Origin of the sequence: Sandarakinorhabdus sp. AAP62 (assembly GCF_000331225.1) — a bacterium.
Lineage (GTDB): Bacteria > Pseudomonadota > Alphaproteobacteria > Sphingomonadales > Sphingomonadaceae > Sandarakinorhabdus.
This window is the reverse complement of sequence record NZ_ANFY01000006.1, coordinates 57672-115342: the sequence shown is the minus strand read 5'-3', so window position 1 is coordinate 115342 and position 57671 is coordinate 57672. Positions and strand designations below refer to the sequence as shown.

Genomic DNA, 57671 nt, shown 5'->3' with positions numbered 1-57671 from the left:
TAGAGCAGACCGTCGGGCCCGGTGGTGACGGCGCGCACCCGGCCATAGGATTTGAACAACACTTCCTCGTGGGTGATGCGTTCTCCATCCAGCACCAGCCGGCGTAGCTGCTGGCCGGCCAGACCGGTCACGAACAGGTTGCCGCTCCACGACGGATAGCGATTGCCGCGATAGAGCGCGATGCCGGAAGGTGCGATGGTGGGGGTATAATAGGTAATCGGGCCAATCATGCCCGGCGCCGTGCGCGCCGCGATGCCGGGCTGGATGCCCATCGAAACGACGCCCCAGCCATAATTGCCGCCGGGCTGGATCAGGTTGATCTCGTCGCCGCCGCTGGGGCCATGTTCGGCCTCCCACAGGCGGCCAGCGGCATCAAAGGCCAGGCCCTGCGGGTTGCGATGGCCCCATGACCAGATGGATGGCACCACGTCCGGGCGGTTCACGAACGGGTTGTCCGACGGGATGCTGCCATCGCGATTGATGCGGTGCAGCTTGCCCAGCGGTGTCGACAGATCCTGCGCGTTCTTCATGTCGCCGCGCTCACCGACGGTGAACAGCAGCCTTCCCTGCGGATCAAAGGCCAGGCGCGAGCCATAATGCACGCCGCTGGGCGTGTAGCGATCGAGTGGCGCGCGGAACAGCGTCTGCGCATCCACCCACGCGCCCTGCCGGTTGAGGCGGCCGCGCACGATCACCGTCATCGATGGGTGATTGGGCGGCCGTTCGCCGGGCTTCAGGGCCGGGGCTGGCGGCAGCTGATAGCCGGGCTGCAGTTCGACGAGGCTGAGGTAGATCCAGCCGGTTTTGCGGTAATCGGGGTCCACCGCCACGTCCAACAGGCCTGCATCCTGCCGTTCCCACACCGGCGGCGTGTTGGTCACGGCCTGCGGCAGCAGCCTGCCCTTGCGATCGATGATGCGCAGTCGGCCAGCGCGTTCGGTCACCAGCAACCGGCCATCAGGCAGGAAGGCCAGGCCCCACGGCGTTTCCAGCCCCTGCGCCACCACGTCGATGCGGAATTTCTGCTGTTCCGATGCGATCACCGCGCCGGCCGGATCGGCAATGAACCGGGGCCGGGGCTGGGTGTTTTCGGCTTCCAGCCGCAGCCAGGCGATCAACTGCCAAATCTGTTCCGATGGCAGCACCTCGCCAAAGGCCGGCATCTCGGCACCCTCCACCCCATTGGTGATGATGCGGAACAGATCATCGTCGCTGCGCTGGGACAGCAATCTCTGGTCGAACAAATTGGGTGCGCGGCCAGCAGTGCCGGGGGCGCCATGGCAGCCGCTGCAGTTTTCGGTGAAGCGCTCCCCCGTCAGCCGCTGCAGTTCGCGACCGCCGCCAAAGCCGGCGGTCGCGGCTGGCGGCGGGGCCTGCGCCGACAGCAGGGCCGCCCCCAGTGCCAGGCTCGCAGCAAGGCCGATCCGGCGGATCACCGTGCTGTCCAGCCCCCGTCGATCAGGATATCGGTGCCAGTGACGAAGCCGGCGAGATCGGAGCAGAGATAGGTGACCAGCGCGCCGATCTCCTCCACCTTGCCCCAGCGGCCGACGGGCAGGCTGGCCAGGAAGGCGGCATTGGCCTCGGGATTGTCCATCACCGGGCGGTTCATCTCGGTGCCGAACGGGCCGGGGCTGATGGCGTTGACCGTGATGCCTTCGGCGGCCAGTTCCAGCGCCAGCGCCTTGGTCAGGCCCAGCAGGCTGGCCTTGGCCGAGGAATAGGCGGTGCGGCCTGGCAGCGAGATATGCGCCATGATCGAGGCCAGGTTGATGATGCGGCCATAGCCGGTGCCCATCATGCCCGGCACGAAGGCATGGCAGGCCAGGAAGGTGGAAATCAGGCTGGAATCAATCACGCTGCGGAATTCGGACAGGCTGAATTCGACCAGATTCTTGCGGATGTTGGTGCCAGCCGAATTGATCAAGATCTGTGGATTGGGCGACCATCCGTTCACGGCAGCCGCCAGCGCGGCCACGCTGGCTTCATCGGTCACATCGGCGGTGAACACGGCCACCTCGACGCCATTGGCTGCCAGTCGGCTGGCAAGGGCGTCCAGCTTTTCCCGCCGGCGTCCGACCAGTGCCAGCCGGGCGCCGGCGGCGCCCATAGCTTCGGCCATGGCTTCGCCCAGCCCGCCGCTGGCGCCAATGATCACGGCCGTGCGGCCGGCGAGTGAAATCTGCATGTGCTTATCCCTTTACGGCGGCAGGCGCGGTGCCCACGGCTCCCATCACGATCCAGCTTATGGCGCCGATACCGGCGACACCCGACATCAGCCACAGCATCGGCGTCCAATCATTGCCGCTGGCTTCCAGCAGCATGCCGCCAACCACGGGTGCCAGGAAACCGGAGAAATTGGCGAACATGTTCATTGCCGCGCCCATGGTGGCGGTATAGCCCTGGCCCAGTTCCACGCACTGGTTCCAGCTGATCGGCACCAGCATGTCGCCCAGAAAGGCAACGCTGGCGAGCAGCGCGATTGCCACCCAAACGTTGCCGGCCTGCGGCACCAGCGCCATCAGGATGGCGACACTGGTGAAGCAGCCGATGGCAACGGCGCGGCGCGATACCCAGAGCGGCAGCATCCCGGCGGTGAGCGAGCCAAGCCCGCCCATGAGCAGCGGCAGAACCGACAGGCCGGCCATGCCGGCCGCGCTCTGGCCGTGTGCCTCGCCCAGGAAGGTCGGCATCCAGGTGACGAAGAAATACCAGACATAGGACCAGCAGAAATATTGCAGGCACAACAGCAGCGCCTGCGGGCGCAGCAGCAGTTTCACCCAGCTTTCGGGCGCATGGGCGACCAGCGCCTGCGATTCCGCCAGCAGCGCTTGTTCGGCATCGTTCACGCCCGGATGATCGGCCGGCCGTTCATGGAAGCGTCGCGAGAACCACGCGACCCAGGCCGCACCCAGCAGGCCGAACAGCACGAAGGCCCAGCGCCAGCCGACGAAATTGATTGCCAGCAGCACCAGCGGCGGCGTGACAGCGCCGCCCCAGCGCGTGCAGGCCCACATCAACGCCTGCGCCTTTACCCGCTCGCCGCGCGGCAGCCACTGGCTGAGCATGCGGGTGAGATTGGGGAAGCACCCTGCCTCGCCCGCACCAAACAGAAACCGGATCACCCACATCGAGGTGAAACTCCACGCCGCCCCTGTCAGCGCCGTGAAGAACGACCAGGCCAGCACCAGGCGAGACAGGATCTTCTTCACCCCGAGCTTGTCGCCAACCAGGCCCATCGGGATTTCGAACAGGGCGTAGGACAGACCGAATGCCCCGAACACCATGCCCATTTCCGATTTGTCGAGACCAAGATCGGCCGAGATCGGTCCGGCGGCCTGGCTGATCGCCACGCGCTGGACATAGGCCAGGATGGCCAGCGCCAGCGCCATCACCACAACGCCGTGGCGCACGCGGGTGGGGGTCATGCCTGCGATTCCGTCACGTGCCATTCCCCCCAATTCGCCTGGATAGTGTGCGCTTAGACTATCGGCAGGCGCAAGTGTATACTGAATACGATTTTTGCTTGTCAATTCACCCTGTCCGGGCCAATGTCGATATTGAGCTTGCCGCTGCCCCCATTTGAGGGGCAGCCTGGAAATGGACCAGCTTGGGGCGGGCATGGTGGCAAGTGGGGGGCTCGGTTGTGGCGCCAGGCCAGGGAGAATTGGTCATGAACGAATGGGCGCGGGTCAGCACGGCCAGCCTGTCAGGACAAGTGGCCCTGGTCACTGGTTCAGGCCGCGGTCTGGGGCGGGCCATCGCATCGCGGTTGGCGGAACTGGGTGCCGATGTCGCCGTCCATGATATCTCGGAAAACGCACCGGCGCAGTTTGGCGAGGAAAAGAGCCTGACCGGCTTGGCTGAACGTCTGGCGGCGCAATTGGGTGTGCGCACTGCCGCCGTTCTGGGCGATATAGCCGATGAGGCGCAGGTGGCTGCCATGGTAGCCGCCACCGAACAGGCGCTGGGACCAATTTCGATCCTGATCAATTGCGCGGGCGGTGATATTGGCGCGGCTGGCGGCAAGCCCGACCCCAATGGCGCGCTGGACATCAGCCTTGCCGACACGCAGGCCATCATCAATCGCAATTTCATCGGCACCATGCTGGTTTGCCGTGCCGTGATGCCCGGCATGGCGGCGCGTAACGAAGGCAGCGTGATCAACTTCGGCTCGCTCAACGGTCATCGCGCCGTGACCAGTGAGGTGGTCTATGGCTGCATGAAGGCCGCCATCGTGCACTACACCCGCTGTCTCGCAATGGAGATGCGCCCGCATGGCGTGCGCGTGAACGTGGTGTCGCCCGGCCCGACGATGAGTGCGCGCTTCCTCGCCACCCGCACCACTGATCCCGCCATGATGGCCGCCGGCCCCAACCTCGACCGCTATGCCACGCCCGAGGAAGTGGCCGGCGTGGTCGCGTTTCTTGCCGGGCCAGACAGCCGCTTCGTTTCGGGCCAGGTGGTGCGCATTGACGGCGCCGCCGGTCTGTATCCAGCCTGATTGGAACACCGCACATGAGCAGCAGACTGGCAGGCCGCACCGCCCTTGTGACCGGCGCCGCGCAGGGGATCGGCCTTGCTATCGGTCGGGCCTTTCTGGCTGAAGGCGCGACCCTGATCGCCACCGACATCGCAGCCGATCGCCTGGCCGCCGCCTATGCCGGTACCGGCGCGCGCCTGGTGGTGCTGGACGTCACTGATGAGGTGGCAGTGAATGAAGCGGCAGTGACCCACAGCAATGTCGATGTGCTGGTGAACTGCGCCGGCTGGGTGGCCAATGGCACCATCCTTGAAAGCACGGCGCAGGATTTCAACCGCAGCTGGAACCTGAACGTGCTGGCGATGGCCACCACCATCCGGGCGTTCCTGCCGGCGATGCAGGCGCGGCGGCGGGGCTCGATCATCAACATCGCTTCGGTTGTGTCGTCGGTGAAGGCGGCGCCCAACCGCTGCGCCTATGCCACCACCAAGGCGGCGGTGATCGGCCTGACCATGTCGGTGGCGCGCGATTTCATCGCCGATGGAATCCGCTGCAATGCCATCAGCCCTGGCACGGTAGACAGCCCCAGCTTGGCGGATCGTCTTGCCGCCACCGGTGATGCCGATGCGGCCCGTGCCGCCTTCGTGGCGCGGCAGCCGATGGGCCGCATCGGCACGCCCGAGGAAATCGCCGCCGTCGCCGTGTTGCTGGCCAGCGACGAGGCGACCTTCATGAGCGGCAGCAACATCGTCATTGATGGCGGCATGAGCCTTTAGAGCAGCTTTCGACCAACTTGGATCAGCGTCATCGCCCTTAAGGGCGACCCCTTCGGGGCGGGGCGATTTCGGCTCAGGGCAGCGTCGCTCATCGGTTACGATGCTTAAGGCATCGCGCCCTCCTCGCTTCTTGCCCCAAACCAAAATCGCTCCCGCGCCGCAGACCCAAGTTGATCGAAAACCGCTCCAGGGCCCATTCCGGAGCAGGTTCAGCCCGGCCAGCGCCTGACCTGCTGGCGCTGCCGGCCCAGCCCGCTGATACCCAGTTCCATTACATCGCCATCGTTCAGAAACACCGGCGGCTTCATGCCCATGCCCACGCCGGGCGGTGTGCCGGTGGAGATGATGTCGCCGGGCTGCAGGCTCATGAACTGGCTGACGTAAGACACCACGGTAGGCACATCAAAGATCAGCTTGTCAGTGTTGCCGGTCTGCACGCGCTTGCCGTTCAGATCAAGCCACAGGTCCAGATTATTGATGTCGTCCACCTCTTCCAGCGTCACTAGCCACGGGCCGAACGGGCCGAACGTGTCGCAGCCCTTGCCCTTGTCCCACTGGCCGCCGCGTTCCAGCTGATATTCGCGTTCCGAAAGATCGTTGACCAGCACCAGCCCGGCGACATGGTCCATCGCCGCGTCCTTGCTGACATAGCGGGCCTCGCGGCCGATCACGACGCCCAGTTCCACTTCCCAATCGCTCTTTACCGATGTCGGCGGCAGCAGCACATCGTCGTTCGGCCCGATGATGCTGGAGGTGGCCTTCATGAAGATGATCGGCTCTGTCGGCACGGCCATGCCGGCTTCGTTGGCATGATCGATATAGTTGAGGCCGATGCAGATGAACTTGCCAACGCGGCCCACCGGTTCGGCGATACGCACATCATCGCTTACCACCGGCAGCGCTGTCACGTCGATGCCGGCCAGTGCCGCGGGCAGCCGGTCCAGAAGCGCACCATCGATATCGGGGATGATGCCGGCGAGGCTGCGAATCTGCCCCGCGCTGTCGAGCACGCCCGGCCGTTCATGGCCGCGGGCTCCGTAACGCAGCAATTTCATGGATTTGCCCTTTCATCTGGCAGGAATGTCCCTGCCAGCGGGCAGGGGTTCAATCGTCGGTCAGCGCCATGCTGGAGAAACGCTCCGGTTCGGAATAGGCCATGCGCAAGTGGGTGAGCAGCGCCATGCGCGGATCGGCGTTGCCACCAGTCACCACGTCGAGCAGTTCGCGATGATGATTCAGCCGCCATTGCCGCATCTCGCGCGACACATGTTCCAGTGTCTTGTGGGCGAACAGCGCGATCGTCAGTTGATCCAGCATGCGTTCCAGCCAGGGATTGCCGGCGGTGCGCCAGATCAACTGGTGGAAGCGGCGATCCAGATCGGCGGCTTCGGCCAGCGGGCCCTCCCAATGCTCCATCTGGTCCACAAGTTCTTCCAGCTGGGCGCGAATTTCGGGGGTCAGGTGGGCCCGCGCCAGCTTCATCGCTTCGGCTTCCAGCACGATTCGCAGTGAATTGATCTGCTGCACCTCGGTTTCGGAAAGCTGCATGACGAACATGCCGCGGCGTTCCAGGTTCATCACCAGGCCCTGTTCCTGCAGGTGGGACAACGCCTCGCGCACCGGAATGCGGCTCGTGGTAAATTCGCGCGCGATCTGGCTTTCGTTCAGCCGGTCGCCCGGCTTGTACCGGCCCGCCAATATCTGCTGCCGCAAGGCGCGCGCGATATGGTTGCGCAGGGTGGACGGCGTCTCGGTCAGGGCGAGGGGTTCTGCAGTCGCCACGGTGCCAGTTTCCTCTTTGCTGAGGCCGCTGCACTGTTGCCGCGCGTGACCCAGCATTTTGTACAGCATATAGGCCGCAATCGCCGGCACGCAAGCCGGCAGGCAGCGACTTGGGCAAATGTCCCGCCATTGGTGCCGATCAGTGGTTGTGCCGGGGCAGGCGCGCCCCGACCTTCTGGAAATCCACGGCGAATTCCAGCACGGCGCCGCCTTCCAGGCTGCCGACATGGGCGCGGTACAGCGCTTCCCACGGGGTGTGGCTGGCTGGCGGAGCGGCCGGCCATTCGGCCATGCGGCGGGCGATTTCGGCTTCGTCCACCAGGGCGTCGCAGCGGCCGGCATTGAGATCGATGCGGATGATGTCACCTGTCCGCAGCCAGGCGAGTCCCCCGCCAGCTGCCGCTTCGGGCGAGCAATGCACGATCGACGGGCAATCTGACGTGCCGGATTGGCGGCCATCGCCAATGGTGGGCAGGCTGGTGATGCCGGCGCGGATCAGCGCATCGGGCGGCTGCATGTTGACCACTTCGGCGCTGCCCGGCCAGCCGATTGGGCCGGCGCCCCGCATGACCAGGATGCAATCGGCATCGATCCCCAGCGCCGGATCGTTGATGCGGTGATGATAATCATCGCCGCCATCGAACACGATGGCGCGGCCTTCATAGACGCCGTGCGCTCCCGTTCGCTCCAGGTAGCGGCGGCGGAACTCGTCGCTGATCACGCTGGCCTTCAGGATGGCGAAATCGAACAGATTGCCGCTGATCGGCATCAGGCCGGCAGCGGGGCGGAGCGGATCGGCCACGGTGCGGATCACGTCACCATCGGCATCTGGGGCGTTGGCAATGTTGGCTGCCAGCGTCTGCCCGGTTACGGTCAGCCGTTCAGGGTGGATGAGGCCGGCGCGGGCCAGTTCCTTCAGTACCACCGGAACGCCGCCGGCGCGGGCAAAGCCTTCGCCGAGGTGGGTACCTGCCGGTGCCATGTTGAGGATCAGCGGCACGCCCATCCGGTCCCGCCAGTCGTCCACCGTGATGTTCTGGCCGGCGTGGCGGGCCATCGCGGTGATGTGCGGCTGGGCATTGGTGGAACCGCCGATCGCCGCGGTGAGCGTGATGGCATCAAGGAAGGCTTCCCGCGTCAGGATGCGGCTGGGGCGCAGATCGTCACGCACCATCTCGACGATACGGTGCCCAGTGGCGTAGGCATATTGCGCCCGTTCCCGCCAGGCCGCCGGTATCGCCGCGCAGCCGGGCAGGGACAGGCCCAGCGCTTCGGCGATGGCGTTCATGGTGGAGGCGGTGCCCATGGTGTTGCAATGACCGACCGACGTGGCGGACGCGGCAGCAGCGGCGATGAAGCCCTCCTCGTCGATCTCGCCGGCGGCGAGGCGCTTGCGGCTGGCCCAGATCACCGCGCCGGAGCCGACCCGCTTGCCTTCGTGCCAGCCATCCAGCATCGGCCCGCCGGACAGCACGATGGCCGGCAGATCCATTGTGGCGGCGGCCATGATGCCGCTGGGCGTGGTCTTGTCGCAGCCGGTGGTGAGCACCACGCCATCGAGAGGATAGCCGTTCAATATCTCGACCAGCCCCAGATAGGCCAGGTTGCGATCGAGCGCGGCGGTAGGGCGGCGGCAATTCTCGAAGATCGGATGCAGCGGGAATTCCATGGCGATGCCGCCGGCGTCGCGAATGCCTTCCTTGACCCGCTGCGCCAGTTGCAGGTGCACACGGTTGCAAGGGTTGAGATCGCTGCCCGACTGGGCGATGCCGATGATCGGACGGCCAGAACGCAATTCGGCCGGTGTGAGGCCATAATTCATGAAGCGCTCGAGATAGACCGCCACCATGTCGGGCCGGTCGGGATTGGCGAACCAGTCCTGCGAGCGCAGGCGCCGCCGGCTGCCATCCGGGGCCCTGCCGGGGTTCCCGCTGTCTGGGGTGCCGCCGTCTGCCACTTGTTCTCCCCCGCACGGGCGCGGTCTATCGTCTTGCGCCGCCGTAAAACTGTATATAGACGACAGTTTTACCCTGTCAAACCAGACCCGTCGCAGCCCAGGATGATCGCATGAAGATGCCAGAACCCGACGCTGCTGTCATGGCCCGACAGGTTGAAATCGCCGCTGCGCTTGGCACCATCGTGCCGGATGGGGTGATCGCCGATGTGGATGGCGTCTCGCCCTATGGCAGCGATGGGCTGGTGATGTACCGGCAAAGCCCGCTGGCCGTGGTGTTGCCGCGCACGACGGAACAGGTGAGCCGGGTGCTGGCCTGGTGCCATGCCAATGGCGTGAAGGTGGTCGCACGCGGATCGGGCACCTCGCTGTCGGGCGGGGCGCTGCCGCTGGCCGATGGCATCGTGCTCGGCATGGCGCGCTTCAACCGCATATTGCGCGTGGATTATGACAATCGCTGCGCCGTGGTGCAGCCGGGTGTGACCAATCTCGCCGTATCGCAAGCCATTGCGCACAAGGGCTTTTATTATGCGCCCGATCCGTCGAGCCAGATTGCCTGTTCGATTGGCGGCAATGTCGCGGAAAATGCCGGCGGCGTGCATTGCCTGAAATATGGCACCACCAGCCCCAATCTGCTGGGGGTGGAACTGGTGCTGATCGATGGCACGGTGCTGCGCCTGGGTGGCCCGGGGCAGGAGCAGGCCGGCTATGATCTGCTCGGTCTGGTCTGTGGCTCGGAGGGGCTGTTGGGCGTCGTCACCGAAGCGACGGTGCGCATCCTGCCCAAACCCGCGACGCAGCGCGCGCTGCTGCTCGGCTTTCCCTCCGTCGCCGATGCCAGCGACTGTGTGGCGGCGATCATCGCGGCTGGCATCATCCCGGCCGGGCTGGAGATGATGGACGCACCGGCCATCCGCGCGGCCGAGGATTTCGTGCAGGCGGGTTACCCGACCGATGTGGCAGCGCTGATGATCGCGGAAGCCGATGGCAGCGCGGCCGAGGTTGACGACCAGCTTGCCCGCATCACCCAAATCGCCAAGGCTCACAACTGCACCCACCTGCGCGCCTCCACCGACGAAGCGCAGCGGCTGCTGTTCTGGGCCGGGCGCAAGGCGGCGTTTCCCGCCGTGGGTCGCATCGCGTCGGATTATTATTGCGTCGATGGCACCATCCCGCGCCGGCAGCTTGGCGCGGTGCTGGGCGAGATCAGCGCCATTGTCGCCCGCCACGGCCTGGGGGTGGCCAACGTGTTCCATGCAGGCGATGGCAATCTCCACCCGCTGGTGATGTATGATGCATCGGTGCCGGGCCAGACCGCGGCGGCAGAAGCGGCCGGTGCCGCGATATTGAAAGCCTGCGTTGATGCCGGCGGCGTGCTGACCGGCGAACATGGCGTGGGTGTGGAAAAGCGCGATCTGATGGAACATCAGTTCAGCGCCATCGATCTGGCGGTGCAGAGCCGGCTGAAATGCGCTTTTGACGCGCATGGCCTGCTCAATCCCGGCAAATTATTCCCCACCCTGTCGCGCTGTGCCGAAATGAACGCCATGCATGTCCATGGTGGGCGGCTGCCATTTCCTGAATTGCCCCGATTCTGATGGCCTGTCGCCCTGCCACGACTGAGCAACTGGCCGAAGTGATCCGCGATGCAGCGGCGCATGGGCGGTCGCTGGCCGTTTCCGGCAGCGGCAGCCGGCCCGGCATCGGCCCTGGCCCAGCCGAGGCGGACCTGGATCTGACCGGTCTTGGTGGCAGCATTGATCATGATCCGGCCGAGCTGCTGCTCACCCTGCCAGCGTCGGCGCCGCTCGATCATGTCGAACGACTGCTGGCGCAATCCGGCCAGTGCCTCGCGTTCGAGCCGCCTTCGCCTGATGCCATCTGGGGGCTGGGCCATGGCACGATCGGCGGTGCCATTGCGAGCGGGCTTTCCGGCCCGCGCCGACCGTTCGCCGGGGCTTGCCGTGATCATGTGCTGGGCCTTTCGGGTGTGACCGGGCGCGGCGAGATTTTAACCGCTGGCGGCAAGGTGCTGAAGAATGTGACGGGCTTTGATCTGCCGCGCCTGCTCACCGGCTCACGCGGCACGCTGGCGGTGTTGACTCAGATCACCCTGAAAGTGCTGCCGCTGGCGCCGGCGCAGGCGACCCTGCTGCTCCCCGCCGACACGCCGGCCAAGGCAGTGCGCATCATGGCCGATGCGCTGATGATCGACGGCGGCATCACCGGCGCGGCGTGGAGTGAGGGCGCGGTGCAGTTGCGCATCGAGGCCAGCGCGGCCGTGCTGCCAGCCTTGGTGGACGCCGCCCGCGCCCGGCTGCCCGCTGGCCAGCTGATCGAGGGCGACGCCAGCCGCGCGCTGTGGGCGGCGATCGCCAGCCTTCATGGCCATGCCCGCGCCGACGAAATCATCTGGCGCTGTCCGCTGCCCGCCAGCCGTGCGCCGGCATTGGCGGCCTTGCTGCCGCCAGCAGCGCGGTTGCGGCTGGATTGGGCCGGCGCGCTGGCCTGGGTGCTGCTGCCGGCCAGTGCGGCCGACCTCGATGTGCATGCGCTGGTGGCGCAGGCGGCCGGCCGCGAGGGCCATGCCGAACGGCTGCGCGGCGACGGCCCGATCCCGGCGCGTGCGCCGCTGGAACCGGGCGTGGCCGCCCTGTCGGCGCGAGTGAAGGCGCTGTTCGATCCCGCCGGCATCCTGTCGCCCGCCGCGGCACCGGGAGGCGCGGCATGAGCAGCATCGATGTCGCCGCCGCGCAGGATCGCATCCGCAAATGCGTGCACTGCGGCTTCTGCACTGCCACTTGCCCGACGTACCTGGTCACCGGCGACGAGCTGGACAGCCCGCGCGGCCGCATCTGGCTGATGAAGGATATGCTGGCCAACCCGGCCGCTGCCCCGTCCCCGCGTGCCGTGCACCATATCGATCGCTGCCTGTCGTGCCTGTCGTGCACCACCACCTGCCCGTCGGGGGTGGATTACATGCATCTGGTTGATGCCGCCCGCGCCCATATCGAAACCACCCATCGCCGGCCGCTGCCCGATCGCCTGCTGCGCGCCCTGCTGCCGGCGCTGCTCACCCGGCGCGGCCTTTTCCGCCTGGCTCTGCGCGCGGGCCGGCTGGTGCGGGGGCTGGCGCCGTTGCTGCCCGCCCGCCTGGCGGCCATGCTGGCGATGGTGCCGGATGATGTGCCGGCAGCAGGTCTGGCCGAGCGCCTGGCGCCACCGCTGCCGGCCGCTGCCCGCGTTGGCCGGGTTATCCTGCACCTGGGCTGCGTGCAGCCGGTGCTGCGTCCGGCCATCGACGATGCGGCGCTGCGCCTGCTCGCCCGTCATGGCGTGGAGGTGGTGATCACCCGGCAATCGGCCTGCTGTGGTGCGCTCGATCATCACCTCGGCCGCGAAGCCGCCGCCGCCGCCCATGCCCGCGCCAACATCGAAGCCTGGGAAGCGGTGGGGCCGGTGGATGCCATCATCATCACCGCATCAGGCTGCGGCACGGTGATCAAGGATTATGCAGCGCTGTTTGGCGATGATCCCGCCATGGCCGCCCGCGCCGCTGCCATTGCCGCCCAGGCGCGCGACATTTCCGAATATCTGGCCCTGTTGCCGCCGCTGCCGCCGCAGCTGCCTCCCGGCATCGCTGTCGCCTGGCACAGCGCCTGTTCCCTGCAGCACGGCCAGCAGGTGAAGGCGGCGCCGCGCCAGTTGCTGGTGGCGGCCGGCTTTGACGTGCGCGATCCGGCCGAAGCCCATGTCTGCTGCGGTTCGGCCGGCAGCTATGCCATCCTGCAGCCCGAACTTTCGGCCGAACTCAAGCGCCGCAAGCAGGCGGCGCTGGCGGCCACCGGCGCGCAGATCGTGGCCAGCAGCAACATCGGCTGCATCGGCCAGATTGGGCAGAGCGGTGGGCCTGAACTGCATATCGTCCACATGGTGGAACTGCTGGATTGGGCCAGTGGCGGGCCAACGCCGCCGGGTCTCTCGCCGCAAAACTGTTGATTTTCTGCATCACCGGGCGATTGATTGCCTTCTGATCGATGCACCCCGCACCCTATTACAGTTTGGCGTTGACGCCATCTGTATACAGTCTACAAGTGTTGCAAGCCATTGCCCGGAAGAGGCGTGGCGGCCAGCCGGTGTCGTGACAGGCCCTGCCATGCAGCAGGGGCGCGCGCATGGTGGTGTGTGGGGAGGGTGGAGTGGGCAGATGGTCTGCCCACATTGCCGGCAAATCCGGCAGCAGATCTGACGCCGTCCCCCCCATTGCCATGAATTGCCTGCCTGGCAGCAACTGCGTTGGGGGAGAAAGCATGACGCGCATCCTATTCCTGAAGCGGGGCCAACTGCACCGCGCCACTTGCATGGCGGGTGCTGCCGCACTTGCGTTCACGCTCGCCGGGGCTGCTGCCGCCCAGACAGCCGCAGCCGCAGCCGATGACAAGTCCGGCGCTGCCGAGGAAGCCGCCGAAATCGTGGTGACCGGCACCAGCATCCGCGGCGTCGCGCCGATCGGGTCGCCGCTGATCGGCGTCGATCAGGAATTCGTGAAGGTCAACGCGCCGGCCAACCTGTCGGAACTGCTCAGCCTGGTGCCGCAACTTGGCAACTTCGGCGTCAATCACGAAGTGGCCACCACCGGCCGTTTCCGCACCGGCGGTTTCCTGCCCAACATCCACAATATCGGCATCTTCGCGACGCTGGCGCTGTTCAACGGCCACCGCATGGCCGCCGTCGGCGGTGAAGCCGTGCTGCCCGATCCGGGCATGATCCCGGTGCTGGGCATCGGCCGCGTTGAGATCGTCGCCGATGGTTCGTCGGCCGTTTACGGTTCCGATGCCGTCGCCGGTGTTGCCAACTTCGTCTACCGCCGCGACATGGATGGCTTCGAAGCGCAGGGCACCTACGGCTTCTCGCCCGAACATTCCTATGAAAAGCGCAACCTGGCGCTGGGCTGGGGCAAGAAATGGTCCACCGGCAACGTGATGATCGTTGGCGAGTACAGCGCCAACAAGTCGCCCACCAACGAGGAAATCCCCTTCATCCGGGCCGATCAGCGGTTCCGCGGCGGCATTGACCGGCGCACCACCACCTGCTCGCTGCCCAACGTCACCATTGGCAGTACCGTCTATGCCTATCCGTCGTTTGCCACCGGCAACGCCAACCGCAACCGCTGCGAAAACCAGCTGGCGCAGGAAGTGGTGCCGGAATCGACGCGCTATTCGGTGCTGGCGACGGCCCGGCAGGAACTGAACGACACTGTCACGCTGTGGGCCGAAGCCAATTATTCCAACCTTGAAACCTCGCGCGTGGCCAACCCACGCAACCTCAACATCACCGTGCCGCAGAACAATCCCTATCTGCTGCTGCCGCCGGGCGTGTCGTTGACGCCGGGCCAGACCGTGAGCGTGGTGCGCAACGGCGAAGGCCTGTTCCCCAACCCGGTGAACACGCAGAAATCCGAAGTGCTGGCCATCACGCTGGGTGCCGACGTGAAGCTGGGCGGTGGCTGGCTGCTCAACGTGATGACCCATTATTCCAAGACCAACGATTTCAACTCGCAGCCGGAAATCGATCTGATCGCGGCGCAGAATCTGGCCAATGGGTCGACGCTGACCACCGCCTTCAACCCGTTTGGCCAGGCTGGCCAGAACAATCCGGGCGTGCTGGCCCAGATCGACAATGGCTTCACGCAGATCAATGACAGCTCGCAGTTTCTGCGCCAGCTGATGGTGAAGGCCGATGGCCCGTTGTTCGCCCTTGGTGGCGGCGACGCCCGCATGGCTGTCGGCACCGAGTTCCGCGACGAACAGGCCGATCAGCTGCAGATCGGCGGCGTGCCCGGCCCGACCCAGTTGCTGGTGCGCGACGACCGGATTTCGCGCTTCGTGGCGGCGGCCTTTGCCGAAATCAACCTGCCGTTCTTCACCTCGCAGAACGGCATGCCCGGCATCGAGCGGCTGGAACTGTCGGTTTCCGGCCGGTACGACCACTACCAGCAGCTGGGCGGTACCTTCAATCCGAAGGTTGGCCTGGTCTATGCACCGGTGAAGGACCTGTCGTTGCGGGGTTCGTGGAGCACCAGCTTTGTCGCGCCGAACATGGGCCTGATCACCTCGATCTTCGGCGTGCCGCAGATCGGCCTGAACATCGCCGGCTTCGGCAACAACGTGAACATCTACAACCAGGGCGGCGGCAATCCGGCGCTGACCCCGGAAGAGGCCGAAACCTACTCGCTGGGCGCCGATTTCACGCCCAGCTTTGTCCCCGGCCTCAAGCTGAGCGTCACCTACTACAATGTGACCTACAAGAATCTGGTCTACAAGCCGACGCAGGCGGACGCGTTCAACAACCCGTTCTTCAGCTTCGCGGTGATCCGCAATCCGACCCCGGCGCAGGTGGCGGCGGCCATTGCGGCAGCGCCACCGCAGAGCCCGGTGCCGGCGCGGATCGATGCCATCTTCCAGTCGTTTGCGATCAATGTCGGCCAGCGCATCATCGATGGTCTCGATCTTGATCTGAGCTACAAGGTGCCCACCAGCATCGGCAATTTCACGCTGAACGTGAACGCCAACCGCCAGCTGGGCTTCCGTCAGGAACTTGCGCCGGGCACCGGTTTCCAGGATATCATCGGCCAGCAGAGCGCCATCAAGTGGCGCGGCCGCGGCCAGCTGAGCTGGAACCTGGATGATCTGACCGTGTCGGCCTTCATGACCTACATCGGCCCGTTCACCAACATCACCTCCGGCACCGCCTTCCCCAATGTGAAGAGCTGGGAGACGTTCGATCTCACCGTTCAGTATAATCTGCCCAACGTGCTGAAGGGCAGCCAGATCCAGCTGCGCGGATCGAACATCTTCAACCGCTGGCCGCCCTTCTATGATGGCACGCAGGGCTTCTTCGGCAACGCCCACTCGCCATTCGGGCGGACGCTGGAACTCACGTTGCGGACAAAGTTCTGATCAACTTCTGAAGTCACTTGTGCCGGGCCTCGTGCCCGGCACATTTGTTTCAAGGCGATGCGAAGGGAGATGCTGAATGCTGATGAGCCGTCGCCGGTTCGCACAGGCCGGCTTTGCCGCTACCCTGTTTGCCGGCTTCCCCAGCCTGGCCATTGCCCAGTCGGAAGGCGCGCTGCCGCCCAAGTCGCCGCTCGGCATCGCCGGCACCGGGCTTTCGGCGCATCTGCGCGGGCTCGACGGCGTGGCCAGAGGCCTGCGCGATGATCCGGTGGCCTTCCTCGACTATGTCCGCAGCCTGGGCGGTGGCGGTGTGCAGATCGGCGTGGGCAAGGCCCACATCGCACGCTTCCGGGCCCGGCTGGACGAACTGGGCATGTATTATGAAGGCCAGGCCGCGCTGCCCAGCCGGCGCGACGGCGATTATGGCCCGTTCGAAGCCAGCGTGCAGGCCGCAGCGGCGCTGGGCGCCACCTGTGTGCGCGCAGTTTCGCGTCCGCCCGAAGGTGGCACCGGCCGGCGGTACGAGACCTTCCGCAGCCGCGAGGATTGGTACAGCTGGCTGGCCGAAGCCAATGCCATCATCGAACGCTGTGTACCGATTGCCGAGAAATATCGCATCGCGATCGCGCTGGAGAACCACAAGGACCGCACGGTTCATGAACATGTCGCGCTGCTGAAGCGTATCGACAGCGAATATCTCGGCAGCCTGATTGATCCCGGCAACAACATGAGTTTCATGGAAATGCCGGAAGAGACGGTCGCTGCGCTCAGTCCGTGGGTGAAGGCCTGTTCCCTGAAGGACATGGGCGTGGCGCCCTACGAGGATGGCTTCCTGCTGTCTGAAGTGCTGTTCGATACTGGCATGACTGATCAGGCCAAACTGTTCGGGATGATGCGAAAGGCCAACCCGAAGATCTTCCCCACCACCGAACTGATCACCCGTGATCCGCTGAGGGTGCCTGTGCTGACCAGCGGCTATCACGCGCCGTTTGCTGACCGCCAGCCGCGCGTCGAGAGGTGGCTCGCCATGGTTTCCAAGCGCCAGACCAAGCTACCGACTGTCAGCGGACTTTCACCGGCGGCGCAATTTGCACTGGAAGAGGAAAACACACGCAAGGTGTTTGCGTGGGGCCTGAAGGCCATCAAGAGTTGAGCCGCGTGCGATACAAGGAGATATTTGGCGTCCTGATGCGCAGAAATCGCCTGTGAGCCTGCTCGCCGCCGCTCCTGCCACCGATCAGGCTCATGTCGAAGTGAGCAGCCGAGTTCTCGCGTTGGGCGACGGAGGCGCTTCAGAATGCGGAGTGGGCGATGTCTGTTCAAGCAATCGAGGCACAGTTTGCGCGCGAAGAAGTGTTTGGAGACAAGGATGATCACGGGTTCTAACCGACCAAGCTTGGTTGGCAGGCCTTGCCTGTTTGGTTGATGAGCATTCCCTGAAATCGCATCTGAAATTCCCTGTTATCGCGACACCAAGTCCCTGTTCCGAAAGCGGTACTTTTCGAGGGAATGGTTGATTTCTCAGGGGCATACGCGCGCAGTTAGCCGCGGAAGCGGCTGCGAAATATACTGATAACAGGGAAAACAGGGAAATTTGCCCCTGAGCCTGGTTCGCGGCAGACCTCTTCCATCGCCAACTGTCTGATAACGCCATCACCGTCACCATCAAACCTGCAGCATCTCAGGGCTTTGTCCTGAGTTGAAAGCACCGCAAAGTGCGAGTGGTTTGCAAGGAGGTCCAGGCGTGGACGCAAGTGATGACATCGACCCGCTGTGGGCACCGCAGCCTGATGCGCTGCCCGGCTGGTTTCATGAAGCCCTCGCCGTGCCGCGCGAGGAAGGCTTCATCGACGTCGCGGGCACGCGCGTACATTATTTTCGGTGGGGCAACGCCGCGCATCCGCCGATCTTGATGACGCATGGCTTTCTGGCGCATGCGCGCTGCTTTGCGTTCATCGCGCCGTTTCTGGCGGGGGATCATCATGTCATCGCCTATGATCTGTCGGGCATGGGCGACAGCGCCAATCGGCCCGGGTGCGACACGCAGGCGCGCGGCGCCGAGATGATCGGGGTGGCCGAGGCGTTGGGGCTGTTCGAAGGCCCCTCCAAGCCGGTCATCATTGCGCACAGCTTTGGCGCTTCCGTTGGCCTGACCGCGATGGCGTTGGCCGCGGAGCGATTTTCCGGCCTGATCCTGTGCGACATGATGGTGCTGCGGCCCGAGGTGCTGGAGGAGCGGAACCGGCAAGGCAACGGGCGTCCGGGCTCGGGCGACCCCGACAAGCCGCAACGTCGCTATCCGGACTATCCCACCGCGCGCAGCCGCTATGTCCTGTCCCCGCCGCAGCCTGTCGGTGAGCCCTTTCTGATGGATTACATGGCCTTTCACTCGCTGCGCCGCAGCGGCGCGGACTGGACCTGGAAATTTGATCCGGAAGTCTTCCGTCAGAACGACGCGGAACCGGGGTGGCATGAGATGGGCAAGCGCGTTGTGGCGACGCCGGGCCGCAAGGCCATCGTCTATGGCGCCCAAAGCCTGTTGTTCACGCCGGACTCGGCTGACTATGTGCGCGAATTGGGCGGCGCCGATATTCCGATCATCGCGGTTCCGGAGGCGCGCCACCACCTCATGCTCGATCAGCCGCTGGCGTTTGTCACGGCGCTGCGTACCATCGTCGAGATGTGGCAGACCAACGAAAATACTGCTTCCAAGCAGCAGCGACCCGTTTGAGCCGCCGTCATCAATCGGCGAAGCCGGCCCCGGTGCTGGCATGGGCGACGCCGCCATCCACGGTGATCGTGTCGCCCACAACATAATCCCCGGCGCGGCTGGCGAGGTAGATGGCGGCGCCGGCCATGTCTTCGTCAACACCAATGCGACGGGAGGGGATGAACTTGGCAATCGCATCGCCGTGATCGCGCGCGACCCGGTTCATCTCGCTGGCAAAGGCGCCCGGCGCAATCGAGGTGACATTGATCCCATCCTTCACCAGCCGCGCCGCCATGCGCCTGGTGAGATAGATCAGCGCCGATTTGGAGGCGTGGTAGCTGTAGGTTTCCTGCGGATTGAGACGGATACCGTCGATCGAGGTGATGTTGATCACCTTGGCCGGCTGCGTGTGCGTGCCCGATGCCTTCAACAGGCCATGCAGCGCCTGCGTGAGAAAGAACGGCGATTTGACGTTCAGGTTCATCACCTTGTCCCAGCCGCTTTCCGGAAATTCCTCGAACGGGGCGCCCCAGGCGGCACCGGCATTGTTGACGAGAATGTCGAGCCTTGCTTCCTGCGCGGCGAGCTGTGCGGCCAGCGCCTGGCAGCCGGCGACGGTCGAGACATCCTGTGGCAGCGGGATGCAGTTTGGCCCCAGTTCCGCCGCCGTTTCGAGGCAGGCCGGCGCCTTGCGTGACGAGATATAGACCCTGGCACCCTGGGCAATGAAGCCGGCGGCGATCATCTTGCCGATGCCGCGGCTGCCCCCGGTGACAAGCGCGACGCGGCCATCGAGGCGGAACAGGCTGCTGGTGTCCATGATCTTGTGTCCTTGAATCGGGGCCGCTGCAAAGGGGGCTGAACGATCAGTGCAGCCCCGTCTCGTGCCGGCCGACCACCATGTGGTGCACCTCGTCCGGACCATCGGCAAAGCGCAGGTGGCGAACGTCGGCATAGAGTTCGGCCAGCGGGGTCCATTGCGAAATGCCGGCGGCACCGTGGATCTGGATGGCCTGGTCGATGATCTGGCAGGTCTTTTCCGGCACCATCGCCTTCACCATGCTCACCCACACCCGCGCCTCGCGGTTGCCGAGCACGTCCATCGCCTTGGCGGCCTTCAGCACCATCAGGCGCATCGCCTCGATCTCGATGCGGGCGCGGGCGATCAGTTCCAGATTCTTGCCCAGCATGATCAGCGGGCGGCCAAACGCCTCGCGGCTATTGCCGCGTTTCACCATGTAATCCAGCGCGATCTCGGCCTTGCCGATGGTGCGCATGCAGTGGTGGATACGCCCCGGCCCCAGCCGCACTTGTGAAATCTCGAACCCGCGGCCTTCGCCGAGCAGGATATTTTCATACGGCACCCGGACGTTTTCAAAGCGCAGATGCATGTGGCCGCGCGGCGCGTGATCTTCGCTGAACACATGCATCGGCCCCAGGATCTTCACGCCTGGCGTGTCCATCGGCACGAGGATCTGGGATTGCTGGCTGCTCGCCGGGCCATCGTCGCTGGTGCGCACCATCACGATCATCACCTTGCAGCGCGGATCACCGGCACCCGAGATGTAGAATTTCTCGCCGTTGATCACCCAGTCCTTGCCATCACGCACCGCGCGGGTGCGGATGTTCTTGGCATCAGACGAGGCCACATCAGGCTCGGTCATGGCATAGGCGGAACGGATTTCACCGGCGAGCAGCGGCTCCAGCCAGCGCTTCTTCTGCTCGTGCGTGCCCACCCGTTCCAGCACTTCCATGTTGCCGGTGTCGGGCGCCGAGCAGTTCAGGGATTCCGATGCCAGCGGCACCTTGCCCAGTTCGGCGGCGATATAGGCATAATCCAGATTGCTCAGCCCCTCGCCGGTTTCGGCATTGGGCAGGAAGAAATTCCACAGGCCCGCCGCCTTGGCCTTGTCCTTGGCCGTCTGCAGCAACTCCAGCTGCCCCGGCGCCCAGCTCCAGCGATCGGCCCGGCCCTTGCCCAGTTCCTCGAATTTCTCCGCAATCGGCACGACATTCTCGTTGATGTGACGGACAACAGCATCGAACAGCGGCCGCGCCTTTTCCGACATGCGCAGATCGTTCATCTCGGGATTGGTGAAGATATTGGTCATCGTCTCAGGTCCTCTTGTCCGCCCGCATGCTTGCCACCACGCCACGGGCGCGCAAGCCCATCATTTGGTGATGGTCCTGGGACGCAGACCCATAAAGCCGCGCGGCTGCTTTCGATCCCGAAGCGGTCGCTTGTGCCACCAGGTTATTGTCGCGAAGGCTTAGATCGGCGCCACTCACCTGATCCCGGTTTTTTTCATGTCCACCGAGCGATCTGGAAAAATTCAATGGAACTGATTCTGCAAACATAGGTCGGTTTCGGCACGGAAAGACCAAACCGCTCAGATATTTGCGCTTGTCCTTTTAAATCGGCAGACCCTGCCCATCACACCGCCACCTTGACAATCAGGGTTAAACCAGAACAGTAAGCTTATGGCTCTTTTTGTTCACATCGCAGTAGCGACCGGCAGGCGATTTAATCGCCCGGCCTGATACGTCAGGTCGGGTCCGTCTGAGTGAACAGATGCCTACTGGCATCTTCAGTTTAAAATGCGTGTCTACGTCGTCTAACATGCCGACGATCGGTGACGCACTTCTGGAAGAAGGGCAATATCCATGACTCTACCTGCAATCATTAAAAACTATCTCGACGCCTACAATTGCAAGGATGTTGCTGCAATGGTGGCATGTGTTGCCGATGATGTTGTATTTGAGAATGTTTCCAATTCAGGGCAAAGTATGAAGATCGAGGGCAGCGCCGCCTTCGCCGAAATCGCACAACAGGCGGCAACGATGTTCACTATTCGGCACCAAGCGGTCAGGAACGCAGTTATCGAAGGCGATCATGCCGCGTTGGAGGTGGACTGGACCGGCACCCCGGCCATTGACCTGGGCCCTATGAAGGCTGGAGAGCAATTCGCAATGCGCGGCGCCTCGTTCATTACGATCTCGGGCGGAAAGCTAGCCCGAATTATTGATTTAAGCTGATCCGTGACAGGCGGAGTTTTTGGGGAGCGCCTTTTTTGCGCTTCCCATTTCTCGATCCCTTATTCTGAAGTCAGCATTCAGAGGAGTGGACGCTATGGGCAATTTCGGTCTCAAACCTGCCGTCGGCCAACCACCCATCCACGGTGATGACCGGCGGCCGAGATCAATCCCGAAATCTGCCCGCCAGCTTTAATGGGTTTTTCGCCAGCAACCGACATTCTGAAAGCGACACCGATTACGCGGCTTGGTCAAACGTTTACGCCTGCCATAAGCTGATATGGCATAGGCTCATCGCACGAGGATTGAATATGGTCGCAATGCAACTCGAGCCGATCGGCCCCGACATCTGGGTGGCAAACGGCACCGAAATCAAATTCATGGGTTTGCGCTTGGGCACCCGCTCCACGATCGTCCGTCTCAGCGATGGAAGCATGTGGATACACTCGCCGGTTTCCTACAATTCTGACCTTGCGGCGGAGATCGAGAACCTCGGGCCGCTCCGTTATCTGATCGCGCCCAATGTCTATCATCACTTCTTTTTGAAGGAGTGGCAGGATCATTACCCTGACGCTGAGCTCATCGGGCCACATGGCCTTCCTGCCAAACGGCCAGACCTGACTTTTTCCGCCTTGTTTGGTGATCGACGAAGCGACCCATGGTCCGGCGAGATTGACCGGGTTGTTTTCGAGGGCAGCCGCGCTTTCGATGAACATGTGTTTTTCCACCGTGCATCGCGAACGGCGATCCTCACGGATCTGATCGTGAATGTGCGACTTGAAAATCAGTCAACGCTTGGTCGCCTGATTGCCCACGTCGAAGGGGTCACTTATCCCAATGGGCGCACGCCGTTGCTTTATCGTCTCGGAATGCGGGACCGTGCAGCGGGTGCCAAGGCGGTTGCGGCGATATTGGACTGGGGGCCAACTCAGGCTGTCATTTCGCACGGGGAGTGGTTCCGAGAGCATGCAACACGGGAACTCCGCAAACGGTTCGCTTGGCTTCCGCTTTAGTGCTTGCCTCATTCAGGATCTGTCACTCCGCTAACCACCCAATTGCAGACGTCCGCGCTTATGAGTTCACGACCTAAGGCCGGTGTTCAATGTGACCGTATCGACCATCGGCGCTTGCAACACCGCAGGATCGCCGCCTAACATCAACGATGAGGCCGACACGTCGCCAATCTGCGCGGCCAGCTGTCTCAAATGATCTGACGACGACCATGCCGGGGAGCAAATGGATATGAAGGCGGGTCTGTTGGCAAGCGTGTTCGGCGCCGTCCTGGTCTCCGCCAGTGCCGACCCTTCAATGGCCAAGACCGCCGCCGGCGCTGCGGATCTGATTCTGACTGATGCCCATGTCTATACGCTGCGCTGGGGCGAACCCGCGCTCGATGGCAAGCCTGCGCCCGATGCGCCCATTACGAACGGCAAGTGGCACCCCGATGCCGCAGCGGTGGCGATCCGTGGCGGCAAGATCGTCTATGTCGGCAATGACAAGGGGGCGCTGGCGCTGCGCGGCAAGCAGACCAAAGTGATCGATCTCAATGGCGCGACCGTGATCCCCGGGCTGGTCGATTCCCATACCCATTTCGTCGAACTGGGCGCCAAGCTGGAATCGGTCGATCTGACCGACGTTGCCACCGAAGCAGAGGCGGTCGCCAAGGTGGCGGAGCGGGCGAAGTCCGTCCCCAAGGGCGAATGGATCTTCGGGGCCGGGTGGGACGAGGGGGCCTGGGCCAACCGCTATCCGGACAAGCAGCTGTTGAGCGCGGCGGTGCCCGATCATCCGGTGGTGCTGCGCGGTCTGCACGGCTTTGCCATCTGGATCAACCAGGCCGCGCTCGATGCCGGCAGGATCACCAGGGCCAGCCCGGTGCCGGTCGGCGGCGAGATGCGGCTGGGCCCGGATGGCGAACCCAATGGCCTGTTCCTGAACCGCGCGGCGACGATGGTCGAAGCGGCGGTGCCGCCCGAGCCGCAGGCGGTGGTCGCGCGCCATGCGCTGAAGGGCCTCACGCAGATGGCCAGCGACGGCTATGTGATGGTGCACGAGGCCGGTGTGCCTGCCCAGGCGATGGCCGCCCTCCAGCAGCTGGAGGACGAGAACCGCCTGCCGATCCGGGTCTATGCCATGCTCTCGCTGCGCGACCCGCCCCTGATGCGGCATTGGATCGCCCGGGGGCCGGACCGTGACAATGACTCCATGCTCGTCACCCGCGCGGTCAAAGCCTATTACGATGGCGCGCTGGGATCGCGCGGGGCGCGGCTGCTCGCCGATTATGAAGACAAGCCGGGCCACCGCGGCATCAGCGGCAGCGGCTATGGTTTTGATCGTGATCTGGCCAGGGCGGCGATGAAGGCCGGTTTCCAGCTGGGGATCCATGCCATCGGCGATGCCGGCAACCGCGAAGTGCTCGATTTCCTGGAGGCCGAGTTCAAGGCCGATTCCGCCACTGCCCGCAATCGCCACCGGATCGAACACGCCCAGGTCGTCTCTCCCGAAGACCAGCCGCGTTTTGCCCGGCTGGGCGTGATTGCCTCGATGGAACCGCCCCACGCGGTGGAGGACAAGGGCTGGGCCGAAGAGCGCCTGGGCCCGCAACGCATCCGTGGCGCCTATGCCTGGCGCTCGCTGCGCACAGGCGGCGCGCGACTGACCTTCAATGCCGACAATCCGGGCTCTGACCACAGCATCTTCTATGGCCTCCATGCCGCGATCACCCGCCAGGACAAGCAGCTGCAGCCCCAAGGCGGCTGGTATCCGGCAGAGCGGCTGACCATCGAGGAAGCGATCCGGGGCTATACCAGCTGGTCAGCCCATGCCGCCTTCCGCGAAGCCCAGACCGGGATCATTGCCAGGGGCCGCTGGGCTGATCTGACCGTGATGGATATTGATCCCTTCGCCTTGGCTGCAACCGCGCCGGAGAAAATCCTGACCGGCCGGATTCGGGCGACCATCGTCAATGGCAAGCTGGTTTACCAGCGATAGGCCGTTGGCCGCTTTGGTCGGGCAATCGAGGGAAAATAGGGATATTTGGCGCTGAGCCTGGTTCGCGGCTGACGACGCTCACCCCGCGTCAGCGCCGAGTGATGGCGATGGTGCTGGCTGGCCAGCCTGGCAGGAATATCGCGGCGGCGTGTTCGCCGGGGCATGCTGGTTCGCCAAGCGGTTGGGTGTCAGGCTCCAATCCTGCCTGCATGTCACCATTGGTCCCGATCTCCGTGTCCCAAACAGGTTTTTCGGCGCCGCTCGAATCTGGTTGTGTCAATCAAATCAATGGTTTCTGGCATGGGCAAGACTGTCGGCCAGGGGCAATGCGGCTTGGCGCGGGGTTTTCGGCATGCTATTGCTGCAGGGCAATGGTTTGGCCGTAAATCCACAGTCATGTGCATGAAATGGCTGGTTTCCATTGCATCCGGTGGGGGCTTCGCTACTGTGTGGCGGGCATTGAGAGGGGCGGTCATGACCGGTCTGCGGGGGCAATCTGAAATGCAATGGGCGCCGGCCCCGCTCAGGACTGACGGCGGGGGCCGGGCAGGGGCGGGAACGGCGATGCGGTTGGTTGGAATTTCGGCACTGGCGCTGCTGGTTGCAGGCTGCGGCGGGTCGGGCGGTCCGGCCAGCCCGGTCAGCGGTGGCTCGGTGGGGGGCGGCACGCCCACGCCGACGGCGCCGCCCAGCGTGTTTTCCCGGCCGGCACAGGAAGCGCTGACGACGGCCGATGTGGAAAACGTGATTGCCCGCACCGTTGCCGAGGCGCAGGCGCGCGGGTTGCCGGTGGTGGTGGCCGTGGTCGATCGGGTCGGCAATGTGCTGGCGGTCTATCGGATGAACGGGGCGCGGACGATGGCGCGGGCCCGGCCTGGTGGCTCGGCCGGCAATCTCGATGTGCAGAATGTCGAGTTTCGGGCCGAACTGGCTGCGATCGCCAAGGCGATTACCGGGGCCTATCTCTCCAGCAGCGGCAATGCCTTTTCAACGCGAACGGCGTCGATGATCGTGCAGGAGCATTTTCCGCCGAGCGCCAATGCGCGCGGGCTGGAATCGGGGCCGCTGTTTGGTGTGCAATTTTCTCAGCTGCCCTGTTCGGATCTGAACACGCGCTTTGGCGTGGGCTCGCCGATGATCGGGCCAAAGCGCTCGCCGCTGGGGCTGGCGGCGGATGCCGGCGGCTTCCCGCTCTACAAGAACGGCGTGGTGGTCGGCGGCATCGGGGTGATGGGCGACGGCGACTATGGCTTTGATCCGGAAGTTGTCGACGTCGATGCCGATGACGAGGAGTTCATCGCCCTGGCCGGGACAACGGCGTTCCCGGCACCCGAAACGGTGCGGGCCGAGCGGATTTCGGTGGATGGCACCTTGTTGCGCTATAGCGACGCCAGGACCGATGGGCTGCGCGCCAATCCGGCGAGTGCCAGCACGGCGTTGCTGGGCACGGCAGGCACTCTGGTGGCGGTGGCAAATTTTGCGGGCAGCGGGATCGTGGCCGGGACGCCCTATGGCAGCGAGGCGAGCGGGGTGCGGCCGGCGACGGCGGCGGAGTTCAACAATCCCGATGCCTATGTGTTGAGCGACGGGGCCGGCAACAACCGCTATCCGGTGCGCGCTGCCACCGACGGGGCGGAAGTGGCCAGCCCGCTGACGGCAGCCGAAGTGCGCGCCGTGCTGGAAGAAGCATTCAAGATCATGAGCCGTTCGCGCGCGCAGATCCGGCGACCGCTGGACAGCCGGGGCGAAGTTTCGATTTCGGTGGTGGATACGCGCGGGGTGGCGCTGGGGCTGGTGCGCGCGCCCGATGCGCCGATCTTCGGGATTGATGTGAGCCTGCAGAAGGCGCGGTCGTCGGCGTTCTTCTCCGGATCGCGCGTGGCCGCCGATCTGGGGGCGGTGACGACGGCGATTGGCAATCCAGACGCCAATGTGCGCGATTTCGTGACCCGGCTGTCATCGTTCTTCGGGCCAGCCAATGGCGCCTTTGATGGGCGGTTTGCCGTGAGCAACCGGGCACTGGGGCTGGTGGCGCGGCCCTATTTCCCCGATGGCGAAGTGGCGCGGGCGCCAGGTCCGCTGAGCCGGCCGATCACCCTGTTTTCGCCCTTTTCCAACGGCCTGCAATCGGCGCTGGTCGTGCAGAATCTGGCGGCCATGCTGGGCAACATCAACCTGCCGCGCTGCACCTTCCTGCCCAACCATCCCGGCGGATCGAACCGGCTGGCCAATGGCCTGCAGATCTTCCCCGGCGCCGTGCCGATCTATCGCGGCAACACGCTGGTTGGCGCCATCGGGGTTTCGGGCGACGGGATCGACCAGGATGACATGGTGAGCTTCCTGGGCCTGAACAATGCCGGGCTGCGGGTGGGAGGCATTGGCCTGCCGCCGGCGAGCATGCGGTCCGATCAGATCGTGGTGCCGGTGGCGGGCAGCACGGGCGTGCGGCTGCGCTTTGTTGGCTGTCCGTTTGCGCCCTTTGTCGATACGCCCGAGCAGAATGTCTGTCAGGCGCTTTAAGGTCGATTGCGCGTAGACAGAACCGCTCATGCCGAGCTTGTCGAGGCACGCGCGGACTGTGGTGCGTGCCTCGACAAGCTCGGCATCAGCGGGTTTGTGATCCAACCGCGTTGCAATCGAGTCTGGCGTCGAAACCCATTGATCTGATGGGCGTAACCTGATTCAAGCGCCGTCCGGCGCTCAGCCTATGCCGCGCTGGCAAGCCGGGCCTGTTCCTGCGCCTTGGCGACCATGCCGCTGGCGGCATAGATTTCTGCCGCCGCGCGGTGCAGATCGTGGGTGCGCCAGGCCGAGGCGAGGACCGTTTCGATCATGGCGCGCGCCTCGCTGATCCGGCCGCTGCCCAGCAAGGCGCGTGCCAGTGCGATCCTGGCTTCGCCAAAGGGGCGGGCCTGATGATTTTTCTGCGCCAGGTTGAGCGCACAGGGCCAGTCCCGTTTGGCGATGCAGTGATCGATGGCGTGGCCATAGGTGGCTTCCGGGAATTGCTGCAGGCGGCGGGCCCAGAGCGCCGATGACTGGGCATGAAGCCGCGCTGCGGAGGCGGCGTCGCCCCTGGCAGCGGCGATCCCGGCCAAGGCATCGATGAATTCCGGATGGCCCGTACGGCGGACGATCGCGCGATAGAGTGTTTCGGCTTCGCTGGTCTTGCCTTGCCGGGTGAGGACCTCGGCAATGTGTTCCTGGAACAGCCAGCGGCCGGGGAACAGGCGATCGGCGGTGCGGAAATGCGCCATGGCCGCGTCCAGCCTGCCGCGATCAAGCTCCACGATGCCGCGCTGGAGGGCGAAATAGGCGCGGGTTTGCGGCGAGGGCGAGCGGTAGGCGTTTTCCGCCTGGGTGAACCAGGCCAGCGCCCGATCCGGGTTCCCGGTCCGGGCGGCATGGATGGCGCGGCGGAAACTGGCGGCATTGGGCAGCAGGGCATCGGCCTGGTCGTAATGGGCCAGGGCCTCGCTGTACTGGCCGCGGTAGAAGGCGATGTCACCGCGCATGGCCGCGATTTCGGCACGCTCCCCGCGGTCGGGCGGGACCACATAGCGATCGATCGCGTCAAGTTGTCGTTCGGCACCAGCGAGGCGATGCATGGTGAATTCGAGACTGGCACGCACCATGTGGGGCCCGCTGCCGGCCACGGCGACCTTGAAGCCATCTTCCAGCGCGCGTTCGGCGGCCGCATAATCATCGTAGGCGCCTGAAAGCTGGGCCTTTGCCAGAATCTCGCTGGCAAGGATTTCGTGCATCAGCCATTGATCGGGCGCGCGGGCGACGGCGGCGCTGGCGTTGGCAACGGCGATTTCGGCGCGCGCCATGGCCATGTCATAGGAGCGTGGCAGGCCGTCGGTCGAATAAGGCGTGTCGGGCCAGATGCGCGGCGTTGGGCCCTGGGGTGCGGCCGTCAACCGGTTGATGGCCCAGAGGGCGCCAATGGCCAGCAAGGCCAGCAGCACCCACAGCAGCAGAAACCATCGCTGCGCGGGCGGTCGTTCGGCAACAGCCATTGCTAACCTGGTGTGGCGCAGATGGTCAGGCCCAGCCGGCCAAGATCATCGGCCAGGGCGTTGGTCAGGATGGTCAATGTGTTCGAGATTTCGGGGACCCATTTCGACGTGGCATCGATGGCCGGCGTGTCGTCGTTATAGCTGTTCTTGCTGGGGTTGCCCGATATCAGCGCGGTCGAAACACCCGGCATGGCGGCGCGATCGACGCGAACATAGGCCGAGGCCGGATCCGTGCGGAACTGGAAGTTGCTGCCGGCGCCATTGGCGGTTGGCGGGTTGCCAAACGGCGGCGCCAGGAACGGGAAGCTATCGGGCAGCGGCTGATCGACCCCATTGGGGTTCACCGGCAGATTGGCGAAAACGGTGGCCGGATGCCGGCGCAGATCGAGAAAAATCACCGCCAGCGTGATGTCGATGACCGGATCGAGATAGCGACGGCCGTTGGGGAAGCCGGCGGGCTGCGTGAGATCGAGCCGCAGCAGATCGGGCACGACCAGATCGGCGACGCTGCGGCCAGGCACCGCCGTCTGCGCAAGGCAGGGTGTGACATTGAAGCTGGTCGGTGTGGGGGCGGGCGGCGGCACCGGTGTCGGCGCCGGCGTGGGGCTGACGACGATCGTGTCCGGCGTTTTCTCTCCGCAACTGGCCAGCACGAAGGCGAGCGCCAGGGTGGATGCCAATCGCAACACGGGGGCTTTCAGGATCATGCCAGTCACTGCCTTATCCGCGCCGACGTGGACCAGAAATCAAGCGGCACCCCGCGATCGATGAGCGGACGCGGGATGGAAATGATCACGAAGGTGGAGTTGAGGTTGGCAAAGCGGTTGCGCTGGTTGTTGAACGACAGGTTGCCGGTGGCGCGGGAATCGCGCAGGCCCTGGGGATCGAAGAAGAAGGGATCATCGAACACGCCGGCGCGCACGACAATGCCGTTGCTGGCGGTCAGGTTGCGCTCCACCGGCCCTTCGATGGTGATGCCGCCCGGCAGATTGCGGACCTGGATGCCGGGATTGGGGCCATCGCGGCCAAAGCGGATCTCGATGGGGAATTCGACATCGGTGCGCGGGGCCACGTTCGACACGTTGATCGTGTAGAGCACATCGGGATCGTAGAAGCCGGGCAGATTGGTGGCCGATGGCCCGCCGAAGCTGATGGCGATATAGACGTTCTGGGCATCGTGGAAGGCATAGAGATCGGCGATATCGGCGGCGACATCGAAGCCCACGGTATTGGTATCGGACCCGGTGCGGGCGGGCGGATCAAAGTGATCGGCAGCGACAAGCGCGCGGCTGCCGCCAAATGCCAGCAATGCAATGGCGGCAGCGCCAAGCAATGATTTCTTCAGCCATCGAGCTTGGTTCATTTCAGGCCCCACCTTGGGGCATTTTGTCTAACAGCTTGGCGTTTGTGTCAACCGGGGCGGGTGACGTCCACCGCCACTTCAACGCCCTTTTCGCAGCCCTTTTCGCAACTTGCCGTGCCGGGGGTTGCGCCAGCCGGCCTCGATGCCGGGCATTTCAGCAGCGACACGGCCTATGCGGCGGTCAACGGCATGAGGCGGGACGACATGCGGCCGCACATCTGGCGCACGCATGACGGCGGGCGGCGCTGGACGCGCATCGTGGGCGGCTTGCCCGACAGCGGCCCGGTGAATGTGGTGCGCGAGGATCCGAAGCAGCCCGGCCTGCTGTTCGCCTGGCCGGGGCCAGCGCCAGCCAGCGCGCAGCGGCGCAGCCATGGCCAGGCAGCGAATGCAAACGATTGCAAAAAACCCGCATCCATGCCACACAAGGCAAAAGACACGTGAGATGGGGAAGATTGCCAGGTGAACATCGCCGCAAGGCCATTGCTGCCGCTGCCGAGAATCATCGAGATGAATGTCGGCTTTTTCGGGCTGCAATTCAGCTTCGGCCTGCAGCAGGCCAATATGGGGCCGATCTACGGCGTGCTGGGGGCGGATGAGGCTTCGATGCCGCTGCTGTGGCTGGCCGGGCCGATGACCGGGCTGATTGTTCAGCCCATCATCGGCGCGATGAGCGACCGCACCACCTCGCGCCATGGCCGCCGCACCCCCTATTTCCTGATCGGCGCGATCATCTGCAGCCTCTGCCTGTTCCTGATGCCCTTTTCCCCGACCCTGTGGGCTGCGGCCGCGCTGTTGTGGATCCTGGATGCCGGCAACAACATCACCATGGAGCCCTATCGTGCCTATGTTGCCGATCGGCTGGCGCGTGGACAGCGCTCGGTCGGTTTTCTGACGCAGAGTGCGTTTACCGGGCTGGCGCAGACCTTGTCCTATCTGGCGCCCACCTTGCTGACGGCCGTGGTGGCGAGGGATGTGCTGGACGCGAACGGCATTCCGGTGATCGTGCGCATCGCCTTCATCATCGGCGCGATCCTGTCCATCTCCACCATCGTCTGGTCGGTCTGGCGCGTGCCGGAATTGCCGCTGACCGCTGACGAGAAGGCCGCGCTGGCCCGGCAGCCGATGACGGTGACGGCAACCCTGGCCGAGATTGGCGATGCCATCAGGGACATGCCCCGGCCGATGCGGCAGCTGGCGCTGGCCATGTTCTGCCAATGGTATGCGATGTTCGCCTATTGGCAATATGTCACCTTTGCCGTTGGTCGTTCACTCCATGATACCAGCGACCCGACCAGCGCCGCCTTTCGCGCAGCGACGCTGACCACCCAGCAGGCCGGCGCCCTCTACAATTTCGTCGCCTTCCTTGGCGCGCTGCTGCTGATCCCGATCGTGGCCAGGCTGGGCGCGCGCCTCACCCATGCCGCCTGCCTCACCGCGTCGGGCATCGCCATGTTCCTGATCCCGGGCGCCGAAACGCCGGCGATGCTGTTCGTGCTGATGCTGGGCATCGGCATCGGCTGGGCCGGGATGATGGGCAACAGCTATGTGATGCTGGCCGATTGCATCCCGCCCGCGAGGAATGGCATCTACATGGGCATTTTCAACATGTTCATCGTCATCCCCATGCTGATCCAGAGCCTGACCATGCCGCTGATCTATCGCCCGTTGCTGGGCGGTGATCCGCGCAATGTGCTGTTGCTGGGTGGCGGCCTGATGCTGATGGGTGCGCTGGCAACCCTGCTGGTGAATGCCGGGCACCGCGTGCCGGTTGAACAGGAACTGGTTGGTGGCTAGGAAGTGACTGTACGCATCGGCGGGGTGCCAGTCGGGCCTGGGTGCGTTTGATGCAAGGTGAAAAACAGCGGATGGCTGATCGCGGCAGAATGACGATGAGCGGTCTTGCGAAGCTGTCAGGCGTCGACATCTCGACCGTGTCCCGCGCCCTGAACGACAGTCCGCTGGTCAACGACAAGACAAAGGCGCAGATTCTGCAGCTCGCGCATGAAACGGGCTATGCGATCAACGCCCGCGCCCGCAACCTGCGCAAGCAATCGAGCCAGACGCTGGGCATCGTCATTCCGGTCTATCCGGGCTCGCACCAGACGCTTTCCGATCCCTTCTTTCTTGAAATGATCGGCGCCGTCTCGCAGGCGGCGGCCAAGCATGATTATGACCTGATCATCAACCTGCCCAACAGCCCATCGGAGATTTCCGAACGGCGGCTGCTGGTTTCGGGCAAGGCGGATGGCCTGATCGTCATCGGCCAGGCCGGGCGGACGGAGCGGCTGAATTCGCTGGGTGATGCGGCCAATCGGGTTGTCGTCTGGGGCGGCATGATCGATGCGGCGGATTATACGCTGGTGGGCAGCGACAATTTCGAAGGCGGACGGCTGGCGGGCCAGCACCTCGGCGACATTGGCCGGCGCCGCATCCTGTTCCTGGGTGATATCGATCTGCCCGAAGTGAAGCTGCGTTACGAAGGGCTGGTGTCAGCCCTGCAGGGACAGGGCGCCGAGCCGCTGCTGGTGCCATGTTCGTTCGATGGCCATGAAGCCTATCGCAAGATCCTCGAACTGTGCGACGGCAAGACGGCGTTTGACGCCATTTTTGCCGCATCAGACGTGCTGGGCATTGCCGCCATCCACGCGGTTCAGGCCAGCGGCCGGCGCGTGCCCGAAGATGTCGCCATCGTCGGCTATGACAATATTGGCCAGGCCGACATGATCTCGCCGGGGTTGACCACCATCGATCAGAATATCGCGCTGGGCGGGGAGATCATGGTCAAGGCGCTGATCGACAAGATCGCCGGCAAGCCGGTCAAGGCGACGCTCACGCCAACCCGGCTGGTGATTCGAGGCAGCACCGCAGGCACGGCCCTGCCGCGCTGAAACAGCTTGCGCCCGTGTTGGATGGTGGTGTCGCGGGCGGCAGCCGCCCGGTGGGCGCAAGATCATCCTAAACACATGAATATAAAGAATAAAGAGCCGCAGTAGCCGCCGCTTGCCTGGTTGATGCAATCGGTTGCATTTTTTGATTGCAATCGTTTGTTTTCGCGATTACCACTCAGGCTGCACACACAATAATCGCCCGGATCACAAGGGCGATCGGGGAGGAACTGACTGATGAAACTGATCCGTCGCGTCTTGTTGGCAACGGTTGCAACGACTGGCTTCCTGGGTGCGAGCGCGCAGGCGCAGGTCGCCGAAGCGGCTGACACGGGCGCGGAAGACATCGAGATTGTCGTCACCGGCGTGGTGTCCTCGGCCGGGCAGAACAAGATCGATTCCTCCATCTCGGTCTCCTCGCTTGGTGCCGAGGCCATCGCCGCCACCAACCCGACCAACCTCGCCGAAGTCTTCCGCCAGCTGCCGGGCATCCGTTCGGAAAGCTCCTCGGGCGGCGGCAACTCCAACATCAACGTGCGCGGCATTCCGATCTCGACCGGCGGCGCCAAGTTCCTTTCCATGCAGGAAGATGGCCTGCCCATCCTGCTGTTCGGCGATCATCTGTTTGCGCCGGCCGATGGCTTCTTCAAGGCCGATGCCACGCTGGCCCGGGTGGAATCCGTGCGCGGCGGCACCGCCTCCACGCTCACCACCAACGGCCCCGGCGGCATCATCAACCTGATCGGCAAGACCGGCAAGACCGAGGGCGGCTCGGTCGCCTTCCGGGCCGGGGTCGATTATCGGGATTATCGCGTTGATGCCGAATATGGCGCCCGTCTGGCGGACGATCTCTATTTCCACCTCGGCGGCCATTTCCAGCAGGGCGGCGATTTCCGCAATTCCGGCTACAGCCCGGTTTCGGGCGGCCAGATCCGCCTGAGCCTCACCAAGGAATTCGATGCCGGCTATGTCCGCGTGATCGGCAAGATCATCGACAAGAAGGAACAGGCCTATTTCCCGCAATTGGTTTCGCGCACCGGCGATGCCAACAGCGGCGTGGTCGGCACCAGCCTGGGCGGTTTCAGCGCCGCCAATCACAGCCTGTACAGCCCCTTCACCCGCAACGGCCTGGCCGTGAATGGCCGCAATCAGCTGGAACCCTATGATGTGGCCGACGGCCTGAACCACAAGGTCCGCTCGATCGGCCTCGAAACCAAGTTCGATCTTGGCAGCGGCATCGAACTGCAGACCAAGACCCGTTATCAGGATATCTCGGGCGAATTCCTCGGCTTCTTCACCTATGGCGCCCTGAATGCGGCGTCGCTCGCCGGATCGACCTATTTCAATGGTCCGCAGGCCGGCGCGGCGGTGACGGCGGCCAATCTGCCCAACGGCTTTGCCTCCGAAGTTGCGGTGTTCGACGTCAATCTTGATGATCTGAGCAACTTTGCCAACGACGTGCGCCTCTCCAAGACCTTCGAGGCGGGCGGTGACACCACGGTCGATCTGGCTGTCGGTCACTTCTTCATGCATCAGAATTTCAAGCAGGATTGGCACTGGACGCGGCTGGTCACCACCACCGAGAACAATGCCGCGCTGATCAACGTGCCGGGTTCGATCAACGGGATCGCCGGCGTCAACCAGGCCTTTGGCTGGGATGGGTCGAACCGCAATTACGACCTCGAAGCCGAAACCAGTTCGCCCTTCGCCGCGGTCGCCGTGAAGACCGGCAATCTCAGTCTTGACGCCAGCATGCGCTATGACTTCATGCGCCAGAACGGTGTGCGCACCGCGGGCGCCGGCGCGCCGTTCGATGTCAATGGCGATGGCCGGATCACCGGTTCGGAAGCCACGGTTTCGCTGAACACCGGCGTGGTGGATGCCCGCGCCAATCTGAGGGCCGATAATTTCGCCTGGTCCATTGGCGCCAACTATCTGATTGGCGACAATCTCTCGGTGTTCGGCCGCGCCTCGAGCGGTGCTTCCTTCAACTTCGACCGCGCGCTCGATTTCGGCGTGCGCGATGCGAGCGGCGGCCTTTTGGCCGGTGCGGAAGGCGCCTATGTCGACAAGGTCAAGCAGTATGAAATCGGCTTCAAGGCGCAGAATCTGAAGCTGGGCGGCGGCGAACTCGATCTCTACGGCACGCTGTTCCTGTCGGAAACCGAGGAATCCAACATCACCATCACGCCGCCGACCGGGCAGATCCGCAAATATGAAGCCAAGGGCCTTGAGCTCGAAGCCTATTACAAGAGCGGCGTGTTCAATCTCTATGCCACGGCCACCTATACCGATGCCGAGATTTCCGATGCGCGCAATTCCGCCAATGTCGTGAACAACGCGCTGATCGGCAACCGGCCGCAACGCCAGGCCAGGCTGATCTGGGCCGTCACGCCCAGCCTCAACTTCGACCGGGTGCGCCTGTCGGCGAGCTGGATCGGCACTGGCGACAGCTTTGCCAATGATGCCAACACGCTCACCCAGAAGGGCTATTCGGTGGTCCATCTGACCGGGGCGGTGAACATCACCGACAATCTGGAATTCTCGCTCAACGTGAACAACCTGTTCGACAAGGCGGGGATCACGGAATCGGCGAATGACGGGCGCGAATCCCTGTTCGCCGGAGCGCCCAACACGGTGACCATCGGGCGGTCCATCATGGGTCGCACCATGGCCGCCAATATCCGCTTCACCTTCTGAACGGGTCGCAACCGGAGAAATGGCGCTCGCGGACCGCGGGCGCCATTTTTTTTGACCGTCATTGCCGCTGCCTGACGCCAGCCAGCGAAGGCCTAGAGCTTTTGAAGCGCTGCGAAATAGGCGGCGTTGGGCACCGTGTCGCGCAGCACGAAATCGCGCAGCTTTGCGCGGCGCTGGGCCAGTTCGTGCATCATGGTGCTGATCTGCGGGTTCGCTTCCGCCGCCTGCGCGCCGCTTGCGCCCCAGCCCATGCCGTAGAGGACGAACTTGTAGTTCGTCGCCGAAAAACACTGGGTGGTGCTGTGGAAATCATAGACGCTGGGCACCGCCGACCGCCACGCCGCCAGATTGGCCTGCAGCGTGGCCGGGATGGTTTCCGTGCGGCAATTGTCGCGCCAGAAATCCGTGTCGCGGCGGTTGGACAGGCAATAGTGCAGCTTCAGGAAATCGGCGATATTGTCATAATGATTGTGCAGGATGCGATTGTAGCCGGCCTGCGGCGAAGCCCCGGCCAGATAGCGCGGCACAAATTCCAGCAGCGCCCAATTGGCCATTTCGATCAGATAGATGCCGGTTGATTCCAGCGGCTCGAGAAAGCCGCTGGACAGGCCGATCGCCACGCAATTGCCGCGCCATTGCTGATCATGATAGCCGATGCGCATGTCGAGCCGGCGCGTTTCCAGTGTCTCGACCGGCTGCTGCACATAGGCGGCCAACTCCGCCCTGGCGGCATCATCATCGATATGGCGCGAGCTGTAGACATGGCCGACGCCGCGCCGGTCCTGCAGCGCGATATCCCAGATCCAGCCGGCGCTATGCGCGGTCGATTTGGTATAGCCAATCACGTCGGCAAGGCTGGCATTTTCCACCCGTGTCACCACGGCGCGATCAACGAACAGGGTGCCCGACAGGCTGTTGAAACGGTTCTGCCGGTCGGAATTGATCAGCCGGGCGGCAAAGCCGGTGCAATCGATGAACAGATCGGCCGCGACCCGCTCGCCGTCGTCCAGTTGCAGGCCAGTGATGATGTCAGCATCGCGTTCGATGGCCATCACCTTGCCCAGCTTGTGGCACACGCCGCGCGCCTTGCTCAGCGTTTTCAGAAACTGCGCCAGCTTGCCGGCATCGAGATGATAGGCATAGGCGAGCGCGCCATCATAAGGCTTGTCGGTGAAATTCTTCGGTGCCCGGCCGCTGCGGGCAATTTCGGCCTGCACGGAAAATCGCTCGGCATAGGCGCCGCGTTCGGCCGGCGGCAGTTGCAGCCATTGCCAGGTCGCATCGCGCCCCGCGACCATGATCTGATCGCCAAAGGGGTGGAAATAATGGTTGGTGCCGTGCGTCCCGGGATCGTCACGCCAGTTGATGAATTTGATGCCCTGCTTGAAGGTGGCGCCGCAGTGTTTCAGGAACAGATGTTCCTCGATTCCGCAGGCGGCCAGCGTCTGGCGGATCGACGGGATGGTGGCCTCGCCCACGCCCACGGTTGGAATGTCGTCTGCTTCGATCACGGTGATCGCCACCGGGCGGTTCAGCGTGTGCGGCAACTGGTTCTGCAGGAACGCCGCTGTCAGCCAGCCCGCCGTGCCGCCGCCGACAATGACGATGGTCATGGCGTCAGCGTTCGCCATGCAGGGCCCTTCCGGCCAGTGCGAAGGCGCCGGCAATGCCGGCCCCGGTCCCGAGGCCAGGCGGCATGATGATCGTGCTGGCATCGACGCCGAAATAGCGCCCGGCCCGCGCGCTGGCCTTGTCCCGCACCCTGTCCAGCAGCCCGCTGGTCTGCATCACCCCGCCGCCCATGATGATGCGCTGCGGGGAATAGAGCGCAATCAGCGTCTGGCAGAATTGCGCCAGATAATCGGCGATCACATCGTGCGCGACATGATCGGCGGGCAGTTCCGACAGCGACGCGCCCCAGCGCGCCTTGATCGCCGGGCCCGAGGCCAGGCCTTCGAGGCAATCGCCATGCACCGGGCAGGCGCCGGCAAAATCCCGGTCCTGCGGATGGCGCTGCAGCATGACATGGCCCATTTCGGGATGGCGCACGCCCTTCACCGTATGGCCGCCGATCACCGCGCCGCCGCCAATGCCGGTGCCAACCGTCACATAGATGGCGACATCGCAGCCGCGCGCCGCGCCGTGCAGATATTCGCCGATCGCCGCCCCGTTCACATCCGTATCAAACCCAACCGGGCAGCCAATCGCATCGCCAAGACGGGCCGCCACATTGGTCTGGCTCCAGCCCGCCTTGGGCGTGTCGGTGACATGGCCCCAGCTTGGCGAGGCCGGATCGAGATCGACCGGCCCGAACGAGGCGATGCCCAGGGCTGCGACCGCGCCCTGCTGCTGGAACCACCCGATGGCGCGCGCCAGCGTTTCGGCCGGCGTCGTCGTCGGGATCTGGGTTTGCGCCACAATCGCATCATGGCCATGGCCGACTGCCAGCACGAATTTCGTGCCGCCGGCTTCGACAGCGCCAAACATGGTTGACGGATCAGCCGACATGGGCCGCATCGCTGCCCAGGCTGGCGCGCTGGCCATCCAGCACCAGCCGGACAAATGGCGCCGGGGTGCCGCCAAAGCTGGCGGCGGCAAGCCCGGGATCATCCGCCAGGCTGCGCCCGTTCAGGCCCCAATGATCGACAAAGCTGCTCACCAGCAGCTCCCTTGTGACATGCCAGCTATAGGTTTGCGACGGTTCGGCGCGCGGATTGGCCAGCACCAGCCCACTGCCGTTGATCGGTGCATAATCACCGAAAAGCCGATCGGACACCATACCGTAAAGCCCTGTTGGACCCACTGGCCCTTCCGGGTTGAAGGTGCTCGCCTGGGTCACCCAGAACAGATAGTAACGCCCATCGCGCGCCACCATGTGCGCACGTTCCAGTTCCTTGTTGACGCCGTCGGCCTGCAGCAGCGGCGGCAGCAATTCCCAGCTGTCCGCGCCCCGGCGGCGGGCAATGCCGACCGCGCCATTATAGGCCGACGTCGCACCGGCCAGAGAGGCCGTGAACACCAGATATTCCTGCCCGTCAGCCGGATCGCGGAAGAAGGCGGGATCGCGAAAGGCGGTGATCTTGCCGGGCTCGCCTTCCTGCTGATCGGCCAGATCATAATGGTCGCCAGTGTTGGCCACCGATTCCCGCAGGGGTCCCCAGTCGCTGATCTGCCCGTCGGCCTGCAAATGGCCATGCACTTCGAACAGGCGCTGCTGATAGCCGCCGGGCTGATCGGCCAAGCCGGCGGCAGTGAAGTACAGGGAAACCATCCGGCCCTTCAGCACGGCGGTTCCGGCCCATTCACGCTCGAACGGATAATCGGTATCGGGTAGAGCCCAGCCCAGATCGCGCCATTGCTCGCCCGCCAGATGCAGCAGCCGGATGCGCGCTTCGAAATGGCGCCGGGCCGGATCCGACCGGTCGGGCGCGGCCAGCGCCATCCACAGCGAGCCTGCAGCAATGTCGGCGATGCTGCCGTCCGTCTGCTGCACGGGCCACATGTCCCACAGCAGGATGCCGGGAAGGAGAGGGCGAGCCTGGCGTTCCCCAATCAAGCGGACAGCGGGAAAATCCTGCCCCTCGATGCGGGAAACATGCTCGTGCGTCCATGCTGAGGTCAAGGCCGATGAATCCCTATGCAAAGCAGCGTGCGCCAAGGCCTAGGAAATGGGGCAAGGCTTTGCAACAGCAATTTGCAATCGATTGTATAAATGATCGCGCGACCGCAGGATCAGGCGCGCGCGGCCATCATCCGCAAGCCAGTGCGATGGCCTCGATCTCGATGCGATAGCCGTGGTGCAGCAGGGGCACCGGCACCACTGCGCGGGCCGGGCGGTGATCGCCCATGGCCTCGGCATAGAGTGTGTTGAACAGCGGCCAGTCTGCGATGTCGGTCACATAGACGGTGACCTTGACCAGAGCGTTGCGCGTGGTGCCGGCGGCTTCCAGTGCGGCGAACAGATTGGCCAGCGTCTGCCGGGCCTGGGTGGCGAAATCGGCTTGCGCCGCGTGGCTGCCATCGGGCCGCACCGGCAATTGCCCGGAAACGAAGACGAAGCCGCCCGCCACGACGGCGTGCGAATAATGGCCACCCGGCGGGGCAGAGCCCTCGGGGTTGACGCAGCGGATATCGTCATCACCAGCCATTGAAACGCTCCCAGCGGGCGGCAATCCGGTCTGATCCGCTGTCCACCACATTGTACCAGCCATGCTGGGCCGCCGTGGCGCAGGCGTGATTGGGCAGGATGCGCAGACGGTCACCCACCTGCAGATCGGGCAGGCGGGCCGCAGCACCGGGGCGCACGCCGATCACGCCATGTTCCTGATTGGCTTGCACCACGATCACGTCATCCAGCACCGTGCCATCGGCGGCGCACACCAGCCCATAGCCCTGATCCACGGCCTGGCCGCTGGTGCCGCGGTCGCGAGACAGCGCCATCCAACCGGCATCGACAATCACCAGCCCGCGATCGGGATAGGTGCCGATCACCGTGGCCAGCACGGATAGCGCAATGTCTTCCAGCGGGCAGACGCCCACCCCGTGCATCACCAGATCGCCGAACATGAAGACGCCGGCGCGAAATTCGGTGACGCCATCCAGATTGCGCACCGCGTTGCCGGTGGGCGTCGATCCGATGCTGACGATGCGGCAGGCGTGGCCGGCCTGTTCGAGCAAGTGGCGGGCGGCGGCGGCGCGGGCGGCTTCCAGATCGGCCGCCTGGGCCAGCGCGTCCGGATCGGACAAGGCGTAGGAGCCGCCGGCATGGGTCATCACGCCGGCAAAATTCGGGCCCAGTGCAGCGGCGATGGCGATGAGGGCCGTGCCATCATCGAAGGCGACGCCAGCGCGGTGGCCATCCACATCCAGCTCGATCAGTGTCGGCAACTCGCCGCCGGGTGCAGCCGCACAGATCGCGGCGGCCATGGCGATATTGTCGGTGACGACGGTGAGATTGATGCCCTTTTCGCGTAGCGCCTGCACCGACGCGATCTTCTGTGGCGACAGGCCGACGGCGTAGAGAATGTCGGCAAAGCCCGCCGCGCCGAACAGTTCTGCCTCCTTCAAGGTGGAAACAGTGATGGGGTGGCGGCCGCCGCCGAACAGCATGTCGGCCACCGCGATGCTCTTGGCGGTCTTCAGATGCGGGCGGAACAGCACGCCGCTGGCCACGCCAGCGAGATGGCCCTGCATGCGCGCCATGTTGCGGGCGGCAATGCCGCGATCGAGCAGCAGCGCCGGGGTGGGAAGGGTGGAGAGCGTGTGCATCAGACCATCGCCATCAGGCTGGCATTGCCACCGGCGGCGGTGATGTTGGTGGAGGTGGAGACTTCCTCCACCAGCCAGTCGCGGCGATAGCGGCCGGTTGCATCGGCGAGCTGCACGATCGGGATCGGCCCAGCCATGGCGGCAAGGCGCGGCAGCAGGCCGGGCGTCGCGGCCTCCACCAGCACGGCAGCGCTTGTCGCAGTGGCGGGCAGATCCGGCAGCCATGTCAACCGCTGGCTGACCAGTGGTGGCAGGCTGGCAAAGGCTGGCGGCGGCCCGCCCGGCCAGACGATGGCGGCGCTGTTGCCGGCGGCCAGCGCGGCACCGATCTGGACGGCAAGGCCAGCCTCGGTGGCGGGGATCAGCAGCACCCGCCCGCGCGGGTGCAGGGCATAAAGGTTGGTTTCGCCAACGGGGCCGGGCAGTTCCAGCGTCAGGCCGGTCAAGGCGCTGGCGATGGCTTCGCGCACCAGGGCGGCGCTGGCGTCCATGGCGGCGGCCTCCAGCCATTCGGCCCAGGCCACGGCGGCTGGATCGGGCGGGTGGCCAGCAGCAAGGCTGGTATCGGGTTCGGACTGCACCAGCCGGCCCAGATACAGCGGCCCGCCGGCCTTGGGCCCGGTGCCAGACAGGCCGCGCCCGCCAAAGGGCTGCACGCCCACCACCGCGCCGATGATGTTGCGATTGATGTAGAGGTTGCCCGCCGCTGCCTTTGCGGTGACGGTTTCGATGGTTTCATCCAGCCGCGTGTGCAGGCCGAAGGTGAGGCCATAGCCGGTGGCGTTGATGGCATCGATCAGCGCGCTCATGTCGTCGCGCTGGAAGCGCACCACGTGCAGCACCGGGCCGAACACTTCGCGGCCGATCTGGGCGATATCGTCGATCTCGATGATGGTCGGCGGCACGAAGCTGCCGCGCGCCGTGTCGGCGGGCAGGGCGAGTTGATGCACCTTGCAGCCCAGCCCGCGCATGCGCTCGATATGGGCCACGATGCCCTGCTGGGCCTGGGCGGTGATCACCGGGCCGATGTCGATTGCCAGCAGATCGGGGTGGCCCAGCCGCAGTTCGGCCAGCGCGCCCTTCAGCATGGCCAGCTGCTTGTCGGCGATATCTTCCTGAAGGCACAGGATGCGCAACGCCGAACAGCGCTGGCCGGCACTGTCAAAGGCCGAGGCAATCACATCGGCGGTGACCTGTTCCGACAGCGCCGAACTGTCGACCACCATGGCATTCTGGCCGCCGGTCTCGGCAATCAGCGGGATCGGGTGGTCGCCGCGGCGGGCCAGTTCGGCCTGGATCAGCTTGGCGACTTCGGTCGAGCCGGTGAACATCACGGCGGCCACTTCTGCCCGTGCGACCAGCGCTGCGCCCACCGCGCCGTCGCCGGGCACGAACAGCAGCGCATCGGCCGGCACGCCGGCTTCGTGCAGGATGCGGATGGCCTGGGCCGCGATCAGCGGGGTTTCCTCGGCTGGTTTGGCGATGACGCTGTTGCCGGCCGCCAGCGCGGCGGCGACCTGGCCGATGAAGATGGCCACCGGGAAATTCCACGGGCTGATGCACAGCACCGGCCCCAGCGGACGGTGTGCGGCGGTCAGCGTCTGCCGCGCCTGTTCAGCATAATAGCGCAGGAAATCCACCGCCTCGCGCACTTCGGCGATGGCATTGGCGGCGGATTTGCCGGCTTCGCGGATGATCAGCCCCATCAGCAGCGGCATCTCGGCTTCCAACCGGTCAGCGGCGCGTTCCAGCATCGCGGCGCGTTCGCTGACGGGCCGCGATGACCAACCGGCAACAGCCTTCGCCGCCACTTCAGCAGCCCAGGCCACATCGGCCGGGGTGGCAAAGGCCACGCTGCCGACCACATCATCGCGATCCGCCGGGTTGCAGACCGGCATGGCGGCCTGTTCGGCTGCGTGGCCGGCGATCATCGGCCGCGCCGACCAGGCGATGGCAACACTGTCCCGCAGTCGCTGCGACAGGGCGGCGAGCGCCGTCTCGCTCGACAGGTCGATCCCCAGCGAATTGCGGCGCTGGCCATAAAGCGCGGCGGGCAGGGCGATGATCGGGAGCGGGCTGCCGCCAGTCGCGCGAGCTTCCGCCACCGGATCGGCGATCAGTTCATCGATGGATACATTCTCGTCCCAGATGCGGTGCACAAACGAGCTGTTGGCACCATTTTCCAGCAGGCGCCGCACCAGATAGGCCAGCAGCGTTTCGTGCGTGCCCACCGGCGCATAGATGCGGCACGGGCGGTTCAGCCTGTCTGGCCCCACCACCTCTTCATACAGCGCCTCGCCCATGCCGTGCAGGCACTGGAACTCGTAATCGCCGATGGCAAAATCCGGCCCGGCCATCGTGTGAATGGCGGCCAGCGTGTGGGCATTGTGCGTGGCGAACTGCGGGAACACCGCATCGCGCGCGCCGAGCAGCTTGGCCGCGCAGGCCAGGTAGGACACATCGGTGTGCAGCTTGCGGGTGAACACCGGAAAATCGCTGAGGCCATCGATCTGGGCGCGCTTGATCTCGCTGTCCCAATAGGCGCCCTTCACCAGCCGCACCATCAGGCGCCGATCGGCCCGCCGGGCCAGATCGATCAGCCAGTCGATGACTTGCCCGCAGCGCTTGCCATAGGCCTGCACGACAAAGCCCAGCCCGTCCCAGCCCTTCAGTTCGGGCGCCAGCGCCAGCGCCTCCAGCAGATCGAGCGACAGTTCCAGCCGGTCGGCCTCTTCGGCATCGATGTTGAAGCCGATGCCATAGGATCGGGCCAGCACTGCCAGCGACTGCACCCGCGGCAGCAGTTCGCGCATCACCCGATCAAGCTGGGCGCGGGCATAGCGCGGGTGCAGGGCCGAAAGCTTGATCGAGATGCCGGGGCCCATCAGGATGCCGCGCCCGGCCGCCGCCGCGCCGATGGCGTGGATGGCGTGGGCATAATCGGCGAAATAGCGGTTCGCATCGGCCATGGTGGTCGCCGCTTCGCCCAGCATGTCATAGCTGTAGGCAAAGCCCTGCGCTTCCAGCCGGCGGGCGCGGATCAGCGCTTCCGCGATGGTTTCGCCGGTGACGAACTGATCGCCCATCATCTGCATCGCCATATCGATGCCGCGCCGGATCACCGGTTCGCCGGCGCGCGCCAGCAGGCGGGTGAGCACGGCGCCCAGCCCGGTATCGGCGAAACTCGCGGTCAATTTCCCCGTCACCATCAGGCCCCAGGTGGCGGCGTTGACGAACAAGGTCTTGCTGTCGCCCAGATGCGCCTGCCAGTCGCCGCCAGCGATCTTGTCGCGAATCAGTGCGTCGCGAGTTTCATTGTCGGGGATACGCAGCAGCGCTTCGGCCAGGCACATCAGCGCCACGCCTTCCTGGCTGGACAGCGAATATTCCTTCACCAGGCCTTCGACGCCGCCCTGCTGGCCCTTGGCGCGCAGCGCCGTCACCAGCGTTCGCGCCGTATCGGCGACCGCCGGGCGCAGGGCCGGCGCCAGTTCGGCCAGCGGCAGCAGGGCGGCGACCGCCTCGGGCTCCGGCGTCCGGCAGGCGGCGGTGATGCGCTGCCGCAATGATGTTTCGGGGCGCACGGCTGGGGCAAAGGCGGCAAAGGGGGCGGTGCGGCCGGGCATTGGAGGCGAGTCCTTCAGGATCGGTTTTCCTGCCTGTATCAGCTTCGCCGGCGGTTGCAGCTATTCTTCAAGAGTGTGGCCACGGCAGGCGCGGGTGCCTTGGGGCAATCGCCTGTTGCCCTGCGCAAGCCAGGCGTCATAGTCAGCGCAGAACGATGGGGCCGATGGGCTTGCATTGATAACGTTCACAGGCCAAGAAATACAGCGTGCGGCCTGGCGCACAACGAAAGAGATGTCTGCATGTCGTCCCGACCGAACCGCAGTCCCAATCCCGGGGCCGAATTGCTGGAGGCGCGCATTGTCGATGCGCTGCGCCACCGGGTCGGCAAGGATGAGCGTTCGGCCAAGCCGCATGACTGGTTCACCGCTGCGGTGCAGGCCCTGCGCGACGAGGTGATCGACCGCTGGATGGACTCCACCCGGCGTACGCACGCCGCCGGCGCCAAGCGTGTCTATTATCTCAGCCTGGAATTCCTGATCGGCCGGCTGCTGCGCGATGCCATGTCAAACCTGGGCCTGGGGCGCGAAATGGAGCAGGCGCTGCGGGCGCAGGGGCTTGATCTGGCGGCGCTGGAGGATCTGGAGCCCGATGCAGCGCTGGGCAATGGCGGGCTGGGCCGGCTGGCGGCCTGCTTCATGGAAAGCCTCGCCAGCCTTGATATCCCGGCCCATGGCTATGGCATCCGCTATGTGAACGGCATGTTCCGCCAGCGCATCGATGATGGCTGGCAGGTGGAATTGCCGGAAACCTGGCTGGCGCACGGCAATCCGTGGGAATTCGAACGGCGCGAAAGCTGTTACCGCATCGGCTATGGCGGCGATGTGGTGGCGAATGGCGACGCCGTGGTATGGCAGCCGGCCGAAATGGTGGAAGCCACCGCGGTCGATACGCCGGTGGTCGGCTGGCGCGGCAAGCGGGTGAACACGCTGCGGCTGTGGACGGCCAATGCGCTCGATCCGATCCGGCTGGATGCGTTCAACGCCGGCGACCACCTCGGTGCGCTGGCCGATCAGATGCGCGCCGACAGCCTGGTGCGGGTGCTCTATCCGGCCGATTCCAGCCTGGCTGGCCAGGAACTGCGGCTGCGGCAGGAGTATTTCTTCACCTCCGCCTCCATCCAGGACATCATGCGCCGCCACGAGCAATATCATGGCGATATCCGCACCCTGCCCGACAAGGCGGCAATCCAGCTGAACGATACCCACCCGGCGGTGGCGGTGGCGGAAATCATGCGGCTGTTGGTGGATGGCCACGGGCTCGAATTTGACGAAGCGCTGGACATCACCCGCCGTACCGTCGGCTATACCAACCACACGCTGCTGCCCGAAGCGCTGGAAAGCTGGCCGCTGCCGCTGTTCGAACGCATGCTGCCGCGCCACATGCAGATCATCTATGCCATCAATTCGCGCATCCTGCGCGATGCGCGGCGGCAAGGGATGAGCGATGGCGAAGTCGCGGCGATTTCGCTGATCGATGAAGGCGGCGAACGGCGGGTGCGCATGGCCAATCTGGCCTTTGCCGGTGCCCACAGCGTCAATGGCGTGGCGGCGCTGCACACCGAACTGATGAAGACCACGGTGTTTTCATCGCTGCACAAATTGTTCCCCGGCAAGATCAATAACAAGACCAACGGGGTGACGCCGCGGCGCTGGCTGCAACAGTGCAATCCGGCGCTGACCGCGACCATCCGTGATGCCATCGGCGATGGCTTTCTGGATGATGCCGAACAATTGAGCGCCCTCAATGCGTTGGCCGGCGATGCCGCGTTGGGTGAGCGCATTGCCGAGGTGAAGCGCGCCAACAAGGTGGCGCTGGCCGCGCATCTGAAGGAATTGACCGGCATCCGCCTCAACCCCGATGCGCTGTTCGACGTGCAGATCAAGCGCATCCACGAATACAAGCGGCAATTGCTGAACCTGATCGAGACGGTGGCGCTCTATGACCAGATCCGCAGCCACCCCGAGCGGGACTGGGTGCCGCGCGTGAAGATCTTCGGCGGCAAGGCGGCGTCGAGCTACCACAACGCCAAGCTGATCATCAAACTGGCCGGCGACATCGCCAAACGCATCAACAATGATCCGTCGGTGGGCGGGCTGCTCAAGGTGGTGTTCGTGCCCAACTACAATGTCAGCCTCGCCGAACGCATCATTCCGGCCGCCGATCTTTCCGAACAGATTTCCACCGCCGGCATGGAAGCCTCCGGCACCGGCAACATGAAGTTTGCATTGAACGGCGCGCTCACCATCGGCACGCTCGATGGCGCCAATGTCGAGATCAAGGACCGGGTGGGCGATGAGAATATCGTCATCTTCGGGCTGACCGCCGATGAAGTGGCGGAAAAGCGGGCCAATGGCTACAATCCGCGCGCCATCATCGAAGGCTCACGCGAGCTGCACCAGGCGGTCGAGGCCATCTCGTCAGGCGTGTTCTCGTCGGATGATCCGCACCGTTATCGCAGCCTGATGGATGGGCTCTACGACCATGACTGGTTCATGGTGGCCGCCGATTTCGATGCCTATGCCGCCGCCCAGCGCGCGGTTGACCAGCGCTGGAATGACCCGCAAGGTTGGCGCCGCGCCACGCTGCACAATATCGCCAATGTCGGCTGGTTCTCGTCCGATCGCACCATCGCCGAATATGCGAAGGACATCTGGAAAGTCTGAGGCTCATGCAGCCACCGGGGGAGGCCATTGCTGCACTGCTGGACGGCATCCACGCCGATCCCTTCGCGCTGCTTGGCGTGCACGACGGCCCGCAAGGGCCGTTCGCCCGCGCCATCCTGCCGGGTGCGGAAACGGCGGAAGCCCATAGCCTGAAGGGCAAGCCGCTCGGCAAACTGGCGCGCGTCGATGATCGTGGCCTGTTCGAGGGCAAGCTGAAAGGCAAGCCGCAGCCCGTGAAATATCACTGCCACGGCGGCGGCCACGCGTGGTGGGTGACCGATCCCTACAGTTTTGGGCCTGTCCTGGGCCCGATGGACGATTTCCTGATCGCCGAGGGCACCCACCTCCGCCTGTTCGACAAGCTGGGCGCGCACCTGATCACCCATGAAGGCGCGGCCGGCGTGCATTTCGCCGTGTGGGCGCCCAATGCCCGCTTTGTCAGCGTGGTCGGCGATTTCAATGGCTGGGACCATCGCCGCCACCTGATGCGCCGCCGCATCGATATCGGCGTGTGGGAAATCTTCGTGCCCGATATCGGCGAGGGCCAGGCCTATAAATATCGCATCGTCGGCCCCGATGGCGCGGTGTTGCCGCTGAAGGCCGATCCCTACGCCGTCGCCTCCGAACTGCGCCCGAAAACCGCCTCGCTTACCGCGCAGCCGGCCAAGCCCGATTGGGGCGATGCCGCCCACCGCGCGCACTGGGCCAGCGTCGATCCGCGCCGGGTGCCGATGTCCATCTATGAAGTCCACCCCGGTTCATGGCGGCGCGATGCCAATGGCTGGTTCCAGACCTGGGATGCGATGGCCGAAACGCTGATCCCCTATGCAGTGGACATGGGTTTCACCCACATCGAATTCCTGCCCGTCTCCGAACATCCCTATGATCCGAGCTGGGGCTACCAGACCACCGGCCTCTATGCCCCGTCCGCCCGTTTCGGCGACGTTGCCGGCTTTGCCCGCTTTGTCGATGGCGCCCACCGCGCCGGCATCTCCGTGCTGATCGACTGGGTGCCGGCGCATTTCCCGACCGATGAACATGGCCTCGCGCACTTCGACGGCACCGCGCTCTATGAACATGAAGATCCGCGGCTGGGCTTCCACCCCGATTGGAACACCGCCATCTATAATTTCGGCCGGCGCGAGGTGATGGCCTTCCTCGTCAACAACGCCCTGTTCTGGGCCGAAAAATATCATGTCGATGGCCTGCGCGTCGATGCCGTCGCCTCGATGCTCTACCGCGATTACAGCCGCAAGGCCGGCGAGTGGATCCCCAACGAACAGGGCGGCCGCGAGAATTGGGAGGCGGTCGAATTCCTGCGCGCCATGAACAAGGCGCTTTATGGCAGCCACGCCGGCATCGTGACGATTGCGGAAGAATCAACGAGTTGGCCCGGTGTCTCGAAGCCGGCGCATGAAGGCGGCCTTGGCTTTGGCTTCAAGTGGAACATGGGCTTCATGCACGACACGCTGCAATACATGGCGCGTGATCCCATCCACCGCAAACACCATCATGACGAAATCACCTTTGGCCTGGTCTATGCCTTTGCCGAGAATTTCGTGCTGCCGCTGAGCCACGACGAGGTCGTGCACGGCAAGGGGTCCTTGCTCACCAAGATGGCCGGCGATGATTGGCAGAAATTCGCCAATCTGCGCGCTTACTATGGCCTGATGTGGGGCTATCCCGGCAAGAAATTGCTGTTCATGGGCCAGGAATTCGCCCAGCGCCGCGAATGGAGCGAGGAACGCGCGCTTGATTGGGAATTGCTCGACGCGCCCGCTCATGCCGGCGTGCTGCGGCTGGTGCGCGACTTGAACCGCCTTTACCGCGAAACCCCGGCGCTCCACGCCCGCGATTGCGAGGCCGAAGGTTTCGAATGGCTGGTGGTGAACGACAATGAAGCCAGCGTGTTCGCCTGGCTGAGAAAGGCGCCGGGCGCGAAGCCGGTGGCGGTGATCAGCAACATGACGCCCATGCATCACGGCCATTACCGCCTGTCGCTGCCGCACGATGGCGTGTGGCGCGAAGTGCTGAATAGCGATGCGACCATTTACGGCGGCAGCGGCCAGGGCAATCTGGGCCAGATCACGGTGACAGACGGCGCGGCGCACGTCATCCTGCCACCGCTTTCAACGATGATGTTTGCGTATGATGGATGAGTGACCACCAGAACGGTGGCATCAGGGGAGGGATCGCATGGCACAGAAGAGACAGGCACCGCTGGCGCGTGACGCCATGGCCTATGTACTGGCAGGGGGGCGCGGCAGCCGGCTGATGGAATTGACCGATCGGCGCGCCAAGCCCGCGGTCTATTTCGGCGGCAAGACGCGCATCATCGATTTCGCGCTGTCCAACGCGCTGAATTCTGGCATCCGCCGCATCGGCGTTGCCACCCAATACAAGGCGCACTCGCTGATCCGCCACCTGCAGATGGGCTGGAACTTCCTGCGCCCGGAACGCAACGAAAGCTTCGACATATTGCCCGCTTCGCAGCGTGTTTCGGAAACCCAATGGTATGAAGGCACGGCTGATGCGGTGTTCCAGAATATCGACATCATCGAAGGGCACCGTCCGGAATATATCGTCATCCTCGCCGGCGATCACATCTACAAGATGGATTACGAGGTGATGCTGCAACAGCATGTCAACCAGGGGGCCGACGTGACCGTGGCCTGCATGGAAGTGCCGCGCGCCGAGGCCAGTGGTTTCGGCGTGATGGCGGTGGACGATACGGACCGGATCGTTGAATTCGTCGAGAAGCCCGCCGATCCCCCCGCCATGCCCGGCAAGCCCGACGTGTCGCTGGCGTCGATGGGCATCTATGTCTTCACCACGCGCTTCCTGTTCGAACAGTTGCGCCGTGATGCCGCCGATCCGGCCAGCAGCCGCGATTTCGGCAAGGACATCATCCCCTACCTCGTCACGCATGGGAAAGCGGTGGCGCACCGTTTTTCCGATAGCTGCGTACGCGGCAAGGATGAAGGCGGCGCCTATTGGCGCGATGTGGGAACGCTCGATGCCTATTGGGAAGCCAATGTCGATCTCACCCAGATCATCCCGCAGCTTGATCTCTATGATCGCGACTGGCCGATCTGGTCCCACGCCGAAATGCTGCCGCCGGCCAAGTTCGTCCACGACGAGGACGGGCGGCGCGGCGAGGCCATCTCCAGCCTGGTCAGCGGCAACTGCATCATTTCGGGCAGCCATGTGAACCGCAGCCTGCTGTTCACCTCGGTGCTCACCCGGTCCTATTCGCGGGTGGAGGAATCGGTGATCCTGCCGTGGTGCGATATCGGTCGGGGCGCGCGGCTGAACAAGGTGGTGCTGGATCGCGGCGTCAAGATCCCGCCCGGCCTGGTGGTGGGCGAAGACCCGGTGCTCGACGCCAGGCGCTTCCGCCGGACGGACAAGGGCGTGTGCCTGATCACCCAGCCGATGATCGACAAGCTGGACCTGTGAGCCTGCGCGTATTGTCCGTCGCGTCCGAAGCGGTGCCGCTGGTGAAGACCGGCGGGCTGGCCGATGTGGTGGGCGCGCTGCCCGCCGCGCTGGCCCCGCACGGGGTGGAACTGACGACATTGCTGCCCGGCTATCCGGCGGCGATGAAGGCACTGAAACGCGGCCGCGTGCTGCATAGCTATGATGATCTGCTGGGGGCGAAGGCGCGACTGGTGGCGGGCAGACTGGGCGAGCAGCCGCTGATCCTGCTCGACGCGCCGGGCCTGTTCGCGCGCGACGGTGGCCCCTATGGCGATGCGGGCGGCAACGACTGGCCGGACAATTGGCGGCGCTTTGCGGCGTTGGGCCGGGCGGCGGCTGATCTCGCCGGCGGGCTGGTACCGGCACGGAAATTCGACGTGCTGCACGCGCATGACTGGCAGGCGGGGCTGGCGCCGGCCTATCTGCGGTTCGCGCCGCAGCCGGGCAGCACGCCACTGCCCAGCGTGATGACGATCCACAACATGGCCTTCCAGGGATTTTTCGGGCGGGAGCATTTTCCGGCGCTGGGCCTGCCCAGGGCGGCATGGTCGATGACCGGGGTGGAATATCATGGTGGCATCGGCTTCCTGAAGGCCGGCATGGAAGCGGCGAGCCTGATCACCACGGTCAGCCCGACCTACGCCAAGGAAATCCGCTCGCCCGAATTCGGCATGGGTCTGGAAGGCCTGATCGTAAGCCGCGGCGACCGGGTGCGTGGCATCGTCAACGGCATCGACCCGGCGGACTGGAACCCGGCCAGCGATCCGCACATCCCGGCGACCTACACGGCCAGCAGCATCGCGCGGCGCACCGCCAACAAGCGCGCGCTGGAAGCCGAATTCGGGCTGGAGCCCGGCGATGGCCCGCTGTTCATCGTCGTCAGCCGGTTGACCTGGCAGAAGGGCATGGACGTGCTGGTGGAGGTGCTCGATCACCTTGTCGGCATCGGCGGGCGGCTGGCGCTTCTGGGCAGCGGCGATGCTGCGATCGTCGCCGGCCTCACTGCTGGCGCGGTGCGCCATCCGGGGCGGATCGGGCTGAAGTTCGGTTATGACGAGGCGCTGTCGCATCGCATGCAGGCGGGCGGCGACGCCATCCTGGTGCCGAGCCGCTTCGAGCCCTGCGGCCTCACCCAGATGTATGGCCTGGCCTATGGTTGCGTGCCGGTGGTGGCGCGCACCGGTGGGCTGGCCGATACGGTGATCGATGCCAATCTGGCGGCAGTCAGCGCGGGTGCGGCGACGGGCATCCAGTTCAATGGCGTCACCTATCCGGCGCTGGCTGATGCCATCAGCCGTGCGGTGGCACTGCACGCGCAGCCGGCGATATGGCGGGCCATGCAGCGCGCCGGCATGAAGGCGGATTTTTCGTGGGCCAGCAGCGGCCGGGCTTACGCCGATCTCTATCGTGAACTGACAGGCACATCATGACGATCCACAGCCATCCCACCACCCCTTTTGCCGGGCAGAAGCCGGGCACCTCCGGCCTGCGCAAGAAAGTGCGGGTGTTTGCCCAGCCGAACTACGCGGAAAACTTCATCCAGTCGGTGTTCGACGTGGTGGAACGGGCGCCCGGTGCGACACTGGTGATCGGTGGAGACGGGCGTTTCCACAACCGGGTGGTGATTGTCCAGGCCATTCGCATGGCGGCGGCCAATGGCTATGGCCGGGTGCTGGTGGGGCAGGGCGGCATCCTTTCCACCCCGGCGGCCAGCCACGTCATCCGCAAATATGGCGCCAGCGGCGGGCTGATCCTGTCGGCCAGCCACAATCCCGGCGGGCCGGATGAGGATTTCGGCATCAAGTACAACATCGCCAACGGCGGCCCGGCACCGGAAGCAGTGACCGATGCGATCTTTGCCCGCACCCAGACCATTGATCGCTGGCTGGCGGTGCCCGGCGAGGTCGATCTTGACCGGTTGGGCACCAATTTGGTTGGCGACATGACGGTCGCGGTGATCGACCCGGTCGCCGATTATGCCGAACTGATGGAAAGCCTGTTCGATTTCGCCGCGATCCGGCGAGCGGTGGCCGGCGGCTTTACCATGGCCTTCGACGCGATGAGCGCGGTAACGGGGCCTTATGCGGTGGAAATCCTCGAACGCCGCCTCGGCTTTGCGGCCGGCACCGTGCGCAATGGCACCCCGCTGGAGGATTTCGGCGGCCACCACCCTGATCCCAACCTGGTGCACGCGCGTGAGCTGTACGACGCGATGATGGCGCCCGATGCGCCGGACTTCGGTGCGGCATCGGACGGCGATGGCGATCGCAACCTGATCATCGGTCGCCACCGCTTCATCACCCCGTCGGACTCGCTGGCGATGCTGGCCGCCAACGCCCATCTGGCGCCCGGCTATGCTGGCGGCCTGAAGGGCATCGCCCGTTCCATGCCGACCAGTGCTGCGGCAGATCGGGTGGCCAAGGCGCTGGGCATCCCCTGCTTCGAGACTCCGACTGGCTGGAAATTCTTCGGAAACCTGCTGGACGCTGGCAAGGTGACCATCTGCGGCGAGGAAAGCGCCGGCACCGGATCGGATCATGTGCGCGAGAAGGACGGGCTGTGGGCGGTGCTGCTCTGGCTCAATATCCTGGCCGTGCGCGGCGTCAGTGTCGACGCGCTGGCCCGCGAACATTGGGCGAAGTTCGGGCGCAACTATTATGCCCGCCACGATTATGAGGCCGTGGACAGTGCCGCCGCCAACGCCCTGATCGCCGAACTCACGCAGGCACTGCCCAGCCTGCCCGGGCGCGTCGTCGGTCCGCTCACCGTCGCAGCGGCAGACAGTTTCAGCTACACCGATCCGGTCGATGGCTCGGTCAGTGCGGGTCAGGGCCTGCGCGTGCTGTTTGCCTGCGGGTCGCGCATCGTGTTCCGCCTGTCGGGCACCGGCACCGAGGGTGCCACGCTGCGGGTCTATCTGGAGGCCTATTCCGCTACGGATATCGACCGCGAGACGCCCGCCATGCTCGCCGATCTGATCGCTGCGGCCGAGGCCATCGCCGGCATTGCCCGCCATACAGGACGAACCCGGCCCGACGTGGTGACATGACACCCCATTACGCCGGCGGCCACACCCACTTCCGCGTCCGCTCGCCCGAGGCCTCGGCGCTGTCTCTGTGCCTGTTCGATGGCGGCACCGAACAGCGCATCCAGATGCACCGCGACGGCGATGAATGGGTGGCCAGCCTGCCCGGCGATCTGGCTGGTGCCCGCTATGGCTACCGGGCCGACGGCGCATGGAATCCGGGCGCCGGCCTGTGGTTCGATCCGGCCAAATTGCTGGTCGATCCCCATGCCATCGAACTGACAAGCCGCTTCGTGCAGGATCCGCGGCTGGCGCAATTTGGTGTGGACACCGCCGGCATCGTGCCGCCAGCCCTTGTCCCCGGACGGCTGCCGCGCGTGCGCCGCCGGCCACCGCGCTTCACGCCCGGCGGCCTGATCTATGAAATCAATGTGCGCGGCTTCACCATGCTGCATCCCGATGTGCCGCAGGGACAGCGTGGCACGGTGGCGGCGCTGGCCCATCCGGCCATCATCGCGCATCTGAAAAAACTCCATGTCGGCGCGGTCGAACTGATGCCGGTCACTGCCTGGATCGACGAACGCCACCTGCCGCCTTTGGGCCTCCGCAATGCCTGGGGCTACAACCCCGTGGTGCCGATGGCGCTTGATCCCGGCCTGTGCCCCGGCGGCGTCGCCGAACTGCGCGACACGGTGGCGGCGCTGCACAAGGCCGGCATCGGCGTCATCCTCGATCTGGTGTTCAACCATACGGGCGAAAGCGACATCCACGGCGGGACCTTGAGTTTTCGCGGGTTGGACAATGCGCTGTACGCCCACGCCCCCGATGGCTCGCTCATCAACGATACCGGCTGCGGCAACACGCTGGATTTCGCCAATCCGGCGATGCGGGCGCTGACGATGGCCAGCCTGGGCCACTTCGTAAACTATTGTGGAATTGATGGTTTTCGCTTTGATCTGGCACCCGTGCTGGCGCGTGGCCCCGGCTTTTCACCCGCTGCGCCGATCTTTGCCGAGATCGCCGCCGATCCCGACCTCAGTGACCGTATCCTGATCGCCGAACCCTGGGATATCGGCCCCGGCGGCTATCAGCTGGGCAATTTTCCGGCCAACTGGCTGGAATGGAACGACCGCTTTCGCGACGATGTCCGCCGTTTCTGGCGTGGAGACGGCGCGGCAGGCGCGCTGGCGACCCGGCTGGCCGGTTCGTCCGACCTGTTCGGAACCACCTGCCGCAGCGTCAATTTCCTTGCCGCCCACGATGGATTTACGCTCGCCGATACAGTGGCTTATGCCAAAAAGCACAACCTGGCCAATGGCGAGCACAACCGCGATGGCCATGACGAGAATTTCTCCTGGAATTGTGGCGCCGAAGGGCCGAGCGCTGATCCCGCCGTGGCCGCCCGCCGCGCCGCCGATCTGCGGGCCCTGCTCGGCACATTGTTCGCCTCGACCGGCACCATCATGCTCACCGCCGGCGACGAATTCGGCCGCAGTCAGCGCGGCAACAACAACGCCTATGCGCAGGATAACGCGATCAGCTGGATCGATTGGGCCGGGCGTGATCGGGCGCTGGAGAATCATGCTGCCAGCCTGGCGGGCGCTCGCAGAAAGCGCGGCGTCGGCACTGTCTTTCCCGAACCCGGCACCTGGCGCCGGCCAGATGGGGCCGAAATGCGCGTGGCCGACTGGGAAGATCCGGCCATCGATGGCTTTGCCTATCAGACGGCCAGCGGCTCCCTGCATGTGTCCCGCAACCGGCGCGAGGCTGGCTGGCGCTGAACCTTTGCCCAAGCCCGGCTTGGCGCAGGCATGATAATGATTGCCGCTTCTGCCTGCTCCGGTGGTTTGCCGCACCCAAATCACCTGATACCAAGGCTGCAACGCCGCTGCCGGCGGACGAAAGGGATCGGCCATGCACAACATCAGCCAGGGGCTTGGCCCGGCATGACGGAACTGCCCGATCTGTCGATCGAATTCGTGCAGGCGCTGCTGCCCTTCATCGCGGTCGGCTTCCTGGCGCAGCTGGTGGATGGCGCGCTTGGCATGGCCTTTGGCCTGATCACCAATCTGATGCTGGTCGGCATGGTCGGGCTGGTGCCGGCGCGAGCGTCGGCCAATGTGCATCTGGTCGAATGTTTCACCACGGCGGCATCGGCTGTCAGCCACATCATCTATCGCAATGTCGATTGGCGTCTGCTGGCGCGGCTGGCGATACCGGGCATGATCGGCGGGGCGGCAGGTGCCTATGTCCTCTCCAATATCGATGCCAGCGTCGCACGGCCGTTCGTGATGGCCTATCTGGCGTGCATCGGCCTCTATCTGCTGTGGCGGGCCTGGCGGCTGGATCATGGGCCGCCGCGCCGCGCGCCGCGCCTGGTGCCGCCATTGGGCCTGCTGGGCGGCTTCCTGGATGCGGCTGGCGGCGGTGGCTGGGGGCCGATCGTCACTTCCAACCTGCTGATCCAGGGGGCTTCGCCGCGCACCACCATCGGCACGGTGAACACCGCCGAATTCCTGGTGACGATGGCGATCTCGGCCAGCTTTGTCACCCAATTGGGGCCAGAGGCCTTTTCCACAGCCGTGATCGGCCTGGTGGTCGGTGGCCTGTTGGCTGCACCGCTGGGCGCCATCATAGCCAGCCGGGTCGCCGCCGGGCGCCTGCTGGTCATGGTCGGCCTGATGCTGGTGGCCAGCAGCGTCTACAGCCTGTGGCAGGCACTGGTCTGAACTGCCCGATATCCGTGGAAACCCGGGCTGGCGCTCGGCAGTGATGGCCGCTGTAATCTACCCATGACTTTGTTCGAGGAGGTGGGTATGAACCTGCAGCATGACGCCCTGGTTCTGGTTGCCGATGGCCAGAAATATCTGCTGCTGCGCAACAGCGGCGATTTTCGCAACCCGGCCCTGAAGGTGGAGGCCCGCGCCGAACGCAGCGCAGCGCCGACGCGCGACATGGGCAGCGATCGACCGGGCCGGGCCTTTTCCAGTGCCGGCAGTACGCCCAGCGCAATGGAACAGACCGATTGGCACCAGCAGGCAGAGGACCATTTTGCGGCCGAAGCGGCGGCCTTGCTTGCTCGCCGTGCAGGGGGTGATGACGGGACAGAAATCGTGGTCGTGGCGCCGCCGCGCACCCTTGCCGAATTGCGCCGCCACTACAGCCGGGACGTGAGCGCCCGCATCGTTGCCGAAATCGACAAGGATCTGACTGGCCATCCGATCGACGAGATTGCCGCCATCATTATCCGCTGAACGAGCACCAAAGCCGATTGCCTCCTGCTACCCGGCTGCTAACACGGCGGTAACAGGGAGAATGAACATGCGAGCTGCGTGGATGATGGCTGCCAGTCTGGCGGCGATGCTGGCTGGGCAGGGCCTTGCGGCGGAAGCGGCAAAGCCGGCGCCCATGGGCGTGGAGGCCTATTTCGGCGGCCTGAAATGGCGCAACATCGGCCCGGCCCGCGGCGGCCGTTCCATCTCGGCCAGCGGCAGTGTCAAACGCCCCCACGAATATTGGTTTGCCGCCACTGGCGGCGGCCTGTGGAAGACGACAGACGGCGGCACCAGCTGGCAGCCGATGACCGACGGCAAGACCGACACCGCGGCCTTTGGCGGCGTCGCGGTGTGCGAGGCCAACCCTGACATTGTCTATGCCACCACCGGTGAAAGCCAGCTGCGCGGCAATGTGCTGCCCGGCAACGGCGTGTGGAAAACCACGGACGGCGGCAAGAGCTGGGCGAAGATTGGCCTTGCCGACGTGCACAATTTCAGCCGCGTGCGCATTGCGCCGAAGGATTGCGACACGGTGTTCGTCGGCGGCTTTGGTCATTATGGCGCCGACAACCCCGATCGCGGCGTGTTTCGCACCAAGGACGGCGGCAAGAGCTGGACGAAGGTGCTGTATCGCGATGCCAAAACCGGCGCTGTCGACATCAGCATCGATCC

The 57671-nt window shown here is 64.8% G+C and carries 42 protein-coding genes (2 of these 42 cut by a window edge); 25 read left to right on the top strand and 17 right to left on the bottom strand.

What is annotated here, in order from left to right:
- The 3 genes in view from D619_RS15790 to D619_RS15785 are tightly spaced (at most 4 nt apart) and all read right to left on the bottom strand, a layout consistent with a single transcriptional unit that may run on beyond the window.
- Positions 1 to 1436, bottom strand: the 5' portion of a protein-coding gene (locus tag D619_RS15790) for a PQQ-dependent sugar dehydrogenase (RefSeq protein ID WP_017667737.1). Its footprint begins 94 nt before the window's first position; the window shows 1436 of its 1530 coding nt (coding positions 1-1436); its start codon is at positions 1434 to 1436; its stop codon lies off the left edge, out of view.
- Complete coding sequence (locus D619_RS0106335; RefSeq protein ID WP_017667736.1) at positions 1433 to 2188, bottom strand: SDR family NAD(P)-dependent oxidoreductase; 756 nt, start codon at positions 2186 to 2188, stop codon at positions 1433 to 1435. The genes D619_RS15790 and D619_RS0106335 overlap by 4 nt, the downstream gene beginning before the upstream one ends.
- Positions 2189 to 2192: 4 nt before the next feature.
- A complete protein-coding gene (locus tag D619_RS15785; RefSeq protein WP_017667735.1) occupies positions 2193 to 3428 on the bottom strand; it encodes an MFS transporter in 1236 nt (411 codons plus the stop codon).
- A 245-nt stretch (positions 3429 to 3673) separates the two neighbouring features.
- Between D619_RS15785 and D619_RS0106325 the strand changes: the two genes are divergently transcribed.
- Together D619_RS0106325 and D619_RS0106320 are read left to right on the top strand one after the other, a co-directional pair.
- The gene (locus D619_RS0106325) at positions 3674 to 4504 is read left to right on the top strand and encodes an SDR family oxidoreductase (RefSeq protein WP_017667734.1); all 831 of its coding nucleotides are present in this window, start codon (positions 3674 to 3676) and stop codon (positions 4502 to 4504) included.
- 14 nt (positions 4505 to 4518) lie between these two features.
- Positions 4519 to 5259 carry an SDR family oxidoreductase gene (locus D619_RS0106320; protein ID WP_017667733.1) on the top strand — a complete coding sequence of 247 codons (741 nt, stop codon included), beginning with the start codon at positions 4519 to 4521 and terminating at the stop codon, positions 5257 to 5259.
- A gap of 209 nt (positions 5260 to 5468) precedes the next feature.
- Here D619_RS0106320 and D619_RS0106315 read toward each other — a convergent pair whose 3' ends face one another.
- From D619_RS0106315 to D619_RS0106305, 3 genes are all read right to left on the bottom strand, one after another.
- Positions 5469 to 6314: a fumarylacetoacetate hydrolase family protein gene (locus tag D619_RS0106315; protein WP_017667732.1), complete on the bottom strand. Its 846-nt coding sequence runs from the start codon at positions 6312 to 6314 to the stop codon at positions 5469 to 5471.
- 49 nt (positions 6315 to 6363) lie between these two features.
- Entirely contained in the window at positions 6364 to 7041 is a 678-nt protein-coding gene (locus tag D619_RS0106310; RefSeq protein WP_193743260.1) for a GntR family transcriptional regulator, read from the bottom strand.
- Positions 7042 to 7180: 139 nt separating this feature from the next.
- The gene (locus D619_RS0106305; RefSeq protein ID WP_026090781.1) at positions 7181 to 8932 is read right to left on the bottom strand and encodes an IlvD/Edd family dehydratase; all 1752 of its coding nucleotides are present in this window, start codon (positions 8930 to 8932) and stop codon (positions 7181 to 7183) included.
- A gap of 176 nt (positions 8933 to 9108) precedes the next feature.
- Between D619_RS0106305 and D619_RS0106300 the strand changes: the two genes are divergently transcribed.
- The 6 genes from D619_RS0106300 to D619_RS0106275 all read left to right on the top strand — a co-directional run bounded on the left by D619_RS0106300 (position 9109) and on the right by D619_RS0106275 (position 18685).
- Positions 9109 to 10593, top strand: a complete 1485-nt coding sequence (locus tag D619_RS0106300; RefSeq protein ID WP_017667729.1) for an FAD-linked oxidase C-terminal domain-containing protein — start codon at positions 9109 to 9111, stop codon at positions 10591 to 10593.
- On the top strand, positions 10593 to 11726 hold the full coding sequence (locus tag D619_RS0106295) for an FAD-binding protein (RefSeq protein WP_017667728.1): 1134 nt from the start codon (positions 10593 to 10595) through the stop codon (positions 11724 to 11726). Before D619_RS0106300 ends, D619_RS0106295 begins: the two co-directional genes overlap by 1 nt.
- Positions 11723 to 12994 (top strand): glycolate oxidase subunit GlcF, encoded by a 1272-nt coding sequence (gene glcF, locus D619_RS0106290; RefSeq protein WP_017667727.1) that lies wholly within the window; start codon positions 11723 to 11725, stop codon positions 12992 to 12994. Before D619_RS0106295 ends, glcF begins: the two co-directional genes overlap by 4 nt.
- Before the next feature lie 311 nt (positions 12995 to 13305).
- Positions 13306 to 15954 (top strand): TonB-dependent receptor, encoded by a 2649-nt coding sequence (locus D619_RS0106285; protein ID WP_017667726.1) that lies wholly within the window; start codon positions 13306 to 13308, stop codon positions 15952 to 15954.
- Positions 15955 to 16030: 76 nt separating this feature from the next.
- Positions 16031 to 17107: a TIM barrel protein gene (locus D619_RS15780; RefSeq protein ID WP_017667725.1), complete on the top strand. Its 1077-nt coding sequence runs from the start codon at positions 16031 to 16033 to the stop codon at positions 17105 to 17107.
- 546 nt (positions 17108 to 17653) lie between these two features.
- The gene (locus D619_RS0106275) at positions 17654 to 18685 is read left to right on the top strand and encodes an alpha/beta hydrolase (protein WP_243442611.1); all 1032 of its coding nucleotides are present in this window, start codon (positions 17654 to 17656) and stop codon (positions 18683 to 18685) included.
- Positions 18686 to 18695: 10 nt separating this feature from the next.
- Here the strand turns inward: D619_RS0106275 and D619_RS0106270 are convergent, their stop codons facing one another.
- Both D619_RS0106270 and D619_RS0106265 read right to left on the bottom strand, forming a co-directional pair.
- Positions 18696 to 19484 (bottom strand): SDR family oxidoreductase, encoded by a 789-nt coding sequence (locus D619_RS0106270; RefSeq protein WP_017667723.1) that lies wholly within the window; start codon positions 19482 to 19484, stop codon positions 18696 to 18698.
- A 46-nt stretch (positions 19485 to 19530) separates the two neighbouring features.
- Entirely contained in the window at positions 19531 to 20775 is a 1245-nt protein-coding gene (locus tag D619_RS0106265) for an acyl-CoA dehydrogenase family protein (protein ID WP_017667722.1), read from the bottom strand.
- A gap of 553 nt (positions 20776 to 21328) precedes the next feature.
- Here D619_RS0106265 and D619_RS0106260 point away from each other — a divergent pair.
- The 4 genes from D619_RS0106260 to D619_RS0106245 all read left to right on the top strand — a co-directional run bounded on the left by D619_RS0106260 (position 21329) and on the right by D619_RS0106245 (position 27208).
- Positions 21329 to 21700, top strand: a complete 372-nt coding sequence (locus D619_RS0106260) for a nuclear transport factor 2 family protein (protein ID WP_033373069.1) — start codon at positions 21329 to 21331, stop codon at positions 21698 to 21700.
- A 146-nt stretch (positions 21701 to 21846) separates the two neighbouring features.
- A complete protein-coding gene (locus tag D619_RS0106255; RefSeq protein ID WP_081587064.1) occupies positions 21847 to 22710 on the top strand; it encodes a DUF4336 domain-containing protein in 864 nt (287 codons plus the stop codon).
- Between the two features lie 229 nt (positions 22711 to 22939).
- Positions 22940 to 24688, top strand: coding sequence for an amidohydrolase (locus D619_RS15775; RefSeq protein WP_193743259.1), 1749 nt, complete (start codon positions 22940 to 22942; stop codon positions 24686 to 24688).
- 564 nt (positions 24689 to 25252) lie between these two features.
- Positions 25253 to 27208: a heme-binding protein gene (locus D619_RS0106245; RefSeq protein ID WP_017667718.1), complete on the top strand. Its 1956-nt coding sequence runs from the start codon at positions 25253 to 25255 to the stop codon at positions 27206 to 27208.
- A gap of 185 nt (positions 27209 to 27393) precedes the next feature.
- Here D619_RS0106245 and D619_RS0106240 read toward each other — a convergent pair whose 3' ends face one another.
- The 3 genes from D619_RS0106240 to D619_RS0106230 are packed head-to-tail and all read right to left on the bottom strand — an operon-like array spanning position 27394 to position 30073.
- A complete protein-coding gene (locus tag D619_RS0106240) occupies positions 27394 to 28710 on the bottom strand; it encodes a tetratricopeptide repeat protein (RefSeq protein ID WP_017667717.1) in 1317 nt (438 codons plus the stop codon).
- Between the two features lie 2 nt (positions 28711 to 28712).
- Positions 28713 to 29417, bottom strand: a complete 705-nt coding sequence (locus tag D619_RS0106235) for a DUF4331 family protein (protein WP_017667716.1) — start codon at positions 29415 to 29417, stop codon at positions 28713 to 28715.
- A gap of 5 nt (positions 29418 to 29422) precedes the next feature.
- The gene (locus tag D619_RS0106230; protein WP_017667715.1) at positions 29423 to 30073 is read right to left on the bottom strand and encodes a hypothetical protein; all 651 of its coding nucleotides are present in this window, start codon (positions 30071 to 30073) and stop codon (positions 29423 to 29425) included.
- Between the two features lie 60 nt (positions 30074 to 30133).
- Here D619_RS0106230 and D619_RS0106225 point away from each other — a divergent pair, with 60 nt between their 5' ends.
- The 4 genes from D619_RS0106225 to D619_RS0106210 all read left to right on the top strand — a co-directional run bounded on the left by D619_RS0106225 (position 30134) and on the right by D619_RS0106210 (position 35661).
- Complete coding sequence (locus tag D619_RS0106225; RefSeq protein ID WP_017667714.1) at positions 30134 to 30517, top strand: hypothetical protein; 384 nt, start codon at positions 30134 to 30136, stop codon at positions 30515 to 30517.
- A 66-nt stretch (positions 30518 to 30583) separates the two neighbouring features.
- A complete protein-coding gene (locus tag D619_RS0106220) occupies positions 30584 to 31870 on the top strand; it encodes an MFS transporter (protein WP_051033467.1) in 1287 nt (428 codons plus the stop codon).
- Positions 31871 to 31965: 95 nt separating this feature from the next.
- The gene (locus tag D619_RS0106215; protein ID WP_017667712.1) at positions 31966 to 32964 is read left to right on the top strand and encodes a LacI family DNA-binding transcriptional regulator; all 999 of its coding nucleotides are present in this window, start codon (positions 31966 to 31968) and stop codon (positions 32962 to 32964) included.
- Between the two features lie 234 nt (positions 32965 to 33198).
- Complete coding sequence (locus tag D619_RS0106210) at positions 33199 to 35661, top strand: TonB-dependent receptor (protein ID WP_017667711.1); 2463 nt, start codon at positions 33199 to 33201, stop codon at positions 35659 to 35661.
- A 92-nt stretch (positions 35662 to 35753) separates the two neighbouring features.
- Here D619_RS0106210 and D619_RS0106205 read toward each other — a convergent pair whose 3' ends face one another.
- The 6 genes from D619_RS0106205 to putA form a co-directional block, all read right to left on the bottom strand.
- Positions 35754 to 37292: a tryptophan halogenase family protein gene (locus D619_RS0106205; RefSeq protein WP_017667710.1), complete on the bottom strand. Its 1539-nt coding sequence runs from the start codon at positions 37290 to 37292 to the stop codon at positions 35754 to 35756.
- The gene (locus D619_RS0106200) at positions 37279 to 38169 is read right to left on the bottom strand and encodes an ROK family protein (protein ID WP_026090776.1); all 891 of its coding nucleotides are present in this window, start codon (positions 38167 to 38169) and stop codon (positions 37279 to 37281) included. Before D619_RS0106200 ends, D619_RS0106205 begins: the two co-directional genes overlap by 14 nt.
- Positions 38159 to 39283, bottom strand: a complete 1125-nt coding sequence (locus tag D619_RS0106195) for a glycoside hydrolase family 68 protein (protein ID WP_026090775.1) — start codon at positions 39281 to 39283, stop codon at positions 38159 to 38161. The genes D619_RS0106200 and D619_RS0106195 overlap by 11 nt, the downstream gene beginning before the upstream one ends.
- A gap of 127 nt (positions 39284 to 39410) precedes the next feature.
- Entirely contained in the window at positions 39411 to 39809 is a 399-nt protein-coding gene (locus tag D619_RS0106190) for a RidA family protein (RefSeq protein ID WP_017667707.1), read from the bottom strand.
- Positions 39799 to 40929 carry an alanine racemase gene (locus tag D619_RS0106185; protein ID WP_017667706.1) on the bottom strand — a complete coding sequence of 377 codons (1131 nt, stop codon included), beginning with the start codon at positions 40927 to 40929 and terminating at the stop codon, positions 39799 to 39801. Before D619_RS0106185 ends, D619_RS0106190 begins: the two co-directional genes overlap by 11 nt.
- Positions 40929 to 44555 (bottom strand): trifunctional transcriptional regulator/proline dehydrogenase/L-glutamate gamma-semialdehyde dehydrogenase, encoded by a 3627-nt coding sequence (gene putA / locus D619_RS0106180; protein ID WP_017667705.1) that lies wholly within the window; start codon positions 44553 to 44555, stop codon positions 40929 to 40931. The genes D619_RS0106185 and putA overlap by 1 nt, the downstream gene beginning before the upstream one ends.
- Before the next feature lie 240 nt (positions 44556 to 44795).
- Between putA and D619_RS0106175 the strand changes: the two genes are divergently transcribed.
- From D619_RS0106175 to D619_RS0106135, 9 genes are all read left to right on the top strand, one after another.
- The gene (locus D619_RS0106175) at positions 44796 to 47219 is read left to right on the top strand and encodes a glycogen/starch/alpha-glucan phosphorylase (protein ID WP_017667704.1); all 2424 of its coding nucleotides are present in this window, start codon (positions 44796 to 44798) and stop codon (positions 47217 to 47219) included.
- A 5-nt stretch (positions 47220 to 47224) separates the two neighbouring features.
- On the top strand, positions 47225 to 49378 hold the full coding sequence (gene glgB, locus D619_RS0106170) for a 1,4-alpha-glucan branching protein GlgB (RefSeq protein ID WP_017667703.1): 2154 nt from the start codon (positions 47225 to 47227) through the stop codon (positions 49376 to 49378).
- A gap of 37 nt (positions 49379 to 49415) precedes the next feature.
- The gene (gene glgC / locus D619_RS0106165) at positions 49416 to 50678 is read left to right on the top strand and encodes a glucose-1-phosphate adenylyltransferase (RefSeq protein ID WP_026090773.1); all 1263 of its coding nucleotides are present in this window, start codon (positions 49416 to 49418) and stop codon (positions 50676 to 50678) included.
- Complete coding sequence (glgA, locus tag D619_RS0106160; protein ID WP_017667701.1) at positions 50675 to 52129, top strand: glycogen synthase GlgA; 1455 nt, start codon at positions 50675 to 50677, stop codon at positions 52127 to 52129. Before glgC ends, glgA begins: the two co-directional genes overlap by 4 nt.
- Positions 52126 to 53748, top strand: a complete 1623-nt coding sequence (locus D619_RS0106155) for an alpha-D-glucose phosphate-specific phosphoglucomutase (protein ID WP_017667700.1) — start codon at positions 52126 to 52128, stop codon at positions 53746 to 53748. The genes glgA and D619_RS0106155 overlap by 4 nt, the downstream gene beginning before the upstream one ends.
- Positions 53745 to 55505, top strand: a complete 1761-nt coding sequence (gene glgX, locus D619_RS0106150; RefSeq protein ID WP_017667699.1) for a glycogen debranching protein GlgX — start codon at positions 53745 to 53747, stop codon at positions 55503 to 55505. Before D619_RS0106155 ends, glgX begins: the two co-directional genes overlap by 4 nt.
- Before the next feature lie 165 nt (positions 55506 to 55670).
- Positions 55671 to 56453 carry a sulfite exporter TauE/SafE family protein gene (locus tag D619_RS0106145; RefSeq protein ID WP_017667698.1) on the top strand — a complete coding sequence of 261 codons (783 nt, stop codon included), beginning with the start codon at positions 55671 to 55673 and terminating at the stop codon, positions 56451 to 56453.
- Between the two features lie 63 nt (positions 56454 to 56516).
- Positions 56517 to 56978: a host attachment family protein gene (locus tag D619_RS0106140; RefSeq protein WP_017667697.1), complete on the top strand. Its 462-nt coding sequence runs from the start codon at positions 56517 to 56519 to the stop codon at positions 56976 to 56978.
- A 61-nt stretch (positions 56979 to 57039) separates the two neighbouring features.
- Positions 57040 to 57671, top strand: the beginning of a protein-coding gene (locus D619_RS0106135) for a glycosyl hydrolase (protein ID WP_152417340.1). 2491 nt of this gene lie beyond the right edge of the window; only the first 632 of its 3123 coding nucleotides appear in the window; it begins with the start codon at positions 57040 to 57042; its stop codon lies off the right edge, out of view.

What these genes read in the sequence shown, in the direction of transcription:
- D619_RS0106335 (WP_017667736.1), bottom strand. Translation starts at nt 2,188, where the DNA reads ATGCAGATTTCACTCGCCGGCCGCACGGCCGTGATCATTGGCGCCAGC.
- D619_RS15785 (WP_017667735.1), bottom strand. Translation starts at nt 3,428, where the DNA reads ATGACCCCCACCCGCGTGCGCCACGGCGTTGTGGTGATGGCGCTGGCG.
- D619_RS0106325 (WP_017667734.1), top strand. Translation starts at nt 3,674, where the DNA reads ATGAACGAATGGGCGCGGGTCAGCACGGCCAGCCTGTCAGGACAAGTG.
- D619_RS0106320 (WP_017667733.1), top strand. Translation starts at nt 4,519, where the DNA reads ATGAGCAGCAGACTGGCAGGCCGCACCGCCCTTGTGACCGGCGCCGCG.
- D619_RS0106315 (WP_017667732.1), bottom strand. Translation starts at nt 6,314, where the DNA reads ATGAAATTGCTGCGTTACGGAGCCCGCGGCCATGAACGGCCGGGCGTG.
- D619_RS0106300 (WP_017667729.1), top strand. Translation starts at nt 9,109, where the DNA reads ATGAAGATGCCAGAACCCGACGCTGCTGTCATGGCCCGACAGGTTGAA.
- D619_RS0106295 (WP_017667728.1), top strand. Translation starts at nt 10,593, where the DNA reads ATGGCCTGTCGCCCTGCCACGACTGAGCAACTGGCCGAAGTGATCCGC.
- glcF (WP_017667727.1), top strand. Translation starts at nt 11,723, where the DNA reads ATGAGCAGCATCGATGTCGCCGCCGCGCAGGATCGCATCCGCAAATGC.
- D619_RS0106285 (WP_017667726.1), top strand. Translation starts at nt 13,306, where the DNA reads ATGACGCGCATCCTATTCCTGAAGCGGGGCCAACTGCACCGCGCCACT.
- D619_RS15780 (WP_017667725.1), top strand. Translation starts at nt 16,031, where the DNA reads ATGCTGATGAGCCGTCGCCGGTTCGCACAGGCCGGCTTTGCCGCTACC.
- D619_RS0106270 (WP_017667723.1), bottom strand. Translation starts at nt 19,484, where the DNA reads ATGGACACCAGCAGCCTGTTCCGCCTCGATGGCCGCGTCGCGCTTGTC.
- D619_RS0106265 (WP_017667722.1), bottom strand. Translation starts at nt 20,775, where the DNA reads ATGACCAATATCTTCACCAATCCCGAGATGAACGATCTGCGCATGTCG.
- D619_RS0106260 (WP_033373069.1), top strand. Translation starts at nt 21,329, where the DNA reads ATGACTCTACCTGCAATCATTAAAAACTATCTCGACGCCTACAATTGC.
- D619_RS0106255 (WP_081587064.1), top strand. Translation starts at nt 21,847, where the DNA reads ATGACCGGCGGCCGAGATCAATCCCGAAATCTGCCCGCCAGCTTTAAT.
- D619_RS15775 (WP_193743259.1), top strand. Translation starts at nt 22,940, where the DNA reads ATGAAGGCGGGTCTGTTGGCAAGCGTGTTCGGCGCCGTCCTGGTCTCC.
- D619_RS0106245 (WP_017667718.1), top strand. Translation starts at nt 25,253, where the DNA reads ATGCGGTTGGTTGGAATTTCGGCACTGGCGCTGCTGGTTGCAGGCTGC.
- D619_RS0106240 (WP_017667717.1), bottom strand. Translation starts at nt 28,710, where the DNA reads ATGGCTGTTGCCGAACGACCGCCCGCGCAGCGATGGTTTCTGCTGCTG.
- D619_RS0106235 (WP_017667716.1), bottom strand. Translation starts at nt 29,417, where the DNA reads ATGATCCTGAAAGCCCCCGTGTTGCGATTGGCATCCACCCTGGCGCTC.
- D619_RS0106230 (WP_017667715.1), bottom strand. Translation starts at nt 30,073, where the DNA reads ATGAACCAAGCTCGATGGCTGAAGAAATCATTGCTTGGCGCTGCCGCC.
- D619_RS0106220 (WP_051033467.1), top strand. Translation starts at nt 30,584, where the DNA reads ATGAATGTCGGCTTTTTCGGGCTGCAATTCAGCTTCGGCCTGCAGCAG.
- D619_RS0106215 (WP_017667712.1), top strand. Translation starts at nt 31,966, where the DNA reads ATGAGCGGTCTTGCGAAGCTGTCAGGCGTCGACATCTCGACCGTGTCC.
- D619_RS0106210 (WP_017667711.1), top strand. Translation starts at nt 33,199, where the DNA reads ATGAAACTGATCCGTCGCGTCTTGTTGGCAACGGTTGCAACGACTGGC.
- D619_RS0106205 (WP_017667710.1), bottom strand. Translation starts at nt 37,292, where the DNA reads ATGGCGAACGCTGACGCCATGACCATCGTCATTGTCGGCGGCGGCACG.
- D619_RS0106200 (WP_026090776.1), bottom strand. Translation starts at nt 38,169, where the DNA reads ATGTCGGCTGATCCGTCAACCATGTTTGGCGCTGTCGAAGCCGGCGGC.
- D619_RS0106190 (WP_017667707.1), bottom strand. Translation starts at nt 39,809, where the DNA reads ATGGCTGGTGATGACGATATCCGCTGCGTCAACCCCGAGGGCTCTGCC.
- D619_RS0106185 (WP_017667706.1), bottom strand. Translation starts at nt 40,929, where the DNA reads ATGCACACGCTCTCCACCCTTCCCACCCCGGCGCTGCTGCTCGATCGC.
- putA (WP_017667705.1), bottom strand. Translation starts at nt 44,555, where the DNA reads ATGCCCGGCCGCACCGCCCCCTTTGCCGCCTTTGCCCCAGCCGTGCGC.
- D619_RS0106175 (WP_017667704.1), top strand. Translation starts at nt 44,796, where the DNA reads ATGTCGTCCCGACCGAACCGCAGTCCCAATCCCGGGGCCGAATTGCTG.
- glgB (WP_017667703.1), top strand. Translation starts at nt 47,225, where the DNA reads ATGCAGCCACCGGGGGAGGCCATTGCTGCACTGCTGGACGGCATCCAC.
- glgC (WP_026090773.1), top strand. Translation starts at nt 49,416, where the DNA reads ATGGCACAGAAGAGACAGGCACCGCTGGCGCGTGACGCCATGGCCTAT.
- D619_RS0106155 (WP_017667700.1), top strand. Translation starts at nt 52,126, where the DNA reads ATGACGATCCACAGCCATCCCACCACCCCTTTTGCCGGGCAGAAGCCG.
- glgX (WP_017667699.1), top strand. Translation starts at nt 53,745, where the DNA reads ATGACACCCCATTACGCCGGCGGCCACACCCACTTCCGCGTCCGCTCG.
- D619_RS0106145 (WP_017667698.1), top strand. Translation starts at nt 55,671, where the DNA reads ATGACGGAACTGCCCGATCTGTCGATCGAATTCGTGCAGGCGCTGCTG.
- D619_RS0106140 (WP_017667697.1), top strand. Translation starts at nt 56,517, where the DNA reads ATGACTTTGTTCGAGGAGGTGGGTATGAACCTGCAGCATGACGCCCTG.